This window comes from Haloferax sulfurifontis, assembly GCF_014635105.1.
Lineage (GTDB): Archaea > Halobacteriota > Halobacteria > Halobacteriales > Haloferacaceae > Haloferax > Haloferax denitrificans.
The window spans coordinates 57672-114897 of sequence record NZ_BMCI01000008.1; the positions used below are offsets into that span (position 1 = coordinate 57672).

The window sequence follows — 57226 nt, forward strand, 5'->3', positions numbered from 1 at the left end:
GGCAATCTTCGGAGCATCGTGAAGTACAACCAAGACAGTCACGACGTCGTTTACTTGCGAGATGACGTGGCTGACCGATACACAGAAGACAACATTAAAAAAGCGGTTGACGAGTCACGACTGGATTCGTTGACTGCACCGGTCTACAAGGACACGTTTGCAGAGGACCACGGCGAATTGACGTGCTTGGTCCAGTGCTTCGAGAACGTCATCGAGATGAACTTCGTCCTCCGAGATGGGGTCGGCGCAGCTATCGCTTTAGACGCAGAGGCATTTGCGGAGACTCAAGGTATCGTAGCTGAGGCCCGGAAGATCGTCATCGAAGAGCGTGAGTAGTCTTCTGTACCCAAGAATGTGAACGATGTGAGAATCGAGCTTCTTCCTTGCTTCGAACATCGCAGCAGTACGAGGCCGTCAGAGATGCTCTCGAAAAACTAACTCAGCAGGCGTCGTCCAACTCTCACCACGTGATCTCAAATCGTGCGCCACCTTCAGAACCCGTTGTAACGGCAATATCCCACCCATGGCCCTCGACAATTTGAGAGACGATCGAGAGCCCATAGCCAGTTCCGTCAGCAGTTGTCGAATATCCGTGGTTAAATATCTCTGACCGAGTCGGTTCAGCGATTCCGGGTCCGTCATCTTCAATATAGAGTCCCGTATCGTCAGGGAGGCTTCCAACAGTCACAGTCGCCCCAGTACCAGCATGTTCAACGGCATTGCGGAACAAGTTCTCTAGTAGTTCCTGAAAACGACTCTTATCCGCGGCGATCACTCCGAGATCATCGTCTAGTTGGAGCGCCGCTTGCTGGGTCTCAACACTACTCCACGACGCATGGAGACACTCACGGATATCAACCAGCTCGGTCTCACCAACGACTTCGCCTCTTTTTGAGAGGGCAAGAATGTCGCTGACGAGATCATCAATTCGAGCGAGTGATGCTAAGGCCCGCTCCAATTCAGGACTCTCGGACTGTTCATGGGCGATCTCAGTATACCCGTACGCGATAGAGAGTGGGTTCCGAATATCATGTGTTAAGATGTCGGCGAACTCATTCAGCCGGTCCTTCTGCTCTTGAAGCTGCGATTCTCGCTGTCGCTGCTCGGTGATATCCCGGATGATGCCAGTAAAATACTGTTCCCCATTGTGTTCGTGTTCACGAAGGCTGATAAGCGTTGGAACTTCGTGTCCGTCCTTGTGCAACGCCGGGAGCTCGATCCCATCCCAGTCGATATTGCGCTCTCCTGTCGCCACATACGAGGCTAATGCAGCCACGTGGACTGGTTCCAAGCGCTCTGGGATGATTTTCATTTTCGAACTCCCAATCAACTCAGCGGGTGCATAGCCGAGGATGTCTTCAACGGCTGGATTGGCATACACGATATTGCTGTCCGAGTCGATCGTCAACATCCCTTCAGCTGCATTTTCGACAAGTGTCTGGTAGAAAGCATCGGCAGAGGTTGGAGGTGGGTGATTGTTATTCATGTACGGTTACTATGAGTATTCAGTACTCACGGGCTCTTCAGGATGTTGCTGCGAGGTTGACTATATCTCAGTTGAGGATTGATTACGATCCGACCCGGAGTGAAAGGGAAAGAGGGGACCTTCTGACGTGTATCAGGCCGGGCACCCTGAGACACGCCAATGCTGGTGGGTTAGAGGCACTCAGCACGGGTCTAGTCATTCACCCAACTGCCGTGGATTCGAATGTGAAAACATGGAACGTGATCTGACGATATAAACGTGCTCGCGCTGTTGAACAGCCTTTCCGATTACGACACAAGACACAGAAATTGTTCGGCGAGATGTCGTCGAGACCCACAGCCGCAGTGTCTCAAACGGCTCTGTGCAGAGTACTGGAAAGAATATATCGAGGAGTATCTGGGGCGGGATTTCGATGGTTGACTCGACGAGTCCGAACTCACCCAATTGGAGTTGGTTAAGCCGGTCAGCCTCGATTCATACAGCTGTTAATTGAATGCGAGGGTGACGAGTCAGCGGCGACGCCAGGCGATGTATCCTCCCACTACAGCAATAATGGCCACGATAGCAGCTATCGATTGATAGACTGTTGTGGAGGGATTTCGCCGTTCGTCCCAATCTTCCATCCAGTCCTCTTCGAGTGATTCGGCCCGGTCTTGGACATCGTCGAATTCGAAGTCGTCGAGGTCGAATGCGGCGGTTTGGTTTGCAGCGACGGTCGACTCGTTATGGACTCGCCAGAAGTGTTGTGCGGTCTCGTTTCCGCGTTCAGGGACTGACGAGACGTTCATCGCGATGGTCTCACTGGTGCTGGCCACCTCACCGAGTGGCTCGGCAATACTGTCAAATCCGAGATGATCCGAAACGTCGCTTTTCGCGTCGAGTGTCGCTGCGTACTGGGCGTAGAGCCGCTGGGGATCGACATCAGTTCCGTTCTCCCGCTGTTCGAGCAGGTCGATGAGAGCTGTCGCATTCGACCGGTACGCGGTCGAAGCGTTCTCGAAGGAGCGAAGTTGCGGGTGCAGTTCGCGTGCGGTTTCATTGAATTCGGTGATCTGGGGTGCTGCCTCGACTGACGCGTTATAGACCGTCGTCCCGTTCTCGCGGACTGTTTTCATCCGCTCCATATACACAAGCGTCTCGTTGATTGCAGTGGCCGTCGATGATACGTTGGCTGCTGCCGTACTGGTGTTCTGTGACGTCGTGCGGAGTTGACTGATGTCCTCCGCTCCGAGGTCTTGGACGGCCCGTCGTTGTGCGAGCGCTGTCAGGACCGCTTCAGCAGTCGATTCCGAGGTGACACGCTCACCACTCGTGTAGATGTCGATGCCACTGGCCCAAGAAAAGACGTTCTTGTGTTCGTAGACGCTGTACTGTTGTCCGTCAACGGTGATGTCCGCAATGTGGGTTGAATCTTGGTCCAGTAGTACTGGCTGGGGATCTGACGCTCCCTGCGCAAGGGCGCCCATTGGCGTTGCGCCCACCAAGAGCATTATGACTACGAGGCTAGTAACAAGTTTTCTTCCGTTCATCGTCCACGTGGGACCTCACATTGTGCTGATAAGGAAGGAAACGGAGAGTTAGATATACCGAAACTGTGGGAGCCACCAAGATGCCAGTCACTATGTGGTACCTAGATTTCCGAGAGTAAAACTATGAACGAGGAATTTTGACTCATCTCTGCTTTCGACCCGGTAGCAAGGCCAACCCACTCCAAGAAATCGATGTGGATATTTTGTCGTCTCACGTCATGACTCTCATCACTACTAAACGCGATGACTACTGAGGGTGTCTGGATTAATTAAATGTCTGGCCGGCTCACAACGTGGCGAGGAAATGCCGCGAGGGGTCTTGTTGTTCTTGCTCTTCTTCTCGTCATAGCGTATGTTGTCATATGGATATATCGTGTGCTTGCAGGTTTCCCGGTATTGAATGCTGTGCAGCCACCAACCGTTCGCGTCGCAATTGTCCTCACCGGGTTCGCTGGGTTCGTCTTGGACACCAGCTCATTAATGCGGACGACGATTGAAACAATCGTTGAAGCCACACTGGATATGCTCTTGACATCCTCTCGCGCCTAAAGACGCGGGAATCCCGAGCGTTGGGATATTAAGATTCACAACCCACCTGTTCGCTCGGTGCGAAACGCCCCGAGGTTTGATTGAACAGGTAGGCTACTGGCCGTGCCAAACGACCGTTACTCATATCCTCCGTCGGAGGATTCTGAGTTATCTTTCGTCGGATGTTCACCGCACCGTTCACGTCTGCATTCATCGTCGCACCACACGATTCACAGACGTACAAGCCACGTTCTACACGATTCGCATCACGCTTTCGCCCACAACACGAACACGTCTTGCTTGTATCTCTCTCGCTCGTTCGGTCAACGAGGATACCGTGTTCCTCCGCCTTGTATTCGAGCAACGTGGTGAAACGGTCAAACTCCCACCCGTGGAGTTTCTTATTCCCGCCCCGGCCCCAATTCCGCGACTCGCCGTTCTCGTCCACTCGAATCTTGCTCAAGTCACCGATGGCGATGCGACCGACCTCGTGGCCGATGCACTGCTCAACGATGTGCTTGGCGAGGGCGTGCAGGAAGTGGTCTTTCCGACGCGAGAGTTTCTGCCGGGCACGGAGTGCACGGCGTGACGGGCCGTTCTCACCTTCGGTGTCGTACTCGTCACGGGTGAAGTAGTGCTTGTCCTGTTTCAGTACGTTCCCCGGATACAACTCGGCGTCACCATCGTCGTAGGCGATAGTGAGGTAGTTACTGATACCGAGGTCGATTCCCGCCGTGTCGTCTCCGGGTGCGTCCTCAACAGGGATTTCGACTTTGCAAACAAGGTGAAGTTCCCAACGGTCGCCGTTCCACACGGCTCGAACCTGTTGGATATTCTCCACGGTCACGTCAGGTCGTGTTTCGTACCCTGCGAGGATGAAGTCTGAGCGGTGGTTCTTCAGGTTGAAACCCTTGCTCAGACGGAGTTGGTTGTGCTTGGAATCGTGCTTGATCCCGTTCTGCTTCCGCGTCACGGTGGAACGCGGGTGCTTGTCGCCTCGCTTTCGGTAGCCGGGGGGATTCGCGTCTGTGTCACCGTTCTTGCGCTTTTTGAACCATCCATTGAACGACTCAGCAAGTTCTTCTAGAACTCGCTGACTTGACTGAGAATGGAGGTCACTGTATCGTTCGTGGTCTTTTAATTCGCGCTTGAGGTCGGCTTCGGACGGAATCTCGCCGGTAGAATCCCATTCTTGTTGGATGTGGTAGCGGGCGACGTTCCACAGTTTCGAGGCTGAGTGCCCGCAGTTATCGAGGTCGTCACTTACCTGTTGGTGGTTGACGATTTTCGCTCGATATGTGCGGGTTGTTTTCAGCATCGGGCTGTGTTCATAAGTACTTATGAATATTATTGTATTAAACGAGGTGGATGTGGCGTGGAATATCCTGCCGTGCCACCGACCGGTTGATGGGTAGAATAGTGTCGGATTCATCCTGACCCTAAAGGGTCAGGTATTCTCCTTGATTTCGTATAAATCGTAACTTTGGGTTTCGAATCTCTATAACGCCTCGAAAATGGGAATCAAGACAGTTGTTGACGGCACTGACCACCTACGCACACCAGTACGAGTTCAAAGGTAGCCCGGAATGTATGTGACCGATCATCGAACGCACCCCACCTACGACAATTGATTAATCCAACGGATGACGTTCACCCAAGTCCGGAACATAGCGTCCGACAGCCTTCGGTTGTAAACAATCAGTAGCGAGACAGGGCATAGAAAATAACGACAAGTCCTGCAGTAATAAGCAGGCTATCAAGCGTTTGAAGCGCAAGCGATTCACGGGCGGCAAGATTGTAGTCCTGCCGAACACCGAGCTGATAGATGATGTCGAGGAGGCCACCGAGAGTGATGAGTGCGAAGCCTCCTGCTGCGAGGCGGAGGCTGTATTGTTGGACGCGAAGGTAGGCACGATAGCTGAGCGCGGTCAAGCTTCCTCCGGCGATGAACAGGAGTGAATTGGCTACGAGGAAACTCCAGAATTCCGGCGGCTCAGCCATGGTTATCCACCACTGAGATCAGACGACGAACTATCACGGTGACGAGAGTTTGTGTTCGTATCGTTTGAGGCCTCTTTTGCTCCCTTTTCGAGGTCGTTCCAGAAATCCGTGAACTTGTCAGAGTAGTCTTTCTTGAGCTGGATATCGATATCGAACTGTCCTTCGTCAACCTGGAACCGTGCCTCCTTGAGACTCGTTCTGAATCGTTTGTAGTGATGGCCCTCATCGTCAAGTTCCAGCTGTTCGTCCAGCATATCGTATTCCTGGAGTGCGTGAATCCGTCGGTAGATCGTTGGCTCCGAGACCCCACAGTGTTCGGCAAGTTCGGTTGCTGACAGGGGTTTGAGGCTGGCTAACGCAAGAATTTTCCGAGCAACCTCGCTCCCGAGGATGTCAAACACGTTCTCTGGCTCCCATTCTTTGCTCACAGCCCATGCCACCTCTGCGTTGCTTCCCCGCGTATGTACGATTGAGGGATCTGATTCATGGTCCGAAGACGTCCCGCAACCGTTCGTATTCAGTTTTTGCTACGGTTGTCCTATCAATCTTTCCTAATAGTGTCGGGTTCCGTAGTGGAAAGGGCAGGGGTGGGGAAGGGAGCTACAGACGAGGAGGTGGGCGCGACGATTACATCGTGCCTATGACCACGTTCTTTTCCGCCCTTTGGGGCATCGTGATACCCGTGTTTCGTCGAGGATACCCAGATACCATTGATACCCAGATTGGGTTTTGAGTCCGTTCCTTGTTAATGGGACTCTGGGCTTCGCTATCCGAAACCGTGCTTAATGAAGATACCATTGGCGAACGATTACACGAATAGTGCCCGTGCAGGATGTCATATCGAAGCTTTCACTCCTAGGCAAAATGCTGACTGAGTTCGTCCGTTCTGTTCGCCAATGGATGTCCGAAATCACGGTCTCGGATGAAACCAACATCGCCCTTGTTGCGATCGGTGTACTGCTCGTCTTCGGGTATCTTTTCGTTCTCTCCCGTCGACGAGGATTGCCCCACGCCATTTGTACCGGTCGGAGTCCGGCGCTCGATGCAGGACGGCTCGCGCGCCGGCTCGGTGTTCCGATACGCAAATGTCGGTGAGCTGCTCTCGCGACGCCAGTTAGGAGTCTGCGTGGGCGTCCGCCCCGGCTCCGTCGCCCGGCCACATGAGAAAGCTCACCTCTTCCAAGAGATCTCTCGCGGTCTCGACTCGCTCTCGATCCGCCTCGTCCAACCGGTCGACATCGAGCCGGTTGAGATTGCTGAGGACACGGTGCATCCGGTAGCCTTGCTTGAACTGTTGGTCCATCGGAAGCGCCTCACCGCTCGCCGGCGCGGAAAGACTCCCAACCGGGACTGGCGTCGGAGTTGGAGGAGGTAAGATCTTAACCAACGAAACTCGGTGATACCCGCAGGCTGTTGGTTAATCAATACCCAGTACTAGTGCTACTCGAGACTAGGGCCGTAGCGATCAGAGCCACACACCCGGCACTTCCAGATCGGCTGTCCCGTCCACGCCTCATCCGGGATCGACTCGTGGGCCTTGAACCGATACTTCGTGAACCCCGGTCGGTTAACTAGATCAGCGAGCAGGCCGCGCCGCCTGGAGCACGACCAACGAGGAGCACCAGGCGCTCGTCGACCAGGGCCAGCTGCGCCGCGTCGAGGCCGGCGAGACGACGCGCTACCAGCCGGACTACACGCGACTGCTCTTCGAGGAAATCTGCACGCTCATCGAGGAGAACACGCGCGAGGAGTTGCGGAACGAATTGGTCGCGATAACCGAGGAGATCGAGGAGTGGCAGGCGACCTACGACGTCGAGACATGGGAAGATTTCGAACAGTCGCTCGCCGACGGCGACCTCGCAAGTGGCGAGCTTCGCGAACGCCGCGACGGTATTGGACGTTGGGAGGAGTACCAGGAAAACCGCCGACTCATCAAGCACGCGTTGGCACTCTACTCGGATGTCGAAGCCCCTCGCGAACAGATGATCGATGTGGCTGACCGTGACACAAACTAATTTTCGCGGTCGTCGAACCTGCGGGTGTCATAGGGCGACACAGCTATTCGTCGGACTGCTCGCCCAGCTTCTCTCGAAGCTCGACCGCGGCCTTCTCGAAATGTTCCGCGAGGAGCGGCGTTCCCGATGTCGCCCGCTCGTCGAGGAATGCGACGGCGTCAGTGATTGCATCAGCGTCCCGTTCTGCGGTCGTGACACAGTCGACATACCCGTCGAGTGCCCGACTGAACGCATTCGAGAAGTGGTCGTACGCGCCGTCGACGCGCTCCATGTTGTCGTCGAGCGACTCAACGAGTGCCCGGTAGACGGTCGCCGCCGACGCGTCCCGCTCCTGCTCGCGGTACTCGCTCGCGAGATCGAACCACTGCGTGAAGTCGATGGGCTCGAAGACGACGGGGTACTCAGGGTTCGTTTCTTCGAACCGCCGGTCGATCGCGGTGCGATGCTGGTCGACCGACTGGCTCGTCGGCTCGCCAACGCGGGCGAGAAACCGATCACGGAGATCCGTATTGGTCGCGAGTTCGTCACGCAGGAACGCACGGAGTTGGTCGGCGTCGGCACCGTCAAGTGTGGCGTCAAGTCGATCGCCTTCGTCTGCAGGTGGGTCGTCGACACACCGAAGCAACACGGCGACGACGTGCTTGCATGCTCCCGGCCCGTCGTACGGACAGTCGCACCACGGGGCAAACCCGTTGGTGGCGAGGTCAACACGGACATCGTACTGACGGCTGCCGCTCACGACTGCGGTTACAGTGGTGTCGATGCGGTGAATCCCGTGGATACGGCCCTCCTCACGGTATCGTTCGCCGCGTTCGAAGACTGCGTCCGTGCAGATGTCCCGGACTGCGTCCTCGGTTACATCCATCTTTACGGTGGGTTTGACGCACTATTCAGCCGATCCAGTGCATCATCCTCGTACGCTGTTCGCCACATTGCATGGACGGCACGCGTCACGAGTGACACCTCGGTCACGTCGATACAGGACGGTTCGGCGTCCGTCGTCGTGGCCTCGGGCGGCGGGTGGAAATGGATCTCGGGGGAGTGTGTGTTCGGATGGCGATCGAAGCGCCAGTTGACGTCGTTGCTATCGACGTAGTGGAACGAATACATCCCCAGTTCGCTCCACTGGATATCGAGCCGAGCATTCTCGGCGTCGCCCAATCCATCGCTGAGACTGATCTGCAGTTCCGTAGGGGCGACGACATCATCATACGCCGTTTCGTCGACGAGCGGCTCAAGTTCGAGCCAGAGGTCACGAATCCGCTGAAGTGCCGGAAGATAGATCGGCCCGAACTCGCCGGCGCGGTCGTTACCGTTCATACAGCGAGCTGGTGGCTGGCCTCGTCGTAGGCGAGTGCAGCTTGGGCGACGGCGAGATTCTGCCGCGTCGTGCGCCACGCGGTGAGGTCGTCCCAGCCGTCCGTCTCGCCGGCGTCGAGTTGCTGGGCGAGTTCCTCGGGTGAGACCACATCGTAGCGGTCCTCGTAGCGCCGGATCTCGGCCTTCATCTCCTGGATGCTGTCGAGCAACTCGGGTCGAGTAACTTCCTCACGTAGCTCACGGATTCGGGACATCAACACCCGGTCGCTGTTGCGCTTGTACAGCGTCGTTTGGCCGTCCAGTTCGGTTTCTGCGAACCCGGTGTTGACGAGCGCCTTGCAGTGGCGACGTGCTGTCGGCTCGCTCACGAGGGCCCGCTCGGCAATCTCGGCTGCCGATTGCCCATCGTGGGTTTGTTCGACGATTTCGTACACTCGCTCGAACGGAGTAGTGTCGTCTTTCCAGTCCGCCTTGACCTGCTCGTTGACGTCGTCCCACGTCTCGGTCATACTGGATGCTACGCAGTCTAGAAACAAATAGTTTTCTGGGAAAATTATCTAACGGTAGTAGGTGTGCAGGTGCGTTGTCAGGCTACCTGCTCCTCTAACGTCTCGTGATGCGTCCGGACAGTCGTTGGCGTGACGTTCCCTGTTTCCGCGACGTCACTTTGCGTCAGCCATTGCCCCTCCTCGCGACCGGCCTTGTAGAGGCAGGCCGCTGCAAACCCGGCTGGATGGACGCCGGTCGTGACGCCACGCTCCTCGGCCTCCTCCGCGAGGGTTCGGGCCCGCTGTCGGATTTCGTCTGGACACTCGAGGTCCGACGCAAGGCGGGGCACGAACATGCTGGGGGAGACGCGGTCAAAGCTGCTTCTGACCTGTTTTCTAAGCCCGTGGTGTTGTTGTTCGAAGCTGGTTCGTATCCCCTTGATTGACCTAACGCTGAAGAGAGTTGGTGTCGAAAACTGTGACAATAATGATTCGTGAGCGGTCTCCGGAAATAGATCTTCATTCAGTTTCTGAGGAATTGGAGTCGGTCTCTGAGGTACTATCTGCGACGCTTGATAGAGGCGGTTTAGTCGTCGAGCTGGAGGACCAGTCTCTCCGGGTGATCCCTACAGATCGTTTCCATTCGGCGGAGGGAGAGCCGGAAGACACGGACAATGTGCTGTATGCAACTAAAAACGGCTTTATCGAGCTCAGTGAGGAGGGATTCTTTCAGTACGAACTTTCGGACTCCACGGACCACAGCATACTGCTAACCCAGATCGTTACCGGAGAAGGAAGCTCCAGAGAGATAGATTCGTTTGAGATGATGGATTTGCTTGCTGATGCAGGCTATTTGCCGCCTTACACTCCGGAGCCTCTGAGAGAACTGATGGCGGGTTGGGCCGTTTCAGAGAAGGACTATTCAGTGCTCGATATCGCTGCGGGAACAGGATCTCTAATGCAAAAAGCCGCTGAATACACAGAAGGCTCGAAATTGGTAGGCATCGAAATCGAACCACTATACGCTGATTTAGCCCGTAACAGGCTAAAAGAGAATGAGAACGCCGAAATAGTTACTCAAGACTTCTTTGAATGGCAACTACCTGGGACATCTTCAGGTGGCGAGGAGGCGGAGAAGTTTGATGCGGTCATTGGCGACCCGCCCATGGGAAGGCTGTTCCACGTCAGCCCAGAAAGACGTGAAAGGATCCAAAAATGGGCTCCTGGCAGAGGAAAGATCGCTTCAGCAGCCTTTGTCACTAAATCTGTTTCACACCTGAAAGAGGGTGGTAGAGGGGCGTTCTTGCTTCCGAAAAGTGCATTGAAGCAGGGCTTATTAGAGGAGTTGACTGAAAGCTGCGGGATCCACCGGGTAATTGAACTGCCTGTTGGTCCGATAGGCAGTGCTCGTTCCACGGAGTTGGTACTGCTCACGGTAATCAAGGAAGATAGACCACGAGATGTACGTGAGACAGGGATTGGGAAATTCAATCAGACGGAGTTACCTGAGAACGCTCGGGGATTGTTCGAGCAACCGCTCGACATGATACTCCAGAATCGCTACAACCCCTACAACGTGGAGTTGGTAAAGGCGTCCCACGAGGATTTGGAAGCTAGGAACGTGGTGCGGATCCTGTCGAACCCGCCTATCTATGATATCATCACTTCTGACGGCTTCACTCGTTTCGGCGATCTCTCAGGTGTCGAGGCAGGAAGCGGGCTCAGTACAGGAAACAACGACTTCTTCTATTTCAGCGAAGAGGAACGAGAGGACTCCGGTATCGATGACAAGTTCTTCCGACCGGTAATCAAGAACCCATCCAGCGAAATCAGGGCTATCACCTCTGATGACATTGATCTGTACCTTCTAGATCTCCAGTCCTACACGGACGAACTCGAATCAGAGGGAGTAGAGATTACTGAAGCTAATGTAGTAGAGGAATTGAGAGAGGATGGCCACAACGAATTGGCAGAGTATATCGAAAATGAACCAAGGCGCTACAACCAGGAGGGCCCGGTATTCGAAGTAGATTATCGGGGTGTGTTCGAGAATCCAGACCTGGTTATCCCTAAGATTTTCGATAACCAGCGTTGTTACAGAGTTGAGGTTGAGGATGCGTTGTTTGATACTGCTATGATCGGATTGCAGGCAGAGACCGATGAGATACGGGATTCTCTGGCTCGGCTATTGAATACGCCGTTGTATAAGGAATTCTTCCAGACGTATGCCGATCCGATAGACTTGGACTGGTACCGGCTCAATTTTGGATCTCTACGAGATATCCCCGTTATCAAGGGTGCCCTGAGCCAGGACCTGTTCAACCGTATGGAGCCGTTCTTCCCTCCCGAGGATGACGGAGACCTGGTCAGTTTGAACCAGCTCTTGATAGAGAGCTGTGAGAGTGATAGTGAGAAGGAATCAATCCGCCGGTACCTTGCGTCCAGAGATGATTTCGCATGGTCCTGGTTTATGACTCCATCTGAGTTTGAAGAGTTTCAACAGTTACTGGAGTCAGATGAGGAAGCAGCCCGTGAGTTCATTGTTGAACGGTTTGAGGAAGAGCTTCTCGACAAGGCTCGGAATACATTCGAGAATATCGGGTTTTTTGAGGATCGGAGTGAGTTGTTGAACGACTTATTGATGGAGTTTGAGCAGGGGCATTACAGAGGTTTTCTTGCTGGTATTGTTCTCCAATTTGAGGGGGTGCTGGGAGATTTAGTGGAAGAAACAGGCGGGGAGATTATCGAGAGGGATCATGAGACGAAATTCAAGATGCCGGGAAGAGGCCGGACCCAGACGAAGAATCTGGGTAGTCTGATATCGCACTTCTTTGATGGCGTATTCAGCACTTTCTTAGATGAGACTGTAAGGCAGAGACGTAACAAGATCGCCCACGGCGACATTATCGAGAACAGCCGCGAGCTCTCGATCTACTTCTTCATATCATTCTATGCACTCTGCAACGCTTCTCTGAACGAATACGTGCGGCTAGCTGAGGAAGAGAGGGTGTCATAGAACTCTTGTCACACCGTGATGATCGTGCTTCCCGGATTATCTCCTCGTTCGTAGTTGGTGATCGCAATAACGAGACGCAGACACAACGACAGGAACACTTGTGCTCGTGCATGGACGCGGCCTCGGGCGTGGACGTGCCCGAGGCCGCAGTCCTTGACTGCGTCGTTAGTTCGTTCGACGCCTGTCCGGCGGTTGTACGTCTCATCTAACGTCGATTGCTTCAACTTCACGTCCTTGCTGTGTTCTTTGATACGGTCTTCGACCCTGTACTCTATGTCCAGTGGATCGTCGGTATTGCGTGCGTTGTACGGGGCGATGGGCACGACTCCTGCGGTCAGCAGGTAGTCGTGCCAATCGAGTGTGTCATAGGCGCTGTCTCCAAGCATCCAGATCGGAGTGTCGACGGCGAGCGCGTCACGCGTGACGCGCATCGCCGTCTCTTCTGGCGCTTGTTTGCTCTCGGTGAATTCCGCTGCAATCGGGATCTTTGAACCAGTCGAAACGATCGTGCAGCCGTAGCCGTAGTAGTACTCTTCAGCCGTTGGATCGTAGCATTTCGACGCGTCTTGATCGGCTGGCATCGTTCTCACGTCTGTCGAATCAATCGAGTAGGTCAAGTCGAGCAGGCCCCGCAAGGCGGCCTGCTCGACGAGGTGGTCGAAAATCTCGTCGATGACGTGTTCGAGATCGGTGAGGAAACGATCGACCGCGTCTCTCGACGGCGGTCGATCGAAGCCACAGCTGAGCCAGACGACTGTGTTGTTCAGTTCTCGCGCAACCGGACGAATGCCGTAGATATCCTTGTAGTAGCAGTGCAGAAACCCACGCATCATCTCGGGTGGTTCGTGGTCTCGTGTTCGCCCCGTCTCCGCCGGGGCGAACACGTCGAATTCTTCGAGAAACTCGAAGGAGAGATGCTCGAACAGCGCTAGCGTCTCCGTCTCCACGGCATTGAAGAACGTCTCTACCGTAGGATTATCTTGCAGGGTCGCTGGGCTCATACCACCTCAGCGTTCACCCTGCTCTCTGGTATGAGAACTGTTCTATGACACCCTCACTAACGGATAATAGAAGGTAGCGTTCAGCGAACCCTAAACCCGTCTTTTCTGCTGTTAAGTACCTTCTGTTGTGGTTGATTGTCGGTGATTCCCATTGGGGCAGCGGAGAGTCACAACTGGTAGGATGAGATTCCCAAAAAGCGTCTGGATGCTGTGTATAAGTCTTCTCTACTATCCAGAACTATCATTACGGCCTTAGACCTCAAAACCCTAGCGGTCGGACTTATACTGGAGCTTCCGAGTTAACAATCAATAACGATAGGAACCCCCGATTGTCTGGTCGTTGATGTTATGGGGCAGTGAAACTTCGCTCTGGCCTACTCCTCGTGGTATGCTTTGTACACCTCAGCAAGCAATTCGTGCACCTCAGGGCGATTCTATCAGGGATTCCCGAGGCTTTCAACCGGTTAAACTTCCAGCGCCGGAGTGAGAAACACCCCCTCTTCGAGACTGTACTCGACGAGACTGCAGAAGTATGCTGCGAGCGTGAGCATCAACCGCTGATAGAATCCTTCTGTAGAGAGTGACTCGTCTACTGAAAGTTATATCTACGTCTGAACACGATTGGCCAAACCAGTTACAAATTTGAGATTTTTCCTTCGTCACCACGTCACCAGTCTCAACGGATGAGGCGCCGTTCAACATATGTGAGGTGTCTGGGTTATGGACGCTCGACACGTCTTGATGCCTTTCGAAAAGGTGTCCTGATAAGTGCCGCAGTCATGCGTTTCTTCGCTTAGCTAGGATGTGAGGCGGAACAATTTGAGGTATAGCACTAGAGAGTGCTCCCAATAGACACAATCTGATGGTGTCCTTAACATCTCAAATTAAAGTGCTTGAGAACGGATAATTGGAGTATTCCCTGCGGTGGATTCGCGCCTTTTCCGAAGAGGGGATTTCAGTGAGCGTTAGGTATAAGACCGGTTTTTTGGAGCCCGCCATTCACTAAAACCCCCGTACCAGCGATAATCGTTGCACCTACGATCCCTGTTGCAAGCGGTGCAAGGATTGAAAATAATGTTATCTCTGCCACCACCGGCACAAAGAGGTTGATACTAAACCCCAAGCAGGGGCCCATAACAAGTAGCCAAATGGTAGAAAAAGAACTTCCTTGAGACGATTTATATGCCGAAATGCTAACTAGTATGAGTATCCCGGCGAATACGAGCACTGATTGAATGGCTGTCGGAGGTTCTGCATTCCACTCCCGGAGGGCAGTAAGTACCCCAAGAATGGTGACCAAGCCGACCGTGGAGGTGACAGCCGTCTTCATCATCGTTTTACTTCGCATAGATGTAATTTGATGTCTATGATTTGAAACTCTTGTGGCTAATATCTTATATTACATTCAACCAACTGGAGTAATATAATCCATATTATTATGCCATACGTAACCGAGTGAACGCGAATCACGTGGAACACGTCTCACGAAAAGAGCGGGTACATAGAACTCTTCGACACTGCATTCCACCTCTATTCGAGTCGAACTGCTTTGCAAAACTCGTGCTCTTATTCAGCACAGGTGTGAAAAACTGTCTCCAACTCGGAAATCACATCGAACCCTCCACAAATGGTCGGTCGCGAGCGACGCGGAGGGCGGCAGCGGCGAGCGGGACGGGCCGGAGAGAAACACCGTTCAACCGGGCCCGACGCTCAGTGACACAGCCGCTGTCCTGGTGGACTCAGAAAGGGCGAGGCCGCTTCGGTCGTCCACCGACTCCGTAAGCACCGAGTGAAACGAGGCGCGCAGCGTGGGTCGCGGGATGCCGAGCGGCCGAGGGCTTTCGATGGTAATACGCGTCGTGGTGCCGGTAACGACTCGAATCTCAGTATGACGGCGAGACCGCATTAACCAACAATTGCTGGGCACAACCTACTGGCGTTGGTTAACGGCTGAGCTGGTCCAATCTCACGCTTCCACTCACCGTTTCCCGTGGTTTCATCGAAAAGAAAGGTACTGGGTGTCCGGGTATACTTGTACAGAGGGATGGTATCGACTGCTATGACGGGCGAGGACGATCCGGTGCAACACTGTACGGTGGCCGCCGAGATCGAACATCTCGATGTCGACGAGCACCGGACGATTGTGATCTATCAGCAAGCAATTCTCATGGTCATCGCCACAGAGGGGCAGCCGACGGCAGCGCGGGAGTTCGATGTCGAACTCTGGAAGGAACCACCGACCGAGCCTGATCGCGATCCCGAATCACTCTTCGCTGCATTCATCGACGAGCTGTTGACGACGACTGAGACGACTCGTCGTTGATGTCCGAGCCGAATCTGCTGTCGGATGGCTCTCGATACTGACGCTGACCCAGCTTTTTCTATCGAGAGAGACCGTAGAGAGGACTACCGATGGGACAGGCACCGACCATCACCGAGGCAGCCATCCGCAACCTCGCGCGACCGCAGTCATATGACCGGGGTGAGAAGTACTACGAGCAAGGTGCCGTCCGCGAGATCACACGTCGTGGCAACTGTCTCGAAGCAGCAGTCGAAGGCAGTCAGTACGAGCCCTATCAGATACAGATTGAACTCAATGACACTGGTGTCGTCGACACGACATGTTCCTGCCCGTACGATCATGGCGGGATCTGTAAGCATCGTGTGGCTGTCCTCCTGACGTACAGCCGCGATCCCGACGAGGTTAGCCAGCGCCCACCTATCTCCGAACTGGTCGCCGACACAGATCCAGCGAAACTTCGGGATCTCCTCGTGGCCATCGTCGAGCGTCGGCCTGACCTCGCAGAGTGGATTGAATCTCGACTCGAGACACCCCAATCGGAAGATGCAGGCGGCGACTCTCGCGACCAGAGTCCAGAAATCAACCGAGATTCGATTCGCCGGCACGTCCAGTATGTCCTCCAACCCCCGGGCGGGCGTGGGTCTCGGGCCCGTGATTCGTATGCGGCAGTCGAAACTGACGTCGAGGAGCTAGGAGATCTGCTCGATCAAGCGTGGGCTGCTATCGAAGCCAGCGACGGCGAGTCGGCACTGGATGTTCTTGACCCGCTCGCAGACGAACTGATGGACCACGAGTGGCTCGCGCTTTCGTACGACGACTCACAGGCCATCTTCGAGTTTTTCGACGACGTCGACAAAGTGTTGGCCGAAGCCCTGCTTACAGCCGACCTTGCTGACTCAGAGCGCGATGACTGGGAGGCGAAACTCCGAGGTTGGAAGAACGAAATGAGTAGCTATACGGATCGACCCCCCTACAGCGTCGCTCTTGCAGCCGTCCAGCGTGGCTGGGACTTCGACCCGATCCAGGAGGTGATGAAGTCCGGGAGCAGTGACGCGGACCTCTGGGACGGAGAGCATCCTTGGTACGCCGAGGACGTCATTCGGGCTCGCCTCAACGTTCTCGAACGCCAGAATCGAATCGACGAGTATCTGAATCTCGCGGCGGCCACCGACCTGACCGATGAATATGTCACGATGCTCGTCGCGGAGGGCCGTATCGACGAGGCGATCGAGTACGGACAGCAGAACCTGTACTCACCAGACGACTCGCTCACGCTGGCCAAAACTCTCCGGAGTCACGACCGACCGCAGGCAGCGCTGGAGATCGCTCAGTACGGATTGACCCTGGACGGCAGCGGGAAAGCAGCGCTGGCCGAGTGGCTCCGCGACCGAGCCAGCAGTATGGGCGAACTAGAGGTGGCGTTAGAGGCGGCTGTCGCCGCGTTCAAAGCCTCTCCGACGCTTGTAGCCTACCAGGCGACGGAAGAACTCGCCGACGAGGGCTGGCCGGCTGTTCGCGAGGAACTACTGGAGGCACTCGCGAACCGAGACACCACCCAGCGGAGTGCACAACGCCACGTCGAGATCTTCCTGTACGCAGAACAGTACGACGAGGCCATCGCCATCGTGGACCGGTTTTCGGATTACACGGTGGTCGATCCGGTTGCCGACGCCGTCTACGAAGAGCGCCCGCAGTGGACAATCGACGCCTGCAAGGCACAGGCCGAACCAATCATTGAGGAGGGGAAATCACAGCGGTATCGACACGCTGTGGACTGGCTAGAGACAGCCGGAAACGCGGCCGACGCTGCCGGCGAACTCGACGAGTGGCGGGGCTACGTGCAGGACCTCCGGGACAAACACTATCAAAAGTACAAGCTCAGGCCGATGCTGGAAGAGTTACTCAAGGAGTTTGAAGATCGATAGCACAACGAAGACCATGACTGACACAGAGATCACAGACCGATTCGTCATCGAAGTCAGCCAAGTAGGCACTGTCGATCACATCGTCGACCTAGAAGCAGACTCAGTGGACAGGTCACCGTACGCACCTCGACAGGACTTGCCGGGCGAAAAATTGTGTGACCGGAGTACGCGCTCACCCGCAAGCGAGTACATCGAGCTTCAGGACTACGCCGACTGGAAAGGTTTCGACAAGACGGCATTCGAAGGTGATGCGCCGGACGAGGTATGTTCGTATTGCTGGACAGCGGTAGTAGAGCACGCTGAGCGAGGAGAACAGCACGAATGTGATGACGTCGACGAACGCATCGGGACAGTCGGATATCGCTTGCGATGGAAGCAGAAGGGCCGTGCCCGCGAAGAGTGGTACGACATCGTCGTCCGACCCGAGACGACGATAGCGGAACTCGACGCTCTTGTCTGTCGATTCACGACGCTCGGTGACCTCCATCTTCGGATGTACGGGCTCGAAGACGAATACATCGACTCGACACTCAACATCATCCCGGACCACCAGTTCACCGAGGTCAGAGACCCCTCATACACCAACGCAAGCGAGGTAACGATCACTGACGTCGCCGAACAGGTGACGCTTTGGGACGGAGACAGGCTCAGCATGGTCTACGATTTCGGGACACCCTCACACTACTACTGCATCCTCAAGGAGGTGTACGATGCAGCTGAACTCGAGAGATTCCTCGAGGAACGTGAACCGATTGCAGCGACCGAGACGGCCGCCATCATAGACGAGAAACGCCCTTAGCAATGGCCACGAGCAGCCAGTTGCCCTGCTCTTTTTCACCGTCCTATTCGAACTCGCAGTCAATGCCTGACTGCCCGTACTGTGAACAATCATTCGCGGACGAGTCCGATATTCGTGAGCATCTCTATGAAGACCATGAGTACGACGAACTCGGTCGGATCGACACCAAGCGGGTTGACCAGTACGTCGACGAACACGACCTCGAAAAAAGCGACGACGATGACTCCCGCGAGCAGCACGTCACGGACGAAACGGTACACATGACCCCGACGACCGACCGCCATTCGGATGAGCGATGGGAGTTACATGACGTACAAGCGCTATCGACGAGAGAAATCACAGACAAACTTGCCGAGCACGGCATCGACACGACCGAAGAGTCGTTCCGTGACCGTGCGGCCGAGGTTGACTCCGCGATGACACTCGCTGACCAGTGGGAAGACGACCACGACGTCAACGCGTCGGGGTATGATCAAGATTTCATCTGGATGGCAGCTGAAGTGCTCTGGAGCCGGTGGGCACCCGACATCCCCTATCGAGAACGGATCTACGACCTGATACAGAAAGGTCGAGAACTCCGTGAGAAGGGGAACGACGCCGAGGCCTGCGAACAGTGGCTGAGTGCTTGGGAGATCATCGCCGCCGTGACGCCGGACGATGTCACGACGATCGAGGGGGCTGATGATCACCTCCCGAACGTGCTCTCCCTCAAAGCATTCCTGCGATCGGTCGACAACGACCTCGCCACCCTGGCAGCGGACGATCCGACCTATCACGAGCGACGCCTCGAATTCTGTCGGGAAGTCTGGTCCCAGTTTCCGGATGCACCTGACGAGCTACTCCTTGACTTTCGCCACTTCGTCGCTGACTCGCTGACAGAGCTGGGACGACTGGCCGAGAGCAGAAGCGAGTTCGAGGCACTCATTCGAGATTACCCCGAGGATCCGTGGGCGTACAAGAAACTCGCGGATAGCTACTTGCACGATGAAGCTGACGAGCCAACAGTCGAGGAGTTGGAACGCGCCGTCAAACTGTACCAGCAGGCTCTAGACGCTGAAGGACCTCTCGAACAGCCATCCACCGTATCTGACCGGCTCGATGAACTCGAACGCCGATTAGCTGATGTAGATGCGTCCGAGGGACAAGAGGGATAGGTAGTTCCTATCGACTGGTTAACGCCGTGAGCGATCCACACTCGTCATCACGGGGTCCCAACCATCATCTTAACCAACAGTGAACAGCGTTGTCGCGCATTTGTTGGTTAATCTCGTCCAGTGGCTCAAGTCCGTCTTCGGGCGGAAGTGAGCGCCTCTTGGAGCGGTCGGCAAGTGATTTCTGTCGTCCCGAGCATCTTACGGCTAGAATGAATACTGATGGATATGCCACGAGCCGAGAGAGACGAAGAGCGAGACGAACGCATCGAGATGCGGATCACCGTCGATACGTACAGTGCTGAAGAGCAGGCAATGGGCTGGCACGCGTATCTGGGCGACACGATGGACTTTCCCTTCGAAGCACGGTGTGTCATCGAGCGACCGGAATCGCCCCTGAATGTGGGCGAAACGGTACGTGTTATTGAAATGTCCCCGACTGAGCCAACGCTCAGCCAGATGTTCGTAACGGTGGTGTGGATGGACAGAACACTTGGCGTGCCATTAGAGCAATTAGAGCCCGTCGATGCCAACAGTAACACGGAACAGGCGATCGCAGACTGGCAGTACTGGCTCGACCGCTGAGAGCCATGCGTCCGTACTCGAACCATCCCTCCCCAGAGACAGACAGCGCCACGTCTCACCGACCCTCGTCCAATCCACAGATTGAATCCGTCCGAACTCATCCATCTTGATACTGAATGCGAATCGAATTCGACGACGGAACCCTCCTGCTCCATGATGCCTCCGACGACACCCCGTATGCGGAGTGGGACGACCGCGTCGACGAGTACCGCGCCCAGGCGTATCGGTATCGACCGCTCCTCGAATGGGCGGGCGTGTGGGCGGACGAAAACGAGCAATCAACGCTGCAGGACGGCTTCGCTCACACTCTCGAAGACGCTGCGCGGGCCTATCCTGTCCTCGATCTCACACCGGCGCTCCACATCGACCCACGCGACTATCAGCAGGCCGCGCTCGACGCCTGGGTCGCCCACGACCGGCGGGGGAGCGTCGTCCTCCCGACGGGCAGCGGGAAGACGTTCCTCGGGCTGCAGGCCATTGCCGACGCGGGCGTCAGTGCGCTGGTCGTCACGCCGACGATCGACCTGATGAACCAGTGGCACGCCACGCTCACAAACGCCTTCGGCGACCAGCTCGCACAGCCGATTGGCGTCCTCGGTGGCGGCAGCCACGACGTCACCGCCATCACGGTCACCACCTACGACAGCGCCTATCGCTACGTCAACGAGTACGGCGACCGGTTCGGCTTGCTCGTCGTCGACGAGGAACACCACCTGCCAGCCCCGACCTATCAGCAGATTCCGGAGATGATGATCGCGCCGTATCGCCTCGGCCTCACGGCGACCTACGAGCGCCCCGATGGCAAGCACGAACTCCTCGAGGACCTTCTCGGGCCGGTCGTCTATCGGGAACATGTCGACGAACTCGCCGGCGAGTACCTCAGCGAGTACGAGACGATCCACATGTCGGTCGACCTCACGGCCGACGAACGCGAGACGTACGACGAGGAGTACCAGATCTATCGCGACTACGTCGACAGCCACGACTTCGATCTCTGGAAGGAACGCGGCTACACGGAGTTCCTCAAGCGCACCTCCTACGACCCAGAGGGGCGACGGGCACTCATCGCCAAGCAGCGCGCCGAGCGACTCGCCCGGACAGCGACGAAGAAACTCGACACGCTCGACAATCTCATCAAGCGCCACCACGACGACCGGGCAATCATCTTCACCGCGAACAACGACTTCGCCTACGAGATATCTCAGGAGTTCATCGTCCCCTGCATCACCCATCAGACCAAGACCGACGAACGCACCGAGATCCTCGAGCGGTTTCGAACTGGGGAATACGCGATGCTCGTCACGTCCCAAGTCCTTGATGAAGGAATCGACGTGCCGGCTGCGAACGTTGGGATTATCCTCTCGGGAAGCGCCTCGAAACGCCAGTACGCCCAGCGACTCGGGCGGATCCTCCGACCCACGGACGACCGACAGCCAGCGCGCCTCTACGAGATTATTGCTGCGGACACGATGGAGACGTACGTCTCGCAACGCCGTCGAGAGGGGGTGAATGCGTAATGTTGACCGCCAACCTCGCCCGGTCACGCACGACCGACGAGACAATCACACCGCTGTTCATCGACCCAACTGATGAGCGCTATCGCGAAACGGCACGGAAACTCATCCAGCTGTTCGAGGACCACCTCGACGAGCCGAAGGGCGAGCTCGAAGACGCGATCGACGAGCTGACCGTCGCAGATACCGACTACAAGATCGTCCAAGGATTGGCGAAGCTCCTGAAAGACGAGTGCAAGTTCGAGGTCGTCGCGTCGGTCGACCCACGTGAGATTCGGCGGCAGCTCTTCGAGAAAGCCAACGAGCGGTATCCCATCGTCCGCCAGCCGACACTCGGTGAGGACACACAGAAGCTGGAAGTGTATAGCGCGATTGCCGACAAACTCGGAATCTCGCTCGAAGAGTGCTACCGTGGGATGTACGCCGACCTCGAGGACAACAAGCGGCTCGTCCGAATCGGCACGCGGACGGCCGACCGATACGAGAGTACCGGTGATGCGTCGACGTCGACGACGAATTTGACGGGCAGCAGTGCCGCGGAATACGAGCACACCGACCTCACCGTCGACTGGCTGCTGACCCGCTACAATCTTGCGCTCGCTCAGGCGGTCCTCTACGACGCCACCGAGATGCGAATTCGTGTCTGGGACCACTTCGGGACGGTGTTCAGCTACGTGAAGCTGTTCGGACTGATGCATCGCATCTATCCGATCGATGCCGACGGCGACCGCGTTGCGAGTACGGATCTGGCTGCGGGCTACGAGACCGTGCTGGATGGCCCAGCGTCGTTGTTCTCGAAGTCACAGAAGTACGGGATTCGCATGGCGAACTTCCTGCCAGCGTTACCCCTCTGTGAGCGGTGGGAGATGACCGCCGAGATTCTCGTTGACGAGGCGACTAACGAGACACAGCAGTTCACACTTGACCAGAGCGAGGGTCTCGATTCGCACTACAGCGCTGGTCAGCGGTTCGATAGTGACGTCGAACGGACGCTCGCTCGGAAGTGGGAGCGAGCGAACACGGACTGGGAACTCGTACGCGAGGACGACGTCTTCGACCTCGGTGCCGAGGTGATGATCCCGGACTTCGCGATCGAACATCCGGATGGGCGGCGGGTGATCCTCGAGATCGTCGGCTTCTGGACGCCGGAGTATTTGGAGTCGAAGCTGGAGAAGATTCGGCAGGTGGAGGCTGAGAATTTCATACTAGCGGTCTCGGAGCGGCTGGAGTGTGCCAGCGAAGACTTCGGGAGTGTCGCCGAGCGTGTGCTCTGGTTCAAAACCGGGATTCACGTCTACGATATGGTCGATATGGCTGACCAGTACGCGACAGGGCACGCCCCAGCGAATACGAATCAGTAACGACACTCGACTGGCAATACGCTCTTGTAGCGCACATCATGAGCGCGAACCAATCTCTGTGCCGGGTTTGAACTCGGTCAACTCCTCGATACGCTGTTCGAGTTCTTCAACTTCCTGGCGCAGCTCCTCAGCGTCGGGGTTCTCACTCAGAGCGAGCTGGTCTTTCAACCCTTGCAGTCGTGTTTCCTTGCGTTCTTCGTCGACATCAGCCTTCCGCACGTACTCGCTCTCCTCGATTTCGTAGACGTCTGCTTCGGAGAGGTCAGTCACCTCGAGCGCGTCGTCGACCTTCTTGCGATCGACGGCCAGAATCCGTTCACGAGGAATCCCAGCGTCCTCAAGCAGGGCTATGACTTCCTCATCGGCTTTCAACGTACGATTGCGTCGGCTCGTCCGCTGCACTGACCCGTACTGGCCGTGAACCGGTTGGTCGTGGTGGAGCCGATCCAGCAGTACCTCCCGAACCGCCTGCCGAAGGTCACCAGCGTTCCGCTGGACATCCGAGAGCAGCGTGTAGAGGTTGATGAGTGCGGGCGTCTCAGACTCGGAGAGCGCCGTCGGATCGTGGCGCTCGAGCGCATCGATCAAGAGCAGCATATCGGCGTAGATGTCGAGATCGGGATCGGCACGCTCCTGGATGTCGGTGGATGAGGGGGGATTGCGTTCTGTTAGCTGTGAACTCGCTAAGTCGTCAGTTTCAGTGATCGTCCCATCCCGATCGTTGCATTCGTAGCGGGGATGCAGGCTCAGTACCGCTGCATAGGGTTCTGCGTCGGGCGGCAAACGCTGAAGGTCAAAGACACCACCTGAAGCGTGGATTCGGTCGACGAGCGTTTCGAACTGCTCGCGCTGCAGCGGCTGTGTCTGTCCCGAGGTGACGAACTCGATGATGATGCGGTGCTCTTGGCTCTCGGCGATCTCGAACCGCTTGTCCGTGAGCGGAGTGATGAGTGTTGCGTCTGCTGAAAGCGCGTCGCACTCTTCAAGCAACGAGAGCCAGTCCGCGCTGAATGACATAGCCGAGTATAGCCGTCCGTTCGATATAATAACATGGCTGGTGGCGAATGCGGATGTTCACATCAATCCGCAACGGACAAGCCGATTTGGGTTCGGGAACACTCGTGTCCGGCGTGTGACCACGAGGAAGACTGAGAGCTGAACGCGGCGAAGAACATTCTTTCTCGCGGTCGCAAGCGGTTAGGGGCGGGACGCTCCGAATCAACGTCCTCAGAATCGCCTAGTACCTAAGGGAAGTTCTGGGTATAGTGGGCCGCCAGTTCCTCACCTACAGGACCGAACACGGTGTATCTCTCTGAACCGACACCCAGAACTTCTCTGAATCACTAGTGCGATTCTGATGTGCGGACGAGAGCTCTACTCTCGTCAACGCCTGTGCAGACTGCGCTCCCTACGTTCACTCCTTCACGGGTGGATGCAAAGCGCGTTTGTCGAGGGAACCTCAACAGGCTGTCAGACTTCGTCTGACAACGTCGTGGAAGCAGGAAGCCCGAGGCTTGACCTCGGGGTAGGTTCACTCCAAGAGGGCCAGCAATTGAGCGACGTAGGGGCTGTTCTCCCAACTCCGATGTGGACTAATCGTCTTAATGAGCGTCCGTGCTTCTTCGAGAATCATGTGGTCGTTGCGAGCGTAATCACAGAGCAACCGTGGTGTCGGGACGATACGCGGGCCCTGCAGGACCGCATGGATGAGCGCGAAATTCGTCCCGCCGAACTCATCGGTCAGAAAGCCGTCGACGTCGAGGGCGTTCGCGAGCACGATGCCGTCGGTTTCACCGTCGTCGAGGCCGAACGTCGGTCGCGACTCGGGCGTGTCGCCTCGCTCATAGGGGTCGTCGACCGTATAGTGGGTGCGAGCGGCGAGGACGTTGGACGCTGCAGCGCCGTGGATGTCCTGGTACTGGGCCATATCACGTAGCTCTGCAACGACTTCTGGCGGCACGAACACATCACACGAGGTGAGCAGATACTGGAGGGGATCCGGAGCCGTGTCGGTGTTGTAGGCTGCGTCGGCTCGTGGGACGGCGAGACTGACCAGCGCACTCGTGTCGGCGACGACTGTCCGCAGTCGCAGCCTGCTCATCGCTCGTCGCCGTCACCAGTCTCGACCGTCGTCGCGTCGTCGCCGTAGATGTCGACGTCAGTGGGCGCAACGAGATCGAATGGCTCGCCCTCGAGGTCTGCCTTGAGCAGGCGGAGCCGTTGGGCGGTTTCAGCGCCGACCAACTGCTTGACCGTCTCGAACTCAAGCTGGTCGTCGTAGTACTTCGTTGCCACAAGTTCTTGGAACGTTTCGCTGTCGGCAGTGTCTTCGATGTACTCGCGGATCGCTTCGACGAGGAGGTCTGTCCGGTCCTTGTCGAAGAGTGCCGCAATCGCGTCGAGACGCTCAACGAGGTACTCCGGGGACTGGAAGTGGACCCGTCGGGGTTTGTCACTCGCGCTCATTCTATGTGCAAATTCTGCACATGGACCCATAACGGTTTCGTCGGATGTGCAGAACTTGCACATCGGTAGGGGAACACCGTTTGAACGGGCTGGGCAACGGTTACTGCGACACGGTTTCACGAACGAAATGCTCGCTGGGGTCCGCAAGCGACGTGAGAGCGAAGCGCTCGCTAGTCCTCAGGCGGAACCGGAGGGCACCGCAGGGGTGAGGCGCGCAGCGGCGTCCTCGTGAGTCGTGCGTGACCCTCGGTCCCGCTGGAAGCCGGCGCTCTGCGCCGGCGACGAAGCGAACGGGAGCAAGCGAGACGCAGTCTCACGTGGTCGCGGGGCGTCGAGCGGCCGAGGGCTTTCAGGAACAATCCCTGTCTCGGAACCGCAAGTCGTTATTCGCCGACGGACTGCGATTCGTCCTCGATGATGACGTCAACACCGTCCGGTGAGACACCGAGCGGAATCCCCTCGACAGTAAACTGAACAGCGATGGTCTCATCGGCGGAAGCGATCAACTGTTCGAGCGCACCGGGGTCGACGTACTCGTGGAGTTGATAGGCGTCGTCATCGAGTCCACATGCCTCCAGTGTCTCGACGATTTCAACGAGGAGGTCGCTTGATCCACCTGAACTGCCTGTTGGTGGGGATTGCATCTGTACACTTACTATGAGGCTGGCTCGCGTTTAAAACGTTAGGAGTCACCCACAGAAGCGATACGATTCTACATTGGGTAGCGCGTTCGGGATCGCGTCGGCGCAACCAAGAGCGATTCTGCGCTTTGACGCCGACTGGATGTCTCGCGCCGATGACCGCATTCTGAAGCATCTTGCTGACGACGGCCCCGACACCCCGAAGGAGATGGTGGACAGCAACCGTGTGCGCTTTTCTCGCCATCAACGCTCGGTGCAAGACCCTCGTTACCTATGGACTCCTCGTCCACCTCGGAAACGGCGTCTACGACATCACACGAGAGGGTGGAGAGTATCTCGCCGGCGAGCTCGACGCCCGTGACCTTGCTCCCGAATAGCATTAGCTGTTGACGGCGACCAAGTCCTCGATGAATCGGGAGCCGTTCACGAACGTCACCGAGTCACTGTACCCCTCTCCCGAGTACGGTTTCAGCACCCTCCCCAGCCGCGATATCGGTCGTGTAGATGTACACGCCAGTTGCGGTCCCCGCACTGAGGTGCTGGGCAGCTAGCGCAGCGAGGGCGGCGTCCGCTCGCTCAACTTCGTCGGCGGGCCGGTCGTCTGCGTTCGCGATGTACCGCTGGACGCCATCCATCACCCGCGAGACGACAGGCTCTGAGAACTCGAGCGGCGCCGCAACCGTCGCCCAGCTCTCGTTGATCGCGGCGTCGACGGGCGGGTTTTCGACATCCGGATCGTCGCCAGTCAGCTCTTCGTACACTCGTTCAGGGAGGAGGTAGGTGACGTCGTTCCGGCGAGCGAACCGCCGAACGGCCTGGTACCGGCTGTTCGACGGCTGTCCAATCGCGACGAACAGGCCGGTGTCGGCAATGTGGAGCCGGCTCACGCGTCGTCAGCGCCGTCGCCGTCGATGTCCAACTCGTCGAGTCCCGCCCCTGCCTCCTCGATGTCGTAGTGCTCGTGGACGACGGGCCGGAGCGCCTGGAGGATCATCTCCGCAGCCAGCGGGGAGATGTCGAGGTCCTCCGCCATCAGCCGGTGGGTCACCTCGCCGCGCTCCCGAGCGACGGCGTAGGTGAGCGCGGTCGCGAGGCCGGCGACACCGTGCCGGTCGATGTAGGTGTCGATGTCGGCGTCCGTCTCGCGGCGGCCGACGGCGTCGATGAGCGCCGGCGCGATCGTGTACTCGCGGTCGCCCGCGGCCGTCGTCACAGTCAGGTCGATCTCCCGAGCGGCGTACCGGCGTGGCTGTTCGTCGTCGGTGACGTCGACGACGCCGGCGTCGACGAGCCGGTTGACGTAGCTGTAAGCCGTTCCCTGGGCGAGTTCGAGGTCCTCCATCACGTCCTGGACGGTCGCCTCCCCCTCCTGGGCGAGATATGTGTACAGCTGGGCGAGTTGCGGCTGCTTGAGGAGGTCCGCAACCGAGAGGAAGTCCCGGACGATGTCGGCGTCGGTGCGGTTTGAGGTGCGTGACACGATTCGTTTTTAATTACAGTTTACAGCCAACGAATAAAGAGTAGGTTGATTACCAAGACGAGAACTCTGTCCAGGACAGATCTGTGGTGTCGGTCGGCCCGTTTGGGTCGACATACGTGCTCTTGCGGTATTCCGTGAGGTCTTTGTCGATGTGGCGCTGGTCGCGCGGCGATGGCTGAGTGACATAGCGAGAAGGACGAACGGCCTCACCGCCTCGAGCCCACAAACCGATTCGTTTTTCGAAATCTACTATGGGACGACGAGAGATAGATTATTTTGGCTGTGGGAAATATTATATTCCTTCGCCACGTGGTGTTGGACATGGCGGACTCTCGCGATGGTGAAGACGAACCAGCATATGTCTCGCGGTGGAAGGATGCAACAACGGGATTCGACCGAGTGCGGTCGGTTTCGTCGTCCCTTTCGGAGCCTCGGACAGCGGGCTGGATCGCTGATGAAGCACATGTCTCTGAGCCGACGACGCGTAACCATCTCGAACGTCTCGTCGACCTCGGTGTGCTCGTCACCGACGAGTCAGCACGAGGCAAGACGTACTATCCGGACCCGGTCTACACGCGCCTGACTGCGATACAGGAGCTCGTCGCAGAGAACTCCGAAGTCGACCTCACTCAACAGGCAACAGCCATCCATGCAGATATCGAGTCCTGGAAAGCGGCGTATGATGTCGAGTCACCGAGGTCCCTTCGTGCGTCCGTCACGGACGACATCTCGGTCGAAGACGCCCAACAGCGGCTGCATATCGCGGCAGATTGGGAGTCCGCACAGTACCAACTCTCGCTGCTTCGGGATGCGATCGAGCACTACGAGACGTATACTGCCCGTCCGCCGGCATCCGCATGACCGACGCGGGCGAAGATGATGACGGTAGTGAGCAACCTACCGTCGATAGTGAGTTCGGCCGCCAGCCACAGCGGCCGGATGGCGGTTGGGAGTCGACGCAGGAAGCCGTTGAGAAGCGTCACCGGATTCTGCGCTCGCTGCGCGAGCAACTCGAACACCATCCAGCCATCGTCTCCGCGTGGGGGAGCCCGGACGGTCAGTATGCTGAAATTGAGGCGGACGTCGACCCAGCACAGTTCGGGTGCGATGGTGAATCGGCATCGCTACGGGTGACGTGGCAGCCGGATCCTCACCTTCCACCGGAGACGAGTCTCGACGACCGTCGTCGGACATCACTCATGTCGAACTTCAAAATCCACTATAGCGAGTCGTCGGGATTTGACTGCGGCGTCCATCTCGAACCGAATCCACACGTCGACGGCCACCTCCACTATCAGGAGCGGGCGTCACCAACCGACGAGTACGACTACGACGAAGTGTCGCTTGTAGCGACGGCGCCGGTCGGTGTGCTCTGGGAGGCCCTCGAAATCATCGCGAACCGGATTCAACAGGCCTGAGTTGGGTACCGCGGTTCGAGAATCGAGGAGTTCCCAGCACGAGCATCGGGCGACCTTTCTCCGAGAGGGGATCGCTCGCCCAGACGATGTCACCGCGCTGCAGTTCTTCGAACGCCGTCACTGTACGTCTTCCATCTCGTCGGTTTGGAGGTCCGCAAGACGCACCTCACCGTACTGGTCGTCCGCCGCCTTGTGATCGCCCAGTACGGGCGCTTGTGACGCACGAGCTCTCGTTCCTTTAACCGTGAGAGGATCGCGCTGACAGCGACCGTGTCCAACCCGAGCCGCTCGGCGATCGTCGCTGCCTTCCACGCTCGATCGCCGTGCTCGTCAAGGAACAGCACGATCTTCCCGGTGTCATTTCGTTCCTCAAATTCGTCGGCGTCAGCGTTTTCGAACTCGTCGATATCGATAGTGCCACTCGCCATGGACTAGTGTTGGTATATTGGAAGGCAGTTGTTTGGTATGTTTGCTACTTTGAATGGACGAACTTCCATGCCAGAGATCGGGAGAGGGCCACTCCGCCGACGTCGCTGTTTTGGCGAACTGCACTTTCTCGAACTGTTCGTGGTCGGCGTTCGTGTCGACGTGGGGATTGAGACCAGAGGCTCTGTTGAAACCCTCTTGCCGTCTTGCGATTTCTTGAGAGACTAGTTTTCACTGTGATCTACGGAAACTAGCCAGAAGGAGCGCTCTCTCCAATGTCAACGTTGATGGATTTCAACAGAGCCACATAAGAATATTCCAACTGATCATTCGTGGCGGTATCACACCCACCACTGGCTGGGAATCCGCCCCGTGTCATTCCGATTCTGACGAGGGGTTACGGAAATTTCGAGGCGAAATTCTTGCCTTCCAAGGCGTTACCAGAACGCAGCGCGTTTCTTAAGCCCAGTTGAGAGGATACCCACCGTCGGATCAGATGCTGGTTGCAGACGAGTTGCAGGAATGGGGTATCCCCATTCCTACGTCTTGCTCGTCACTAGACGTGTATTACGAAAGCTCCCCCACCATGTCGCGGAGGTCATCGGAGCTTGACCAAGCGAAGCATCGGTTGTGGAGTTCGAAGAGGCGAAATTCGTTGAGGTGTACCCAGCTGTATGAGACGGGGGCGTGCTCGCTATCATCTCGTTGCTCCAGTCGGTCAATGATGTCCGATAGTGTAAGATCGATGTCGTTGGTAGTGGCTGCTGTGATGAGCGATTCGAGTTCCTGCTCGGTAGTAGCCTCGTCGAGGTCGTCGTTGAAGTAGATAGTCGCCGCAGCAGCGATGACGTCCGCTTCTCTGTCGAGGTTCTGGTCGGTCATCCACACGTAGTCCCGCGGGAGGACGTACGATTTATCGAAGTACGCTGTTGTGCTGATTTTCCCGAGTTCGGTGACTTCGCCTCCGGCGTCTTGTTCATACACCGCGACGATGGTGTCGGCGTGCGCGGCGAGGAGGGTAAATCGGATACGGAAGACTGGAAGACGGTCGAGATCCAGTTCCGGGAGATCGGCCATCAGGAACGGGTATGTACCGAGTTGCTTGTCGAGTTCGTTCTGGACGATACGGAGCCGTCGAAGGTATGGATCGCGGTAGCTACCCAGGATGAAATATGAATTCTCGGGCGTATGGAGATGCGGGAGTTCTCGGTTGGCGAATCCCAGTATTTCCGATGTCTCGTGTGGTTCTAGTTTGAGCCCCTGGAGCGCATCGTTCACGCTCTCCATGATCTCCGCCGCATTCGGAGGCGGGCTGGGGTCAGCCATACTGTGTGCTCCTTGGCGAGTGAACAAATAGCTTACCAACCAATATGGCTAATGTGCTGTTAGACCACATCAGTTGACCCAAAGTATTATTCTCATCGCCGAAATACCCTCAAGTGAGACCATGAGTGACGCGCCTGCCGCGAAGGGTAACGGCCCGTTCGAAGAACAGCGGCAGATCTACGACCTCCTATCCCAGGAGACGCGGCACTTGATTCTGCAGTTTATCCTTGGCCACCCGGAGCACCTGCCATCTCTTGATGAGTTGGCGTACATGATGCCGAAGAACAAGGCCGCGATCAGGGACCAGCTGGAGGTACTCACTGACAACGATATCATCGACTGCTATCGGTACCCACCGAATGAGGATACCCGCGACCTCCCATCGCAGTTCTACGGCCTGACTGAACACGGTGTGGGGATCCTCTACGAGTATAATTATCTCCGTGGGCTCCCTGTCGCACGTGCACTCTACGACAACACGCGACTGTCGGAGAAAGCCCAACGGCACCGTGACGCACCTCGTCCGGAGCTCCCAGCCGAGGTCATAGACGCCCTCACGATGGATGGGGAGGCCAACACAGATTTCGACCGCTTGGAGAGGTACATCCGGGAGCGAAAGGGAAACACACACAGCGTCGACGATCAGGTCGCCGTCGCAAAAGCGTTCTATACTGCGGGTATGGATCCGGAAGCAGAGGGTATCAAGCCAACGGAGCTGCTGGACGCGATCGATGTCGACATCAACTATCAACCACGGACGGTGCTGAATCACCTCGTCGATGCTGGAGTGCTTGCACAGACAGCACCGCCCGGCCCGGATGTCTTTGCGATTAGCGAACGACTCGACGAAATCGTGAATGGGCAAGTGACTGAGGAAGCGGAAGAGAACATCGATGCCCTGATTGCGCATATCGATGATGAACTGCAGGTCACAGCGCTTTCCGAGGACGCTGCGGAACGGGACGGCCCGCAGGCTCGGGTGTCAGCACCGTCCGTCGCCGTTGCCGACGGGGCTGGTCGGACAATTCGTAGCATTTTGGCTGCGGAGTTCGGTATCGAGCCAGAGGAGGTGACGGGCTTTTTGCGGTCCGGTGATCCAGTTGATCGGCTCAATACGGCTGTCAAAACGATTGAGTCCTCTGAAGAAGTAACGAAATCAGAGGACTACGGGCAGATCGTGTTTGTCCGACCGGCGTATCGCTACCGGCTGACCGAACAGGCGATGAGTCTCGTATGACGTATGAGCGAAGACAATGGTAAGGAAGCGAACAGACCCGGCTATGCCAGCGTAGATATCACCGTTCCGGCCCACAGTTTGTTGAATCGGTTGTATCCGGGTCGTGTTTGTACTCTTCCCGAGTGAACTGATTGAGGCAGTCTGCTGGGAACACGTCGTCAGTCATCGCTCACGATCATGCCCATCAGTTGCTGTGACGGCAGAACCACCGAGATGATCATCAATCTTTGCGAGTGCACTGTCGAAGCGCTCACGTGGAGATTTGTCGGTCGATGATGTGTCAGTCACTCGCCGCTGGAGGTCCTCGGCATGGGCCACATCGCCGACAAGCAGAACTCCCTCTTCGAAGACTGACGTAGCAACGCGTGGTGAGAGTGTGTGGATGTCGACGAGGTCTACGTCGTCCGTTCCGAGTGCGTCGCTCAGATCCGCACTGAGGCCGAAAAACGCGTCGTTGTACGCGGGGTCCTTACGGTCGACCGTCTCAAGTTCCACTGCGATATCGATATCACTCGTTGGATGTGTCGTTTCCGTGGCGTAGGAACCGAAGAGGAGTGCACACTGCACCGAATGCTCCTGTAGAATCGCTCGAAGTGTTTCGAGCGGAAGGGAATCGTCGATGTCTGCTGACTCAACGGTTCTCATTATCATGAGCCACGTGCCTGTGTCATATAAAGCCTCAGTCACTCCGGTGGTTGGACAGGAGTTGTCAGTGTTGTGTCTGGACATTTTGTAGTCTCCCTCACCCCTGCTGGGGGCGAAAAACGCTACCAAGTGGGAGCTGTCTGACGGAACTTCGAGGAGAAAGCCCTGGGCGTTAGCGCGGGGTGAATCCGCTACCCCTGATACAGACGATGTTCAACGTGTTGAACGGGTGTATGATGAATTCAAACGTCCTTGAATGGTGGGTGGGCTGAGTCCCCTGTCGCCTCGTTGACTGGATCGGGCGCGTCAGTCTCCGTCACGGGTCCTCCTCTAGTGACGGTGGTACTGAATCACCCTCAGACTGTTGCTGACGGACGTACTGGAGGACCGATTCGAGTGTCTCAGTATCCTCAGTTCCCTCAAGCAGCCCCACGAGTTCGCTTAGCCGTTGCTGACGGTCGACGATTTCTGGGTCGCCGTGCTCCGTCTCGATTGCGGCCACCTCGATGTGGCGGTCCTCGCTCCATCCACACGTCCAACACTGCCGGTGGAGAACGACTTCCTCGCCCTGTTCGGTATCGAGAATTGCGTTGGCAAGGGGCGTCGATGGCGGCCGCCCGGGGCCAACCTCTCGAGAGACGTACGGCTCACCACAGTCCGGACATTCCATACGTCAAACTCGAGTGGCAGGCGCCTAAACCGTGTGGGTGGGCCCACGGCATGTCCAATCCCGGTCGACAGAAAGCACTTATTCGATCCTACTGTACTGAACGAGCATGTATTCGTACTTGTTGGTCAGGAAACCACGTATTCGGTGACGCGGTCCGCACGACCTCGCCCCTCGTGGGCTCGTAGCGGGCTGCATCCCGGGTACGTACACTCACCATGGACGATGCTGAACTCCTCCGACGCGAACTGCGTGCCGCACGCGATGAACTCGTCCGCAAGCGCGCCGACGAGGGCGATGACCCAGTCGCGGCCGCAAGCCAGCTCCCGCTCATGCCGGAGCGCGATGACGAGTTCCTCCGACTCGCACTCATGAGCGTGAACGAACTCGAAACACACATCGAGCGTCTCGAGCGAGACCTCGATGACCTCAAGAACGGTATCGACCACCCCGACGACTAATCCACATCGCCGCTGCTGGAGCGGTATCCATCGGTTCCCTCCAAGAGGGACACAAACAACGTCGGTGTCGCAGTCACCCAGTCGGTATGCAGACATGTCGCCCACGCTTGCCCCATACCCGGCGCTACCTCAGACCCAGTCAACCACTCGAATCGACTCACACCAAATCCACGATGCAGGTCTATCCAAAAATTCCACACTACGACCACCCCATCGTTCCAGACGACTTCTTCGACGCAGACGACCTTGTCGTCGTCAAGCGCTGTGTTGCCGAACTCCGAAGAATACAGACGAACGCCATGCGCAACGACGCCGATTCCGCCACGATCTGGCAGCACCTCCCGAGTGATGACCGAGTATCCACGTGATGAGATTCGCAGGCGGGGTGGCGACCCTGAAGAGATTAGCGACCGCTATCGCGACCAGAAACCAGCGTCGATCTCTGTCTCGTGGGCAGACTTCGTCGAAACCGTCTGTAACGAGGACGACACCATCGAGTACATCGCGGCAATCCAAGAAGCACTCACGAGGCTCAGACGTCGCAAACGCGAGTGTGACATCGGCATGCCCATCTCAGCGCAATGGGAGACCGACGTCCAACAGCGGCTGATCGCGAAGTACGCGTTTGCGATTCCAACACGCGAGGCACTGGAGTATCTGCGCGAGCAGGGCCCACTCATTGAACTTGGGGCATGGAAGGGCTACTGGGCGTCCGAACTCGATAACTGCGGTGCCGACATCACTGCCTACGACATCGATCCAATCCTCGATCCGTGGTTCCCAGTCGAGTCTGGCGACCAAGATGTCTTGTTGGAGTACAGCGAGACGGAGACACTCGTTCTTTGTTGGCCACCAGTCGGGCCGATGGCCTACGAGGCACTCCTCCTCCACGACGGTGACGTCGTCTACATCGGCGAGCGACCCGGAGAGGGATACAAGGCGTTCGCAGATATGCGATTTTTCGACGTCCTTACCGCTCGTTACGAACACGTCGCCCAGATCGACCTGCCGAGCCATCCGGGTGCAACAGACGATCTGCATCATTACCGGCCGCTGGATTAAACGTGTGCAGACGCTAGATCCAATCCGATCGCAGTTGGATATCACTTGGAGGGTCAACCCAAGAGTAACCAGCATCAGTTGACAGCTCGATAACGACTACTGCAGAACGGCCTCGTCGAACACCACTCCAAGGGCGTGGATCGATGATGAGCCAACAACCGTCACAGTTCTGGTGAGCACGCCCGTCTGGGTTCGCCGCCGACTGGACTGCGCAGTCGACGCAGACCGAATGAGTGACCCGTTCGTCCTGTCTTCAGGTGTGGGCCTCGCTAGTCTCGGTCTCGGGCGGGGTGTCACAAAAGGTACACCCCGTGAGCGTCTGCTGTCTCACTCGTCCTCCACGTCAGCACCGAGGCCAGTCGTCCAGCCACGGTGGAAGACGGCCAGTTGGAGTATCGAGTCGAATGCCTCGTCGCTTGGATCGTGGACGAGGACGCGTTCGTCGGGGATGGGAGTGACGACGTCGTCGTCGACGAGGTCATTGACCAGAGAATGGGCTCCCCTCTCGTCGATATCCGCTACCACCACGCGGGCAGCATCTTGATCCTGTGCGACGAGTTCCGCTTCAAACCGTTCGTGGTCGGCTGATGCATCGTCGAGTGCGTCTGTACCGGGCATGGGAATCACGTCGGCGCGTATTGACACCCCTCGGCCTCTCAGGCGCGGACAAACTGTTCTATATCATTCGTGTTGGACACCGCTAACGCAGTGTCGCTCCCCTCTTCGATCCCAGAGTGACAGCTGGACGCTATCAACGAACGTCTACAGAAGAGCGATGTCTGAAAATGCAAGTAAATGTTATATATCCTGAATGAAACAAGATTAACTGGTGACAGGATATCTGAGAAAAGAAGAAAGTTGACTCGAATGGGTCGGCGTAGGTTCCTGAATACTCTCAGCAGTTTGGGCGTAGGAGGCGCAGCGATTTCGTTCATGTCCCAGGATGCGTTTGCAGAGTTAGATGTGAACCTCGACGACGAAGTCCCTCGCCTTGGTAGACTAGTCCATACGAACCACGACGCAGTGGTAAACCAAGCAGTAAAACCAAATCGAGAGCCCAAATACTACAAGATCAGCCGAGAGAAATGGGCTATCGTTGAGAGTGCTCATGATGTACGCAAACAAGTAGAAGAACAACTTTCATCACTCCCAGTTCCGGTACGAGTGGGAGTAACGACTGATACCTCCGGCCATCGTCGACGGAAGGTGGTCTCCGTTCAATACCTTATTCAGGAAACATCAAGTGGAGACGAGATTCGCCCCGACATGGCGTTCACTCAGTTTGAAGATCATCTCCCAGCCTCGGCTACCGGTGTCGCTGGTAGAGGAACCGAGGAAGAACGTGCAGTTGAAGATATCCCGGTGAAGGCAGAGAAGGTAACTGTTAAGCCGGACTTCCCCTGCGATACTGATCCAGACACCCAGTACTACGACACGGAATACTTCCCTGATATCCCCGGTGGATGTTATTATATACCTGAGTCGGGATACTGTACGACTGGAACGCCTGCACACGACGACTTGAATGACGAGTTGGTAATCGTTGGTGCAGGTCACTGCCTAGACGAAGGGGTTGATAAGTGTTACCAGAACGACGAAGTTGAAGAAGACCGCTTTGGCACCCCGGACGACACTCGTGTTGATCCGGGATTGCCGGTTGATGCTGGTGTGATACAGATGCGGAACGGTGCGAACGTTGATTACAGTCTCGCCGAGAATACGGATTCTGCGCCGTATGGACCAAACGTATTCGGGATCATCTCGGGTACCAAGATCAAAGACCGTGAAGGCGATACGAGCTGGGAGGTGAAAAAGCAGGGTGCTAATACAGGCATCTGCTCTGGTCATGTGACGTATGCATACGGTTCTACGTTCGACACCGATGCAATTAGTCGCGGTGGGGACTCTGGTGGACCCCACTACAGAGAAGACGATTATGGACGACCACTTATCGCTGGAATCAATTACGGACACCGAACTGATGGTAGCGATGACGCCATTGGTACATTAATGTCTGCTATTGAATCACAGTTTAATGTGACTGTCTAATATCCAGTAACTAAAATCGATACTTAACCCACCGGAGTGCCTTTTATTATATGAGACAGATATCGTGTATGAACCGACGAAAGTTACTACTGTCACTCGGAGCAACTTCACTAGCATTCCCCGGCTGTCTTGGGAAGCAGACGTTAAACGGAACTGACGATGAATCATCTTCAGACCCAAATAATACGTCCAAATCAATGTGTGACGATTTAAACCGACTTCAAATTACGTGTGAGGGCCCAGAGAATTCGGCGTTCGATCTTTCGATTCCTCGCTCTCCTAGTTCGATCGGTGAGGAACTTCAAGTCCAGATGACGAATAGCACCGAGAAAACGAAGTATTCCGGAAACCGTTTTAAGTACGATATCCAAAAAAAGACAGACCAAAGGTGGCAATCGATATTCTGGGTCCATGCCAGACCAGCGTGGTCGGACGAAGCGGTAGAGCATAAACCAGGTGCCGGATTTACTTGGGAATTTGAGTTTACTCAAGGAGGGCTCTCACGGCAAAACGACACGAATCCAGATTACTATGTCTGTAATTCCCTGTCAGAAGGCAGATATCGGTTTGTTTACTTCGGTTACGATACTCGTTGTATCGCCGCCGAGTTCATGATTTGAACCCAGCATCTTTCCAAATATTCTCACACAGTCATACCTGTCCACTCATGAGGTATGATGCAGTCTATGGAGTTTCCAAGAAACAACTTCGGACGACTGTTTCGTTCGTTCTCACATCGAAATCAACCGAGCCAACAATCCTCTCGAGATGGAGGTACGTTGACGCGTATTGACGCGCCTCGGCCTCTCAGGTGCGGACAAACTACTCGCTGCCACGTTGTTAACCAACACTGAGGAGGGCCATGGTTCTGTGTTGGTTAACCTTCGGCGGAGTGATAAAACCGTTCGCGATACAGGCTCACCTTTGGGACATCCCTTACTCACTCCACAGGGCCGCTATCCGGTCTTCAATTTCGTCGAGGACGAGCCGAAGCACGTCGCGATGGTCGGTCGGCCACGAAGCGTCGTCGCCGGGGGTGGGGGCAGTCGGCGGGGAGTCAGAAGAATTCTGTTGGCTTACTCGTCTTCGAGTGCGGCGTATATCTCTGCGTGGCGGCGTCCGTCAAGTTTCCCCATCTCAAGGGCGATCGCATGACGTTCCTCGTCGCTATCGGCCGCCTGATACCGTTCGTATAATCGGCGAACTTCTTCATCGACCGTCGCCGAGGAATCGGTGCTGGACGCCATCTCTGTGTCGAACATACTCTGTGTGTCCCTTTATCAGTTGCGACGAGCGCACGCTCGGAAGTAGATCACTGCGGTCTCAGTGTCGACGGCGGATTCATCGGTCGCAAAGCGGTGCAGTAAGGCGCGAATTTCGTCACCGTAGTCGAACGTGTACCCGTTCAGCATGTAGAAGACGACTACCGTTCGGAGCGCCGTTCGCTTGTTCCCGTCGACGAACGGATGATCCGCAACAAGAAGCCGCATCAGATGTACCGCTTTTTCATGCAGTGTCTGTGGAACCTCCCCAAAGTATCCTTCAGAGACGTACTGCACTGCAGATTCGATTGCATCCTCCGATCGAATTCCGGGTTCTGTGGCGTCGCCCTCGTCAACGATCTGCTCGTGGAGATCGAGAATGAGCTCGACCGAAGGATACGCGACGTCGTCAGTCACAATTGCGACTCTCTCGCGCTAGCCAATAGTCGTTTCTTCCGTGTTGTAACACTCGACGTCCGTCATTTCTCTTGGCAGTCGCTACGGGCGCGTTGCTGACGGGCACGTTCGTAGCGTGTTCGCTCCTCGAGAGCGGTCGCCCAGTCGCCGAGGTCACCGTATATGTCGTCGATCGTCCGGTCGTCGCTCGATTCGGCAGCGACGACGGCGTCGACGGCCGCTGGCGTCGGAGCACCATACGTGTCCTCGTACGCCTCGATCCGCGAGCTCAGTTCCCGAACGCGCTGCTGAAGGTCTTCGATGGAGTGGTCGGCCGCGAGCTGGTTGATTCGCCGCCACTCGAGGTAGGCGTCGTTGCGCTCGTATGTGGCCGGATGACCGTCGTGGCGCGTGACGATACCGAGTTCACTGAACCAACCCAAATATTTCCGAGCCGTTTTCGGATCACAGTCGGCGACGTTGGCGATGGCGCTCGCTGTTGTCGGCTCGCGAGTCTGGAGAATGGTCCCGTAGATGCGTTGCTCAACGTCGTCGCCACGAAACACATCGTCGAAAGCAAGCGGGCCGCCCGCGGCGTACCGATCGGTCAGTCCAAATGCGACGACAGCACTTACGACCATCCGAACACAGTTCGCCACCACCGAGGTGTTTGATCGAGTATAACCCAAGTTCGTCTTGGAAGAGAGGCCTATGTCCGTGTACTTAGTCGATGATTTCGGTGTCTTCCGACTTCCGAAGCTCTGCGAGGGACCGTTGCCACTCCTCCCACCGGGTGTCCCCACTCTCATCAGTAGCGTCGATCGTCTGTAGTTGCTGTTCGAGAACAGCTGCTAACTCGTCGGGGTTATCCACCGACCAGAAATCCCGAGAGATTGGCGAATTTATGAACTCCGTATTAGGGCTCAACGAGACGATTTGGAGTTGTTCCGGTGCGTTTTCACAGAGCCGCTGGAACCACGTTTTCGCGAGAAGCGCTGGGTCAACGATCCAGATGAAGCAGTAGTAGAGTTCATCAACTTCTGCAATTGGCTTCTCCTTTGTGTTTTCAAAGATGACGAGTTGTAAATCCAGTTCCAACGTTTCCGAGACGGATTCGAGGCGTGATTGGATCCTCTCCGGGTCGTATTCCGCGCTATCAAAGAACGCGATCTGGACGGTCGTCTCTGCCTCTTCCTGGTCCGAATTAGTTGGCCGGTCAACACGCGGCGAGATTTTCTGTAAATCGATAACCGACACCTGGTCCATCCGATATCGGTCCCCGTCACCGTACGCAAGAAGATCAAGAAGGGAGTCCTTTCCACTCCAGTCCTGCAACACGTCATGTTCGGCGATATCCTCTTCGCCTCCGTTAGCGAACCGAGATAGCCGCTTAAGGGCCGTCTGGTCGTTTGCCACGTCAGTCATGAACGTAGGCCATTGAATACTTATCACAACGAACTTCGCGAGCTGTAGCAGGGTTATCGTATCCCCGATTGGTTCCTCGTCCTCACCCGCAAGTAGTCCCTCAGACTCCGCGAGCACCGCTCGAAGCCGATATAAGTTGAGGAATCGCTTTACCTGTCGTGGGTTGTTTTCGAGAGCGGGCGCCGCCATTTTCACCACGTCGTCGAGCGTCGCTTCGAACCGCGGAGAAAGTTCATGTTCCCAGATCGCTTCAATGTCGCTTCTGTCAGTGTAAGTCTTCGTCTCCTCCTCTTCGTCGAGGATGTCCCTGCGCACAAGCTTCTGGATATCCTCTCCTTTCGGCTTGGGAACAATGAAGGGGATCTGAATGAACTTCTCCAGATAGCGGTAGCCAAACTCTATCGACTCGTCCTCGGTGTTGTCATTAAGATAGTCGAGGAGTGTATCGTGCTTTGCGGCGATCCCTGCAGCAACACGTTCTCGATCTAATCCAATAACGAAGATGAGCTTAGAGTTGTTCGACACCATTAGATTTATCGACCGCATCAGATCGGCCGCCTTCGGGACGGTACACCGGTCGACGTCGTCCATAAAGACGTATACTGGATCGTCGTCGGCATAGACGTCAAGTATGCGTTCGAGATCCGACTGAAACACCTGCAGGAACTCCGTCCGTTCCCGATAGGACGGGTCGTTTACATGTCTTTCAAATGATTTGTTTACTGATGCAGCCCACACTCCGTACACACGGCGACTGAGATCAACTGCGGCGAGAATACTGACCACGACGCCGCTCGTTCCTAACCAGAACCTGAAGTTCAGTCCGGTCTCGGGGAACCTCGCGGCAAACAAGTCAACGCCGACAATTAACCAAAACCACAGGCCACCCAGAACTACGATGATGGACACCACCAAGATGGCCGCAAGCTTCGACAGGGCGCCGTTACTAGTTTCGGCGAGGAGTCGGCGCCAGCTGATGGCCGTGAACTTCGCCGGGCGCTTGTACCACGGAACGCTGTTCTTGAGGGACTCAACGAACGTGAGTGCGAATGACGCCCATAGTGCCTCCTGCTGCTCGTGCTTCCATGGGTTGAACTCAACTGTTGTCTCCCCGTCCTCTTCCAGCTCTCGTCGGAGCTGGCGCATGAAGGACGACTTCCCGCTCCCCCATTTACCCTCGACAGACAGCGTCAGTGGAGGCTCCGTTTCTTTATGCGTGAGGAAATACTTGACCGCAGTAACATAGGGATGGAACCCGAGTTTGTCGATTTCGGCTGGGTGGTCATCGGTGGCCCCGAAATGCATGTCCGAATTCTCATCCGCGTCCCCACCCATGGCTAACAGGTTTCTTGACATGTTACAAAACAGTTGTCTTCTGATATATTGCTGCCACCTCTCACTTAGCTTCCCGACCGATGATTAGAGCGCTACATGTTCGACTCTTTGTCTACTGACGGACTGGCGGACAGATCGCGGTGTCGCACGACGAGTTTCGGCGCGGTTACCGAATTACGTCGACATCATCGTCACTATCGTCGTCTTTCCCACCGTCCACGACTGGATCCGTCCGATCCCCGGCCTCAGTTCCGGGTTCTGGTTGGGGTCCTCTAGTCGTCCTAGGCTGTGATTTGTCGGTCTGCTTTTGCGTGGATGGGGCGAGCACCTGCGCCGACTGGACGCCGGTCATGATGGCCATAACCCGGACCTTACCTTTGTACTCATCCTGGATGCGAGCACCCCAGATGACGTTCGCAGAGGCATCGAGCCGTTCGGTAATGTTGCTCGCGATCCCCTCGGCCTCTTTCAGCGTCAGGCCAGGTCCGCCTGTTATGTGGACTAAGCCGCCGGATGCGTCGCGGTAGTCCACGTCGAGAAGCGGATGATTCACCGCGTCGTTCACCACTTCCTGGATCTGATTATTGTCCTGTGTCTCGCCGACGAGCATCACCGCGACGCCGCCCTGATCCATAATCGTTGCAATATCGGCATAATCTAGGTTGATGAGGGACGGTTGGGTGATGGTCTCCGAGATGCCCTTGACGGTCTCGGCGATGATCTGGTCCATAACGGAGAACGCCTTCCCGATAGGGAGGTTGGGCACATAGTCAAGCAGACGGTTGTTGTCGAGGACGATGATGGAGTCGGCCTCGTTGCGAAGTTTCTCCAGCCCCTCCTCTGCCTTCACCGTCCGGGCGCGCTCAACGTTGAATGGGATCGAAACCATGCTCACAACGATTGCGCCCTGCTCTTTAGCTATCTTCGAGACGACGGGGGCCGCGCCGGTCCCCGTGCCGCCACCCATACCAGCGGTGACGAACACGAGATCAGCGTTGGCGAGTACTTCCTTGATGGTTCCCTGAGACATCTGGGCCGCGCGCTCGCCCATTGAGGGGTCACCACCGGCACCGAGTCCCTGTGTGAGCGACTTGCCAACGAGAATCTTCGTATCTGCCTCGATCATCTTCAGATGCTGTTTGTCGGTGTTGATGGCGACTATGTCCGTTCCTTCGACACCGATTTTGTACAGTCGGTTGACAGTATTATTTCCCGCACCGCCAGCCCCGACGATGACGATCCGAGGGTCTACGAATTCTTTGGTATCATCCGGTCCGGGGTCCGTATCCCGGCTTTCAGCCTCCGCATTCTCGAGCGCATCCTTGACGAGGTCTTGCATTATGAGCACCTAGGATGGTCATCGAGTATGTCTGCGGACTCATTCACAGAGGCTGTGTTGTTGCCGAGGGGTTCGGCGAGGAGTGGCTGGGGACCACGGCGAGTCACAGCCGTGTGATCCATTTTGGATAGACGTAAGAAACTATCACGGGGCCTCGAGGGCTGGAAGTCCTCTAGTGATCGATATCGATCAGCGATCAAATTCCTTGCTCTCATTCGTGGCCCCCAATCGATGTTTCACGACGTGTTCTTGAACCAAATACAATACCTATGATACTAATAGTTCCGCTTAGTCCAGGGAGTAATATTCGGATCGTATATTCGGCGTTATTCTGATTCCCGTAGATTTCATGCTGAAATCGGAGGCCGTGACGGTGGCAGGCCGCCTACAACCACAGCGTCCCATTGACGTGAAAGACTGAGCTGTCGACGAGGATTCAGTAGGAGACCTCCCGAATAACTGTGTCCCCGTATCGTTCGATAGCCGTGGCAATCGTGCATCGAGATGTACATCTGGGAGACCCGTTCGCGGGGCAGCCGCACGGTCGAGCAGCCGCTCACAAACCCTGTCGACAAATGCATGCGCGGGATTGCTAGTTCGTTCTTGGACGTCGTACACAGTCGTTTCAACAGGGCCGCGTAGCGGGAGTATCTCAGTATCAACCCATGTTGCGGCGACGTGGTCTCACTTCAACCACGATCGTGTTCGCTCCCACATTGACGCAGATTCCGTGTCACGATCTCCATCCTGTTCACGAGGTGCTGCTGCCTCGACACGCTTCTCAAGCCGGTCAACAGTCGCTTCTAACTCCTCAATGTACGCCTGTTTTTCCGCGAGGGTCGCCTCAAGCGTTTTAACTCGCTCAGTCAACACCCGGTTCTTCTCGGCGAGATACGCCTTGTCCTGCGTTGATTGCGGTCCCACACTCTGTGCCGTCGTAGTCTCGTGATCCTCACGGGGCTGCGTGTCTGGATCGTAAAACTCCGACGTCTGCTGGACTGCTCGTTCAAGTGTCTTCTCACCGTACGTTGAGCCGTCTGCATAGTGGACTTCGTCCCATTTCTCGCGATACAGCCCCGATTCCCGAAAGAGGCGAGCCATCTGTGGATGATTCCCGCCCGTCCAGAACGCGAGCAGACAGCAAAGTGCCATATCTGCCTCCGAGTGGCTCTCATATCCACTCGTCTGGCCGCGCCACAACCGGTCGAACTTCTCACCGTTCGCTGCCTCCCTCGCCTTTGTCAGCACAACCTCGTCGCTGAGAGCAGACTCACTCGCGTCATCACGTTCTTCGGATGGTGTTGAATTCGGTGGCTCCGTTGTTGGCTCGGTGTCGGGCTGGACGTATTCATGATGGACGTCGACAAGTGCACCCTGCCGGTGTGCGATCTCTGTCGGTGTCCCCGCAACGTGAGCACCAGTTACTGTAAAGAAGCGCGCCGTGTCGTAGCATTCGACTCCTCCACGGCGATTCCGCCCTACAGGGAGTTCTCCTGCAACGAGGATGTGGAAACCCGTTCCCGATGGTGACACCTCCGTGTAGGAATCTAGCTGTGTGATTATCGCCTGTGCGTCGTCGTCAATCGTACCTGTCTCGGGGTCTCGACAGTCGTCTAAATCCACACCGACAAACGGGTCGTCATCGGTGAACACAAACCCAATCCCATCAGCGCCGTCTGACTCGACGGCCGCAACCGCAGTATCGAGATCAGCCCATGTCACGGAATCAGTGGCCGAACCGAAGCCGCCAGTCGTAGGGTTGACTGGGACCTTCGTCGCTTTGTCATCTCGCATCTCACTCCGCCAGCAAACCCACTGCTCACGCTCGCGAAGTTCGGGTGGCAGCTGGTCTATATCGAGGTCAATTTCATCACACATTCGTTGTTCCTCGCTGACTCGCAGTCATTTCAGAGTCCAAATACGTCTGCATTGTCTGCTCACTTTGACAATACCCAGTTCCGACGGGGTCCCCCCTGTCTATACTAGTCGGATTCTGTCGTAACCGACAATCCGAATCTGTCCAAGATACGCCGTTCAGTCCCGCTATTATCCGAATTCTATCGTAACGGCTGTCGTAACTCTGGACGAAACTATCGTAACCTGTCGTAACCATCCGTCTGAACGCCTCTTCTGCCGACTTCTTGTTGAATCGGCTGTTGTTCGTCTGACCGGGGACAAACGCTGACAGACCAGTATCAGTCATTAGATAATTCCTCCTGAGTGAGGGCGATCCCATCGTAATGACGAGTTGTGGCATTCCCGTCTTTCTTGACCGTGCTATCGAACTCAACGTGCTGTCTCAGCCGGCGTGTGAACCACCGCTTTGAGTCCGGTGAAAGCCCCTGTTCAGTCACCCACGACTGATAGCAGTTGTAAACCCGTTCAGAGGAGACAGATCCGTGGGCTGTCTCACGGAGGAACTCCTCTGCGAAGCGGCCCACAACAGCATCAGGGTCGTCTGCAAGCTCCGATACGTCGACCAGAGACTCGTCCGACTCGTCTGATGTGAGGGTTGCGGCTCTTTCGGCCGCTGCGGTATTGGATCGGGTTGGCTGTGCGACGAGATCCAGCTCCGAGAGGTCACTCAAGGGCCGTACTGTGCCGTCCCGATAAATTACTGCGTCACCGTCGTTCCGAAGAATGACGATAAGATACTGCTCACTACTGAATCCTGGATACGGCAGTTCATCTTCGGGGACGAATGGCCGCTTGAGCTTAGTCCAGTCAGCAGTAAACGCCTCTTTCGAGTCGTAGACATACTGCTCGCCCTCCGCGTAGACGACGTACTCATCGGCCACCGAATCATAGCTGTAAACCGCAGGCAGTCGACTCTTCGAGATTTCGTCTAATGACTCAACTCGAAGCAGTTCACCCCCAGCACCGTCTTCCAAAACAAGGCACCCATCGACTCGTGACCAGACCGTCTGTGCGCTCTCAGGCGACACGGGTCGAAGTGCCGTCAGACCACCCTCCTCACTCGCTCCACCATTGAACGAGATCGTTGTATCAGTCGTATAGAACCGCGTGTCTCCTGACTGGAGTTCACGAAGCGGTGGCGACAGCACCTGTTCGACACGTTCTGCCCAGTAGGGTTCCGGCTCACCAGCCCGAACGACAAACATCGGGATTTCCCCCGCCTCCTGTGCTTTGCGGAGGTTCGTGAGGACTTTCGCAGGCTTCCCTGGCGTTGTCGTCTCGACCTCGATGGCAAACGGAGCGTCAAACGCAGGGTGCGTCGCACGCCCATCCGGTTTCTCGCTCCCGTCTTGGCTGAGTATCGATACTGTACAGCCATGGGTCGTCAGTTCTGCTTCGATCTGTGCAAGAGCAGCGTCATGCTTCGAACTACCAGCAGATTGGACTGTCCCAGTATCAGGGGCAGCAACCGCTTCGCCCGCTTCAGTAAGACGAATCACGAGTTCGTCTTGGTCGAGGTGAACCGTCGTTTCAAGGAAGCGAGAGCGCTGGCGAATCGTCGATAGTTCGTCGTACGTCGGTGCATCACCACCTGATTTATCGCACAGACGGCGGAGTTCATCATCAACGGTTTCGACTGAAACCCAGCCGTTTGCCTCACGTTCGGACAGCCGAAGTTGCACCGCTCGAACGACTTTCGCAAGAGCCGTGTCGAGTTCCCCATCAGTAATGTCAAGCGTGGTACTGAGTTCGTCGGGGAGTTCTGTCGCCGGTGCCTCAGTCGTGGTCACGCCGTACGTCTCGTCAACGCGGCCCTGCATCCGACTGAGCGTCTCACTAAACCGAGACTCTTCACTCTCGGTAAGAGGACGGTCGCTCTCAGGATGCCCATCCGGAATCGGCAGCGGAGCGAGACTGAACGGATACGGCCCAGTCTCACCGAAGATCGGACTTGGAAGATTCGCAATCCACTCACCACGCGGAAGTGACCGGATTCGGTTCGCGAACGCTGTTGGGTCCATTTCCTCGTGAGCCATCGCCCTAGCGAGTTCACGGTCAACGTTGATCTTCCCCACAATCGGACTCCCGATATTGTTGAGGACGTTGAGATAGGCGCGCCGTCCGCCTTCCGCTTTCATTTGCTCGGGGAACTGCATCGAGAGCCCGACTGACAGCCGGAAACTCCGCCCTTGCTCGAGTAGTGTATTCATGACATCCGAAACAGCAACCGACGCTGCCTCATCAATCAGGAGATTAACCACGTAATCGTCCGGCCGCTTACCGACATCCTGATTCTCTTCTTTCAAGGCGTCCTCAAGGTTGGTCAGAATCACACCGGTCATGACGCGAGCGGCATCCTCACGGAGATCACCCAGATCAAAGAGGATCACCGTATCGTCGTCGATGACATCGCGGAAATCAAACCGTGGCTCAGTGTTGTTGAAGATTCGACGCAGATGTGTGTCGTCCGAAATAACTGAAAGACGATTACCGACACCACCCAACACATTCGAGAAGGTCGTCTTGTCTGCCTGTAACTGTCGTCGGAGTGACCGCGAGACAGCCTCGTCACTCGACTTCGGAGCAGCACTCAGATCTGGCTGGGGTGGCCCTGCCTGCCAAAGTTGATCAAGCACATACTCTAACTGCCGATGAGCGAAGTAGTCCGCTGACTCGCGATACTGGCCGTTTTCGCGACCATGCGTCTCATCGAACAACACTTTGATCAGCGACTTAATCAACCCAGGTGCGACTGTCGCCCGCTCGTAGCGGTCAACCCCCATAACGAGTTTCAGAATTTCCTCGTAGTGGTCGGCCTTGCGCTGGACAGCGTCTTCCCGCCGGAGTCCGTTTTCAAGCGACGGCTCGAGATTGAAAAACGAGAAGCCGGGGAGGACATCTGGGAGAGAGAAGTAGATAACATTCTCGCTGAGGTCGTCCAAGCCGAAACGCGCAGCATGCGCACGCATGTAGTTCTCCGCCATACCGTCGCCCTTCGGTTCGATGAGAATCGACGGCCCAGTCGTCGCCTCGTAGAGTGAGAGGAGTTCATTAATCTGTGCCTTGGACTTACCGGCCCCAGTCGTCCCAAACCTGCCATAGTGTGTCGGAAGCAGTCCGGGAGGTATTCGAGTCGGTTGCTTCTCCGCTTCACCAGTCTCATCAAGCGCGTAGCCGATTGCCATGCCCTCACGGAACTCGCTCATGAGGTCCGGATTCGGACGGGCAAGCGGGTTCCGGCTCTGTTGCTCAGCACGCGTCCCACGAGAACCCTCCATTGTCAATCGTTCCGACGAAGGGACAACCACGAAGTTCGCAAGCTCAGCCCCACAGAGAACCAACTCCGGCCGGGTCTTACCACGTCCAGTCGTTACCTCTCGTGAGAGGAGTCGCTGGAGCGCTGCTCGCGCGTTCTGTTCTTTCTTCGACTGCCGGAAGCCCCGGTCTCGAAGCCGTGTCGCTTCGATCTCGTAGAACGGGCCGTCGAGTGGGTCAAAGACCGGCGCGAGTGACGACAGGCGGTCATCAAGGGCGTCGCGGCCAGCCTCGCTCGTTGGCACGCCAATTGCCCGAATATTCGTCGTATACGAGCGCTTGGGATTGACCGCATCAATCGCATCAAGTCGCTTGACAACGATGTCACTCAACTCGTCACGGGTTCGACGTTCGTACTCTAGTTCGGGGTCAAGCAGGTCGCCAAGGATTTTCTGCGACAGCGTATCCCGTCCATCATTCAAGTCCTCTTTGCGGAGTTCCGCATCCGCTTGCCAGCTCTCCCGGCGCTGAAACACGACTTGGAACGCGAGCGGTTCGCGTGCATCGTTCAGATGGTCGATCAGCGACGCAAGCACAGCCCCCGGCTCGTCGACCGCCGGCAGGGTGCTCTCGTCAGGCGTCGCCGTCAGCGGTGTCAACGACGACATCCAGTCTTGCTTCCGAACTGCCGACCCACACCACCGCACGCCCCGTGGTGAGACGGCGTCGGCCGCGGGGCGGGCGAGAATCGTCCCCTCTGCGGCCACCGTCGGCTTCTCGACCGACGTGGGTGGAACCTCGTCAGCGAGGGAGTCAGTCGTTTCGAGTTCGACAACTGTCTCTCCAATCGACACCAGTCCGTCCGCCGTTCTGCCACCCATCTCGTCGGCAGCGTCCGTCGGTGAACCCTCAGACTCACGTGTTGTGGTTGTGCCGCCGTCTGGCGCTGTGCCGGCGTCGACGTCTGCAGCCGAATACTGCTCGTCGTCGGTGAACTCATACTGCAGGTCACCTTGCTGGTAGCGCTCAACGAACTCCTCATGAGACAAGGCAACTGGGTGAATCAACTTCGACGCGACGTCCACCTCGACACGCTCGATGTCGAACGTCTTCGGATAGATCGACCGAAGTCGCTCTTCGAGTGTACCGAGATAGTCGTCGGCTCCATAGTAGAACTCAACCGGGGCGTCTTGTCCGGTACTGAGTGCGAGGAACTCGAAGCACGGTGGGGTCGCGGATGTAAACGGGTTGAGTTTCGACCACAGCCCCGAGCTGTCAGGAGTCAGTTTGTGGAGACTCTCGAGCGTTTTCGGGATGCCACGAGGAGTAAGTTCCTCCGAGGTCGGCGTCACGCGAAGATACTCACGCTCAGGCATCGTCGGTACCTCCAAGCTGGCCGTTGTCAGTTGCTGTTGAATCAGTCTGCATGTCTTGTGACTCTCCGTTTGCTTGCTGCGCTAACTCCGTCCGAAAGGTCTCAATATCCGTAGAGACTGCTGTCTCACCAGCACCGGGCAGCGACGCCCGGCGCTGCTCGGTCGGATCGAAGTCGATGACTTCCTTCTCTTTGGGCATCGCTTCGACTCTGATACCACGCCACTCGCCGTCGACGCCGACGAGTGCCTCGGAGAAACCAGCGTCCTCGTTCCCAGGAACCGCGTCTTGCACATACCGCATCTGGGCGTGGTTCAGCCCGAACTCGTCGGCCCATTCCTTGTCCATCCCATCCAAGCGATGGAACTGCTTAACGGCACACTGGTCGAGGATAGCCTCACTTTCAGCGTGCTCGAAGAACTCGTCGACGGTCTGGGTGACCAGCCGAATCGAGAGGTCGTGGTGGCGATGGTGTCGGAACACCGTTTCGAGGAACGCCAGACTCGCGGCGTCCTGCATGATGTACCGCGCTTCATCGATGACGAACACGACCTCTTTGTCCGTCTCTTTCGCTCGCTCGTAGACGAGCGAGATGAGCAACTGCATCGTCAGCGCCGTACTGCTGTCGACGCTGCCTTCTTGCTGGGCGAGGTCGAGATAGATGACTTTCTCGTCACGGATGTCGAACTCCGATTCTTTCCCGAGGTTCGCGTAGCGGCCTGCGTCCTCGAAAGGCCGCAGTTGATCGATCAACCACGTCGCATCGTCGCTAAGTTTCTCGGCTTCCGCATCCGACCGAACCACGAACGACTCGGGGTCGCCGACCATCTCTTCGAAGACATCCAGCATCTCTCGAATTGTCGGGCTAGGGTTGCCGTGTGTCGTGATATCATCGGTAATGCCATGACGCTCGTAGGCGTGTCTGAGTCCGAGTTCGAGTGTCGTTCGCCGGTCGCCGAGTGAGATGCCACGGAGAGCGAAGAAGTTCGTCAGGAAGCTCATCGCGTCGTCGAGTTTCTCGTTGAACGGGCTCGCGTCTTCACCCATTGCCCGCTGGACGTGTTCGGGCGTCTGGCGGATTTCGAGCGGATTCAACCCGAGCGTCCCACCGACGGTAATGCGCTTGGCGTCGAGTGCTTCGGAGACGCCCGCCCAGTTGTTGAGCGGTTCAAGAATGATCCCGATGCGGTCCTTGCTCTGTTCGATCGACCGGATGAAGTTCTCTTTCGCACCGAACGATTTGCCAGAGCCCGTGTCGCCGACAGTAAACATCGCATAGCCGTTATCGCGGGCGAACGGGTCGATGACGACCGGGCTCTGGTTGTCCTTGTGAATTCCGAACTCGACGCCCCCTTCTTCGAGAATCGTCGCGTTGTGTGGCGACGCTAAGAGAGAACCAACAGCACCCCCGAGGGCAATCGACTCCCTACCAAAGACGTTGTCGCCGATTGGCGCGGCGGACTGGAGCGCGAGGTCCTGCCGGCAGATAGCCGTCTTCGGCGTGAGGTTCGCCGGTTCGTCACGGAGCGCGCTTTTGACTGCTCTGACGGCATCTCGGAGGTCGTCCGTGCCGTCGGCGCGGACGGTGACGAATAGCCCTTGGTCGAACACACTCGCACCACTCTCGACGGCCTTGTACGTCGCCGCTGCCTCGTTGGCTCGCTCTTGGAGGTACTCACTCCGGACGCTCTGTTCTAAATCAGCGTCGACCTGCAGGTCGTCCGCAATATCCTGCAGTTCGTTTCGTGCGCGCTGTTGGTTCTTCGGCGTGATGTGCGCCGTCAGGTCGAACTCGACGTCGGTCAACTCGAAGAGGTCACTCAAGTAGCCGTCATTCGGGTAGTCGGCGTAATCAGCGATGTACAGCGTCGTCGTCCATTGCTCACCGACACGGGCAGCTCGCGTCTCCCATTCGATTGCCGCCGGTGCTGTCGCCGTCTTGTGTGACTCCGAAATATCGTCGAGAAGTTGGCCTTCTGCGTCGCCGGCTTCGAGGGTTTCCTCGTCGAGGACATCCGAGAAGTCGACTTCCGGCTCATCGTCGGTGCGATATCGTTGCCAGAGAGCTGTTCCGCCGACGCCGAGGAGCATGATGGTCCCCAGATAGAGCGCTGCACCTTCGGGGGATATCGGCTGTTGAGCCCACTGGGTGAGTTGCGTGAGAATATCACGACTCGCCTGCAACGGGAGGTTACGCATCGAACGCCTCCTCCCGACGTGAGCGGCTGAGAATCGGCTGTTCGCGAATTACGTCTGCTTCGGTCTCGAAATCGTGTTCCTCGCCGTTCCAGAAGTCCATATTCATGACGAACAACTCGACCGTACTGAGTCGGTGGGCAGACCAGCCGGATGCCTGCTGGATGAACTCGGAACGGACATCCGCAATCCGGTCGTCCAGCTTCTCGAACATCTGGGCGCGGCGTTCGACGTCAGAGAGGTCCTCTCGTCGTGTGACGAACGGGTTGAACAGGATGCCAATCACGGGGAACTGCGTCAGCTTTTCAGCCGGCGTTCCCTCGTCACGGTATCGGTCGTAGACTTCGAGTGGCGAGACTTCCACGCCGATGTAGTACCGAACCTGCTGAATGCCGCGATCACGCATCTCTTTGGGCCGCGTCTCCCGATACTCCTCGAGGAGTTCCCGGAAGACCGGGTTCTGTGTGACGTCTTCGTCGGTGAGTCGCTCCTCGATCGTCTCGGTGATCTGTTCGACCGGGAATGACCGGGTTGTTGCGTGGAATTTGAGCTTCGAGTCGAGTTCTTTGTTAGCGAACTCGGCGCCTGCGTCCTGGAGTTGGGCCCAGTCGTCGGCCATCGCGAAGTCCATGTTCCCCGGGTCGATCTCGATGAACGCCTCCATCGCGCCGTCAGTCCGCTGAATCGCGCCGGCGCCAGGCCACGCTCGCTCGATATTCGTGAGGTCTTGGGTTCGCTCGTCCGGCGTGAATGGCGTGTAGTTCGCGAGCCCGCCCTCGTTGCGTACGGTCTCGTTCGTTTGGCCGTCAGGGTGCTCTGGCGCACTCAGCGTAATCCGGGGCCGTTTGGCGTAGCGATAGACGTCTTTCGTCCACGTCCACGCGTTCAGATGGTCGGGGGTGACGTAGACGATGGCTGCGCCCATCCCGAGGCCGCTTGCGATAAGCGGGACGGCGAGTGATTCAATGCCCGTGAGGCCGGCGAGGAGCAACCCACAGATGGGGAGGGCGATGAGGATGCCGACGTCACCTTCTTCGATGTTGAGGTAGGGGATGCGACTCGCTTCGCCGAACTGGTCCATGATACGCCGGGCGGCTGTGTCTTGATCTGTCGACATAGTTAGCGGGTTCGGGGTTCGTTTTCGGTCCGCCGGTACGATGGCAGTCCGTCGCTGTCATCAGTCGAGTCACGCTGTGCGGCTGCTCGCTGGGCGAGGGCTTGACCGGCGGCGGCTTTCGGCCCCCACCGGGCGGCGGTTGTCGCGACGCCAGCACCACCGACATACGCACCGGCTGCGACGCCGCCGACGAGGGCTGCGCCTCGCGTTGCACCACCAATCACCTTCGCGGTGAGGGGTGTCGCGTACGTGAACGTCTTCCACGTGAGATAGAGCGCGATTAGCGGAAGTGATGTCGCGACAAGATACTTCAGAAATGGGCTGTTTGGCGTGAGAACGCCTTCAGAATAGAGCAAATCGTATCCCTTGAACACGACTGCTGCTGGGAGAGGGAGAACTGCAAGAGGGACAAACCGCTTACAGAACCCCATCGCGATGTCAGAAAGAACAGGGAGATTACCATAGGCGATGGCAAACGCGATGGGCATTCCGTACACATAGACGAGGACCAACACCTCTCGAATGTAGTAGAGAGCTTCAAGCACCCACATCGAAAGACCACCCATAACAGCGAAAAGTAAGCTGAGGCCGGGGTTGGTCACGGTTTCCCGGAGAAAGTTGAGCATGACATCGCCTAGCGAACTCAAGCTCGGCAGGAGGGCGATTGTAAACCCATCAACAATGTAGAGACCGAGGGCGCTGACCCAGTACCAACAGATAATAAGACACGCCCCAACCCAGGCAGTCTTCTTTGTGCGTCTGGCTTTGTATTCACTCCCGACATTGAAAATCCGCATCGTGTGTCGCCCCTGAACGCACATCAACAACAGGAGTAGCGAGATCAGCATGATCTCACCTCCGACAAGGGCATCGCGAATGGCCGGCCACGCGCCATTCGTTGGTGTCCCGAAAACGAACACACCATCAGTTTCGGGAGTCGGGGTTCCGAACATCTCTGTAGAAAGCGTCTCGTACCCCTGATTTACGCCCTGCATGAACAGAGACGTCACCCAAGCAACGATCTTCTTGAATCCCTCTAAGGCGATATCAATCAGATCAACCATCGCTATGCCTCGCTAATCGTAATCTCACAGTTGTTGAACTCGTCTGAAGCAGAGTACTGGACTTGGTACGTCTCAGAGGTTTTCTTTGCGTCAACTCGCGTTTCTAAAACGACTTCAAATTCTCCCGATTGGCGTTCATTTTTGCACGAGATTCCCTCAGCTCGAATGAACGCGAATGGGGACCGATAGCTGTATAGAGTGAGTTTCTGCCCAGGACGAACAGTTACTGCAGCTGTTTCATCATCTGCATCTGGGGCGTAGATACCACTCACACCATCGGCATCAGCGTAATTAGTCCCCTCTTCATCGGAGGGATACGGAACGTCTCCGATGAAGAGTAATTTCGTGACTGCGTTTGGCCCCGTTCCACGGTTCTCAACAGTCACAAACGCCTCATCAGTAACTTCGTCACCCGATGAGTTCCACATCTTCTCTGGCTGATTTCTCCCAATCCCCATCTCGACGATGCTGAGGTTCGGTTGAATGGAAAGTGAGCCCTCAGCAACAGTTTCGTCACCATCCAACGCGACGACACGGTACTCTCCGGGCTCGTAGGCAGTCCCGATTTCGAACGAAACCTGTCGTGCGCCGGCGGCAAGCCCACGTTTCCCGAACAGTTCCCCATTCGGCTGAATGAGGTTCACCTGTTCGACGGGTGCGTCAGCATCAACCTCAACAACGACGGCTTGCCCCTCGACAGCGATGCGTGAGAGGGGACCAGCACGCTCAGTCGCCGCCGACGTCTGGTCAGATGTCGTTGTTCCGGAGCCGCGACTACTATCAAGGCAGCCGGCAACGCTGGCGAGGGCGGCCCCGCCGAGGGTTCGGAGGACGGTACGTCTGTCAATCGGTGAATCGGTTGGAATCATTGGTTTCGGTAGTCGCTATCTGTCGGTCCAAACATACGGAGGAGTCGGCGACCGGCGTAGAACGTCACGACGAACGGAATCGCCTGCCAGCCGACTTCGAATACGAATGCAACCCAACCCTCGAGAGTCCCGAGTGGGTGCCAACGAACGGAGGCCGTATCACCCACATACGCCGGCTCGTGGCCAAGCCACGTGCCGGGGTGGTAGCGAGCGGTGTAGATCCCCGGCTCGTCCAGCGTGACGACTGCGACCCCACTCTCGTTGGTCGCAACGCGCTGGTCACCCACCGTGATGTAGCCGCTGTGTGACGACCCGCCAATCGGGTACTGTCGGTCGCTCCCATTCGACGCGATCGGTGCACCCGTCTGATTATCGCGCAACTCGACTCGGAGTGTCGCGTTCGACGTCGTCTGCGAAACGATCTCGGCAGAAAGATCACTCTCGCGAAGCTGTCGCGCCGACCCGACTTGGGGGTCGACAATCGTGGCATTCACGCCACGAACGATCCCACCCACCCGAAGCGCCTCCCGGTCGACGGTCTCTGCGCGGACGGCCAATCCGTAGGTAGGCGTGTACGACTCGTTGACGACCTCAACGGTCACGTTCTCGCCGATCGTCTCACGGGGTGACGCCCGGTCAGTCCCCCACGTGTCGATGATATCCGGTCCATCACGAACGGGCTCTGCTCGCGGCCCGATCTGCGAGGGATACGCGTGAACTCGGACGGGAATCGCATCCGACTGTGCCGTGGTTGTCGACGTCCCGGTCGATGTGACGAGTGTGTCCCAGTTCGTGTTGCGAGCGGTGTAGAACCGCCACACACCACGGACCCGAGAGTTTTCATCGTCGGTGAGCGTATAGCCCTGCCACGGCCGGGACTGGAAAATCGCGACGCCAGTATCCCCGTTCGGGTACTGCGCGTAGTAGGGGTACGCCGCGAGGTCGTAAATCTCGGTATCGAGTGTATCCGAGACGGTTCGTGTCTCCGTCCGGTAGTTGACTGTCGTCTTAGATTCGCCACCAACCGTTGTCTCGACGGTCTTCTTGAGCCGGACTGAGATGTTCGCTTCGAGCGTGAGGTTCGCGCTCCACGAGTGAGTAGTCTGATACTGTAATTCTGGCGTGTGAGTGCCGCTCGCAGTTGCGACTGGAATGCCATCGATTTTCAGACGGATGTTCTCAATCTCGTGAGAGACGAGTGCCCAGTCGACGGTTTGATTACCCGTTTCGTTCCCGGTTGGAACGCGAACACGATAATCGACGAGGCCACGAACCGTCCCATTGGGAGCGATATAGAGCGGTGTCTCACCTGCATCGAGATGGCCGCGCGTCGATGGCGTGACCGCGAAGATCGTCGCGTGCGCATCGTCGATGAACGTCCCATCTTCGAGTGACGCATGAGGCGGGTACGTCGACGTGTCGGGCCCGCCGGCGTCGAGATCCGCGAAATCGTTGCGCGTCCACGTCGCGGCTGTTGCCGGCGGGCGCGTGAACGTGATGTCAGTCCCGTTGGCGAGTTGGTGGAGTGCCGTTCGGTCGTCGCCGTACTGCTGCTGGTAGTCTTGTTGGCTGACGTAGCGGTCGCTATCGCGAGACCAGAGCGTTGCCGACTCGTTTTCCGTGAGGCCGTTTGTCTCAGTCCCTGATCTCGGGGGCTGTGCCGTGGCGAGGCCGATAATGGAACTCGACACGAGCAACGCGGCTACCAGTACGGAGGGCACTCGATGCTTCATCGGAGGGCAAAGGTGGATTGGTGGGGCGCTTACCAGGGAGTGAGGTTCACACAGTCCCCAAGTGGGAGGCCCATAATCGACGCCACAACGGTATACAGCGGGCCGAGCACTGCCAAGATGAGGGCGGATTTGAGTGCTGCGCGCTTGTGGACTTTGAGTCGCTTTTTCTGTTCGGGGCTGGCGGTGAAGATCTCAGCGAGGGAATCGGCCTGCCAGATGACTGCCAACCCAATGAAGCCGAGCGTCGTCGTGATCTGGAAGAAGCCCTCGACCATCCCCGGCAATTTCTCAGCGCTGCAGACCACGCTGTCTTGTGCGGCAACTGGCTGGACGGCAACGAGCGCGAACAGGACGCTCCCGATCGCGACGTGTCGGAGGATGGATTGGGAGGGCCGTCGCTGGTCGGCGGAGCGAGCGTCAGTCGAGGAGTGTGAGTCAGACATGAGGTCACTCGGTGTGGTCGTACACGAGCGCTTGGAGATCGGCGTAGCGACTCGTCATGGTTGCAATCTCATCGAGCGAGTAGCCCAACTCACGCGCTTCGGTGAGTTGTGCGCGGAGTTTATGCGGCTCAACGTCGCGAAGTTGCATCTCGTCGCGGAGGGCTTGCCGATAGAGGGCCGATGCGTTGAGATGGTCGTTCCACCTGAGGAACAACTCATCGATGTCTTCGACGGTGACTGAGCGGGAGATCATGTGTTCGGTATCGTTCCACACCGATTGTCTTGCGGTGCGTACATGTCAATCAGATTGGTGGAATATTATATATTTACTGGCCAACATGATGTGTGGTAGCATGCCAACCTAGATACTGAATTTTATTTTCATCTAACACGGAGGTAGAAACCTCGTAGTCTCTATATGCACTGATGAAAGAGTACAGTATACCAGATGGGCCACGTCTACTACCACCATCCCGGTGACAAGCAGTTCTCTCTTGACTTCGTGCATCCAGACCCTACTGAAGTCGTCTCGCATATCGTCAACTACGACGACGGCGTCGCTGTGAAGGTTCAGAAGTGCGAGATTGACGAAGCGTTCTACG

The 57226-nt window shown here is 56.8% G+C and carries 52 protein-coding genes and 10 pseudogenes (2 of these 62 only partly in view); 19 read left to right on the forward strand and 43 right to left on the reverse strand.

Going from position 1 to position 57226, the window contains the following annotated elements:
* Positions 1–336 carry the 3' portion of a DUF7522 family protein gene (locus IEV64_RS18205; protein ID WP_188424866.1) on the forward strand. Its footprint begins 54 nt before the window's first position, so only the last 336 of its 390 coding nucleotides appear in the window; its start codon lies off the left edge, out of view; it ends in the stop codon at positions 334–336.
* Between the two features lie 124 nt (positions 337–460).
* Here IEV64_RS18205 and IEV64_RS18210 read toward each other — a convergent pair whose 3' ends face one another.
* The 8 genes and pseudogenes from IEV64_RS18210 to IEV64_RS20180 form a co-directional block, all read right to left on the reverse strand.
* Positions 461–1486, reverse strand: a complete 1026-nt coding sequence (locus tag IEV64_RS18210; protein ID WP_082256433.1) for a two-component system sensor histidine kinase NtrB — start codon at positions 1484–1486, stop codon at positions 461–463.
* 509 nt (positions 1487–1995) lie between these two features.
* Entirely contained in the window at positions 1996–3015 is a 1020-nt protein-coding gene (locus IEV64_RS18215; protein WP_229722735.1) for a hypothetical protein, read from the reverse strand.
* Positions 3016–3592: 577 nt separating this feature from the next.
* On the reverse strand, positions 3593–4861 hold the full coding sequence (locus IEV64_RS18220) for an RNA-guided endonuclease InsQ/TnpB family protein (protein WP_188424868.1): 1269 nt from the start codon (positions 4859–4861) through the stop codon (positions 3593–3595).
* A gap of 380 nt (positions 4862–5241) precedes the next feature.
* Positions 5242–5544 carry a DUF7521 family protein gene (locus IEV64_RS18225; protein ID WP_042664924.1) on the reverse strand — a complete coding sequence of 101 codons (303 nt, stop codon included), beginning with the start codon at positions 5542–5544 and terminating at the stop codon, positions 5242–5244.
* A gap of 2 nt (positions 5545–5546) precedes the next feature.
* Complete coding sequence (locus IEV64_RS18230) at positions 5547–5972, reverse strand: ArsR/SmtB family transcription factor (RefSeq protein ID WP_188424870.1); 426 nt, start codon at positions 5970–5972, stop codon at positions 5547–5549.
* 560 nt (positions 5973–6532) lie between these two features.
* Positions 6533–6660: pseudogene (locus tag IEV64_RS20150) on the reverse strand (DUF7568 family protein); the annotation flags it as partial.
* On the reverse strand, positions 6659–6847 hold the full coding sequence (locus IEV64_RS18235) for a DUF8012 family protein (protein WP_042664918.1): 189 nt from the start codon (positions 6845–6847) through the stop codon (positions 6659–6661). The pseudogene IEV64_RS20150 and the gene IEV64_RS18235, both read right to left, overlap by 2 nt.
* A gap of 137 nt (positions 6848–6984) precedes the next feature.
* Positions 6985–7098, reverse strand: a pseudogene (locus tag IEV64_RS20180) (biosurfactant protein 1); the annotation flags it as partial.
* Here IEV64_RS20180 and IEV64_RS20055 point away from each other — a divergent pair.
* Positions 7060–7559, forward strand: a pseudogene (locus IEV64_RS20055) (DUF7342 family protein). The pseudogenes IEV64_RS20180 and IEV64_RS20055 sit on opposite strands and share 39 nt — an antisense overlap.
* Positions 7560–7602: 43 nt before the next feature.
* Here IEV64_RS20055 and IEV64_RS18245 read toward each other — a convergent pair.
* From IEV64_RS18245 to IEV64_RS18260, 4 genes and pseudogenes are all read right to left on the reverse strand, one after another.
* Entirely contained in the window at positions 7603–8424 is an 822-nt protein-coding gene (locus IEV64_RS18245; protein ID WP_188424872.1) for an SWIM zinc finger family protein, read from the reverse strand.
* 2 nt (positions 8425–8426) lie between these two features.
* On the reverse strand, positions 8427–8879 hold the full coding sequence (locus IEV64_RS18250) for a toxin-antitoxin system TumE family protein (protein WP_188424874.1): 453 nt from the start codon (positions 8877–8879) through the stop codon (positions 8427–8429).
* Positions 8876–9388 (reverse strand): winged helix-turn-helix domain-containing protein, encoded by a 513-nt coding sequence (locus IEV64_RS18255; protein WP_004971385.1) that lies wholly within the window; start codon positions 9386–9388, stop codon positions 8876–8878. Before IEV64_RS18255 ends, IEV64_RS18250 begins: the two co-directional genes overlap by 4 nt.
* A 77-nt stretch (positions 9389–9465) precedes the next feature.
* Positions 9466–9738: pseudogene (locus IEV64_RS18260) on the reverse strand (transcription initiation factor IIB family protein); the annotation flags it as partial.
* A 116-nt stretch (positions 9739–9854) separates the two neighbouring features.
* Here IEV64_RS18260 and IEV64_RS18265 point away from each other — a divergent pair.
* Complete coding sequence (locus tag IEV64_RS18265; RefSeq protein ID WP_188424876.1) at positions 9855–12383, forward strand: HsdM family class I SAM-dependent methyltransferase; 2529 nt, start codon at positions 9855–9857, stop codon at positions 12381–12383.
* Between the two features lie 8 nt (positions 12384–12391).
* Here IEV64_RS18265 and IEV64_RS18270 read toward each other — a convergent pair whose 3' ends face one another.
* Positions 12392–13384, reverse strand: coding sequence for an IS5-like element ISNpe16 family transposase (locus tag IEV64_RS18270; protein WP_015298782.1), 993 nt, complete (start codon positions 13382–13384; stop codon positions 12392–12394).
* Between the two features lie 955 nt (positions 13385–14339).
* Positions 14340–14732, reverse strand: coding sequence for a hypothetical protein (locus IEV64_RS18275; protein ID WP_188424878.1), 393 nt, complete (start codon positions 14730–14732; stop codon positions 14340–14342).
* Between the two features lie 711 nt (positions 14733–15443).
* Between IEV64_RS18275 and IEV64_RS18280 the strand changes: the two genes are divergently transcribed.
* The 7 genes from IEV64_RS18280 (at position 15444) to IEV64_RS18310 (ending at position 23021) form a co-directional block, all read left to right on the forward strand.
* Positions 15444–15707, forward strand: coding sequence for a hypothetical protein (locus tag IEV64_RS18280; RefSeq protein WP_188424880.1), 264 nt, complete (start codon positions 15444–15446; stop codon positions 15705–15707).
* Positions 15708–15796: 89 nt separating this feature from the next.
* Entirely contained in the window at positions 15797–17611 is a 1815-nt protein-coding gene (locus IEV64_RS18285) for an SWIM zinc finger family protein (RefSeq protein ID WP_188424882.1), read from the forward strand.
* 13 nt (positions 17612–17624) lie between these two features.
* Positions 17625–18410, forward strand: coding sequence for a hypothetical protein (locus IEV64_RS18290; protein WP_188424884.1), 786 nt, complete (start codon positions 17625–17627; stop codon positions 18408–18410).
* Between the two features lie 62 nt (positions 18411–18472).
* Complete coding sequence (locus IEV64_RS18295; protein ID WP_188424886.1) at positions 18473–19564, forward strand: tetratricopeptide repeat protein; 1092 nt, start codon at positions 18473–18475, stop codon at positions 19562–19564.
* Between the two features lie 225 nt (positions 19565–19789).
* Positions 19790–20146, forward strand: coding sequence for a calcium-binding protein (locus IEV64_RS18300; protein ID WP_188424888.1), 357 nt, complete (start codon positions 19790–19792; stop codon positions 20144–20146).
* A 116-nt stretch (positions 20147–20262) separates the two neighbouring features.
* Positions 20263–21663 carry a DEAD/DEAH box helicase gene (locus tag IEV64_RS18305; protein ID WP_188424890.1) on the forward strand — a complete coding sequence of 467 codons (1401 nt, stop codon included), beginning with the start codon at positions 20263–20265 and terminating at the stop codon, positions 21661–21663.
* A complete protein-coding gene (locus IEV64_RS18310) occupies positions 21663–23021 on the forward strand; it encodes a DUF790 family protein (RefSeq protein ID WP_188424892.1) in 1359 nt (452 codons plus the stop codon). Before IEV64_RS18305 ends, IEV64_RS18310 begins: the two co-directional genes overlap by 1 nt.
* 36 nt (positions 23022–23057) lie before the next feature.
* On the opposite strand, the gene IEV64_RS18315 is transcribed toward IEV64_RS18310, so the two are convergent.
* Positions 23058–24038: a DUF7983 family protein gene (locus tag IEV64_RS18315; RefSeq protein WP_188424893.1), complete on the reverse strand. Its 981-nt coding sequence runs from the start codon at positions 24036–24038 to the stop codon at positions 23058–23060.
* A 48-nt stretch (positions 24039–24086) separates the two neighbouring features.
* Here IEV64_RS18315 and IEV64_RS19890 point away from each other — a divergent pair.
* A pseudogene (locus IEV64_RS19890) lies at positions 24087–24269 on the forward strand (RNA-guided endonuclease TnpB family protein); the annotation flags it as partial.
* A gap of 283 nt (positions 24270–24552) precedes the next feature.
* Here the strand turns inward: IEV64_RS19890 and IEV64_RS18320 are convergent.
* From IEV64_RS18320 to IEV64_RS18330, 3 genes are all read right to left on the reverse strand, one after another.
* A complete protein-coding gene (locus IEV64_RS18320) occupies positions 24553–25122 on the reverse strand; it encodes a hypothetical protein (protein WP_188424895.1) in 570 nt (189 codons plus the stop codon).
* Positions 25119–25487, reverse strand: coding sequence for a ribbon-helix-helix domain-containing protein (locus IEV64_RS18325; RefSeq protein ID WP_004968236.1), 369 nt, complete (start codon positions 25485–25487; stop codon positions 25119–25121). Before IEV64_RS18325 ends, IEV64_RS18320 begins: the two co-directional genes overlap by 4 nt.
* 383 nt (positions 25488–25870) lie before the next feature.
* Complete coding sequence (locus IEV64_RS18330) at positions 25871–26131, reverse strand: HalOD1 output domain-containing protein (protein ID WP_008094347.1); 261 nt, start codon at positions 26129–26131, stop codon at positions 25871–25873.
* Between the two features lie 118 nt (positions 26132–26249).
* On the opposite strand from IEV64_RS18330, the pseudogene IEV64_RS20060 reads away from it, so the two are divergent.
* A pseudogene (locus tag IEV64_RS20060) lies at positions 26250–26505 on the forward strand (MarR family transcriptional regulator).
* 2 nt (positions 26506–26507) lie between these two features.
* Here IEV64_RS20060 and IEV64_RS18340 read toward each other — a convergent pair.
* Both IEV64_RS18340 and IEV64_RS18345 read right to left on the reverse strand, forming a co-directional pair.
* Positions 26508–27015: pseudogene (locus IEV64_RS18340) on the reverse strand (PIN domain-containing protein).
* Positions 27012–27608: a DUF7437 domain-containing protein gene (locus tag IEV64_RS18345; RefSeq protein ID WP_188424897.1), complete on the reverse strand. Its 597-nt coding sequence runs from the start codon at positions 27606–27608 to the stop codon at positions 27012–27014. Before IEV64_RS18345 ends, IEV64_RS18340 begins: the two are co-directional and overlap by 4 nt.
* A gap of 321 nt (positions 27609–27929) precedes the next feature.
* Between IEV64_RS18345 and IEV64_RS18350 the strand changes: the two genes are divergently transcribed.
* Complete coding sequence (locus IEV64_RS18350) at positions 27930–28469, forward strand: DUF7342 family protein (protein WP_188424899.1); 540 nt, start codon at positions 27930–27932, stop codon at positions 28467–28469.
* Entirely contained in the window at positions 28466–29026 is a 561-nt protein-coding gene (locus IEV64_RS18355) for a hypothetical protein (protein ID WP_229722742.1), read from the forward strand. The genes IEV64_RS18350 and IEV64_RS18355 overlap by 4 nt, the downstream gene beginning before the upstream one ends.
* Here the strand turns inward: IEV64_RS18355 and IEV64_RS20065 are convergent.
* The 3 genes and pseudogenes from IEV64_RS20065 to IEV64_RS18365 all read right to left on the reverse strand — a co-directional run.
* Positions 29025–29147: pseudogene (locus tag IEV64_RS20065) on the reverse strand (PemK-like protein); the annotation flags it as partial. The gene IEV64_RS18355 and the pseudogene IEV64_RS20065 overlap by 2 nt on opposite strands.
* Positions 29144–29454, reverse strand: a pseudogene (locus tag IEV64_RS18360) (MarR family transcriptional regulator). The pseudogenes IEV64_RS20065 and IEV64_RS18360, both read right to left, overlap by 4 nt.
* A gap of 565 nt (positions 29455–30019) precedes the next feature.
* Positions 30020–30778 (reverse strand): DUF8170 family protein, encoded by a 759-nt coding sequence (locus IEV64_RS18365; RefSeq protein ID WP_188424902.1) that lies wholly within the window; start codon positions 30776–30778, stop codon positions 30020–30022.
* A gap of 121 nt (positions 30779–30899) precedes the next feature.
* On the opposite strand from IEV64_RS18365, the gene IEV64_RS18370 reads away from it, so the two are divergent.
* Complete coding sequence (locus tag IEV64_RS18370; RefSeq protein WP_188424904.1) at positions 30900–32015, forward strand: hypothetical protein; 1116 nt, start codon at positions 30900–30902, stop codon at positions 32013–32015.
* A gap of 162 nt (positions 32016–32177) precedes the next feature.
* Here IEV64_RS18370 and mntA read toward each other — a convergent pair whose 3' ends face one another.
* From mntA to IEV64_RS18385, 3 genes are all read right to left on the reverse strand, one after another.
* A complete protein-coding gene (gene mntA / locus IEV64_RS18375) occupies positions 32178–32660 on the reverse strand; it encodes a type VII toxin-antitoxin system MntA family adenylyltransferase antitoxin (RefSeq protein ID WP_188424905.1) in 483 nt (160 codons plus the stop codon).
* Positions 32661–32976: 316 nt separating this feature from the next.
* Positions 32977–33330: a DUF8105 family protein gene (locus tag IEV64_RS18380; RefSeq protein ID WP_115805988.1), complete on the reverse strand. Its 354-nt coding sequence runs from the start codon at positions 33328–33330 to the stop codon at positions 32977–32979.
* 125 nt (positions 33331–33455) lie between these two features.
* Positions 33456–33884 carry a hypothetical protein gene (locus tag IEV64_RS18385; protein WP_188424906.1) on the reverse strand — a complete coding sequence of 143 codons (429 nt, stop codon included), beginning with the start codon at positions 33882–33884 and terminating at the stop codon, positions 33456–33458.
* A 77-nt stretch (positions 33885–33961) separates the two neighbouring features.
* On the opposite strand from IEV64_RS18385, the gene IEV64_RS18390 reads away from it, so the two are divergent.
* Positions 33962–34156: a hypothetical protein gene (locus tag IEV64_RS18390; RefSeq protein ID WP_115806043.1), complete on the forward strand. Its 195-nt coding sequence runs from the start codon at positions 33962–33964 to the stop codon at positions 34154–34156.
* The gene (locus IEV64_RS19900; protein WP_229722745.1) at positions 34137–34850 is read left to right on the forward strand and encodes a hypothetical protein; all 714 of its coding nucleotides are present in this window, start codon (positions 34137–34139) and stop codon (positions 34848–34850) included. The genes IEV64_RS18390 and IEV64_RS19900 overlap by 20 nt, the downstream gene beginning before the upstream one ends.
* A 139-nt stretch (positions 34851–34989) precedes the next feature.
* Here the strand turns inward: IEV64_RS19900 and IEV64_RS19905 are convergent.
* Both IEV64_RS19905 and IEV64_RS18400 read right to left on the reverse strand, forming a co-directional pair.
* A pseudogene (locus tag IEV64_RS19905) lies at positions 34990–35181 on the reverse strand (DUF7558 family protein); the annotation flags it as partial.
* Positions 35178–35468: a DUF8069 family protein gene (locus IEV64_RS18400; RefSeq protein WP_188424907.1), complete on the reverse strand. Its 291-nt coding sequence runs from the start codon at positions 35466–35468 to the stop codon at positions 35178–35180. The pseudogene IEV64_RS19905 and the gene IEV64_RS18400, both read right to left, overlap by 4 nt.
* 315 nt (positions 35469–35783) lie before the next feature.
* Here IEV64_RS18400 and IEV64_RS18405 point away from each other — a divergent pair, with 315 nt between their 5' ends.
* Entirely contained in the window at positions 35784–36899 is a 1116-nt protein-coding gene (locus IEV64_RS18405; protein WP_128081386.1) for a chymotrypsin family serine protease, read from the forward strand.
* A 1076-nt stretch (positions 36900–37975) separates the two neighbouring features.
* Here the strand turns inward: IEV64_RS18405 and IEV64_RS18410 are convergent.
* The 15 genes from IEV64_RS18410 to IEV64_RS18475 form a co-directional block, all read right to left on the reverse strand.
* Entirely contained in the window at positions 37976–38146 is a 171-nt protein-coding gene (locus IEV64_RS18410; protein ID WP_477185558.1) for a hypothetical protein, read from the reverse strand.
* Positions 38147–38179: 33 nt separating this feature from the next.
* Positions 38180–38578, reverse strand: a complete 399-nt coding sequence (locus IEV64_RS18415; protein ID WP_004043161.1) for a type II toxin-antitoxin system death-on-curing family toxin — start codon at positions 38576–38578, stop codon at positions 38180–38182.
* A 62-nt stretch (positions 38579–38640) separates the two neighbouring features.
* Positions 38641–39198 (reverse strand): DUF7342 family protein, encoded by a 558-nt coding sequence (locus tag IEV64_RS18420; RefSeq protein ID WP_394324771.1) that lies wholly within the window; start codon positions 39196–39198, stop codon positions 38641–38643.
* An 82-nt stretch (positions 39199–39280) separates the two neighbouring features.
* Positions 39281–41317, reverse strand: coding sequence for a KAP family P-loop NTPase fold protein (locus IEV64_RS18425; RefSeq protein ID WP_008606486.1), 2037 nt, complete (start codon positions 41315–41317; stop codon positions 39281–39283).
* Positions 41318–41483: 166 nt separating this feature from the next.
* The gene (ftsZ, locus tag IEV64_RS18430; protein ID WP_008606485.1) at positions 41484–42656 is read right to left on the reverse strand and encodes a cell division protein FtsZ; all 1173 of its coding nucleotides are present in this window, start codon (positions 42654–42656) and stop codon (positions 41484–41486) included.
* 288 nt (positions 42657–42944) lie between these two features.
* Positions 42945–43274: a DUF8158 family protein gene (locus tag IEV64_RS20185; protein WP_483867026.1), complete on the reverse strand. Its 330-nt coding sequence runs from the start codon at positions 43272–43274 to the stop codon at positions 42945–42947.
* 66 nt (positions 43275–43340) lie between these two features.
* Positions 43341–44534, reverse strand: a complete 1194-nt coding sequence (locus IEV64_RS18435; protein ID WP_188424908.1) for a phage NrS-1 polymerase family protein — start codon at positions 44532–44534, stop codon at positions 43341–43343.
* Between the two features lie 317 nt (positions 44535–44851).
* The gene (locus IEV64_RS18440; RefSeq protein WP_188424909.1) at positions 44852–49204 is read right to left on the reverse strand and encodes a type IV secretory system conjugative DNA transfer family protein; all 4353 of its coding nucleotides are present in this window, start codon (positions 49202–49204) and stop codon (positions 44852–44854) included.
* Positions 49197–51401 carry a VirB4 family type IV secretion system protein gene (locus IEV64_RS18445; protein WP_188424910.1) on the reverse strand — a complete coding sequence of 735 codons (2205 nt, stop codon included), beginning with the start codon at positions 51399–51401 and terminating at the stop codon, positions 49197–49199. The genes IEV64_RS18440 and IEV64_RS18445 overlap by 8 nt, the downstream gene beginning before the upstream one ends.
* Entirely contained in the window at positions 51394–52515 is a 1122-nt protein-coding gene (locus tag IEV64_RS18450; RefSeq protein ID WP_188424912.1) for a TraC-like domain-containing protein, read from the reverse strand. The genes IEV64_RS18445 and IEV64_RS18450 overlap by 8 nt, the downstream gene beginning before the upstream one ends.
* Before the next feature lie 2 nt (positions 52516–52517).
* Entirely contained in the window at positions 52518–53579 is a 1062-nt protein-coding gene (locus IEV64_RS18455) for a TrbL/VirB6 family protein (RefSeq protein WP_188424913.1), read from the reverse strand.
* Positions 53580–53581: 2 nt separating this feature from the next.
* Positions 53582–54448: a hypothetical protein gene (locus IEV64_RS18460; protein WP_188424914.1), complete on the reverse strand. Its 867-nt coding sequence runs from the start codon at positions 54446–54448 to the stop codon at positions 53582–53584.
* Positions 54445–56181, reverse strand: a complete 1737-nt coding sequence (locus tag IEV64_RS18465; RefSeq protein WP_188424915.1) for a DUF8186 domain-containing protein — start codon at positions 56179–56181, stop codon at positions 54445–54447. The genes IEV64_RS18460 and IEV64_RS18465 overlap by 4 nt, the downstream gene beginning before the upstream one ends.
* Before the next feature lie 29 nt (positions 56182–56210).
* Positions 56211–56624 (reverse strand): DUF7985 family protein, encoded by a 414-nt coding sequence (locus IEV64_RS18470; RefSeq protein WP_188424916.1) that lies wholly within the window; start codon positions 56622–56624, stop codon positions 56211–56213.
* A 4-nt stretch (positions 56625–56628) separates the two neighbouring features.
* The gene (locus IEV64_RS18475; RefSeq protein WP_004968218.1) at positions 56629–56877 is read right to left on the reverse strand and encodes a hypothetical protein; all 249 of its coding nucleotides are present in this window, start codon (positions 56875–56877) and stop codon (positions 56629–56631) included.
* A gap of 195 nt (positions 56878–57072) precedes the next feature.
* On the opposite strand from IEV64_RS18475, the gene IEV64_RS18480 reads away from it, so the two are divergent.
* A protein-coding gene (locus tag IEV64_RS18480; protein ID WP_188424917.1) for a DUF8172 family protein crosses the window boundary here: on the forward strand, positions 57073–57226 show its 5' portion. The gene runs 722 nt beyond the window's last position; the window shows 154 of its 876 coding nt (coding positions 1–154); the start codon lies at positions 57073–57075; the stop codon falls past the right edge of the window.

Coding starts and splice junctions, on each gene's coding strand:
- IEV64_RS18330 (WP_008094347.1), bottom strand. CDS start 26,131: ATGCAATCCCCACCAACAGGCAGTTCAGGTGGATCAAGCGACCTCCTC.
- IEV64_RS18475 (WP_004968218.1), bottom strand. CDS start 56,877: ATGATCTCCCGCTCAGTCACCGTCGAAGACATCGATGAGTTGTTCCTC.
- IEV64_RS18440 (WP_188424909.1), bottom strand. CDS start 49,204: ATGCCTGAGCGTGAGTATCTTCGCGTGACGCCGACCTCGGAGGAACTT.
- IEV64_RS18355 (WP_229722742.1), top strand. CDS start 28,466: ATGACCGACGCGGGCGAAGATGATGACGGTAGTGAGCAACCTACCGTC.
- IEV64_RS18220 (WP_188424868.1), bottom strand. CDS start 4,861: ATGCTGAAAACAACCCGCACATATCGAGCGAAAATCGTCAACCACCAA.
- IEV64_RS18270 (WP_015298782.1), bottom strand. CDS start 13,384: ATGAGCCCAGCGACCCTGCAAGATAATCCTACGGTAGAGACGTTCTTC.
- IEV64_RS18275 (WP_188424878.1), bottom strand. CDS start 14,732: ATGCGAAGTAAAACGATGATGAAGACGGCTGTCACCTCCACGGTCGGC.
- IEV64_RS18210 (WP_082256433.1), bottom strand. CDS start 1,486: ATGAATAACAATCACCCACCTCCAACCTCTGCCGATGCTTTCTACCAG.
- IEV64_RS18280 (WP_188424880.1), top strand. CDS start 15,444: ATGACGGGCGAGGACGATCCGGTGCAACACTGTACGGTGGCCGCCGAG.
- IEV64_RS18445 (WP_188424910.1), bottom strand. CDS start 51,401: ATGCGTAACCTCCCGTTGCAGGCGAGTCGTGATATTCTCACGCAACTC.
- IEV64_RS18215 (WP_229722735.1), bottom strand. CDS start 3,015: ATGAACGGAAGAAAACTTGTTACTAGCCTCGTAGTCATAATGCTCTTG.
- IEV64_RS18295 (WP_188424886.1), top strand. CDS start 18,473: ATGCCTGACTGCCCGTACTGTGAACAATCATTCGCGGACGAGTCCGAT.
- IEV64_RS18225 (WP_042664924.1), bottom strand. CDS start 5,544: ATGGCTGAGCCGCCGGAATTCTGGAGTTTCCTCGTAGCCAATTCACTC.
- IEV64_RS18350 (WP_188424899.1), top strand. CDS start 27,930: ATGGCGGACTCTCGCGATGGTGAAGACGAACCAGCATATGTCTCGCGG.
- IEV64_RS18390 (WP_115806043.1), top strand. CDS start 33,962: ATGCAGGTCTATCCAAAAATTCCACACTACGACCACCCCATCGTTCCA.
- IEV64_RS18315 (WP_188424893.1), bottom strand. CDS start 24,038: ATGTCATTCAGCGCGGACTGGCTCTCGTTGCTTGAAGAGTGCGACGCG.
- IEV64_RS18455 (WP_188424913.1), bottom strand. CDS start 53,579: ATGGTTGATCTGATTGATATCGCCTTAGAGGGATTCAAGAAGATCGTT.
- mntA (WP_188424905.1), bottom strand. CDS start 32,660: ATGAGAACCGTTGAGTCAGCAGACATCGACGATTCCCTTCCGCTCGAA.
- IEV64_RS18365 (WP_188424902.1), bottom strand. CDS start 30,778: ATGGCTGACCCCAGCCCGCCTCCGAATGCGGCGGAGATCATGGAGAGC.
- IEV64_RS18450 (WP_188424912.1), bottom strand. CDS start 52,515: ATGTCGACAGATCAAGACACAGCCGCCCGGCGTATCATGGACCAGTTC.
- IEV64_RS18400 (WP_188424907.1), bottom strand. CDS start 35,468: ATGCCCGGTACAGACGCACTCGACGATGCATCAGCCGACCACGAACGG.
- IEV64_RS18305 (WP_188424890.1), top strand. CDS start 20,263: ATGCGAATCGAATTCGACGACGGAACCCTCCTGCTCCATGATGCCTCC.
- IEV64_RS18425 (WP_008606486.1), bottom strand. CDS start 41,317: ATGGGTGGGGACGCGGATGAGAATTCGGACATGCATTTCGGGGCCACC.
- IEV64_RS18420 (WP_394324771.1), bottom strand. CDS start 39,198: ATGGTCGTAAGTGCTGTCGTCGCATTTGGACTGACCGATCGGTACGCC.
- IEV64_RS18410 (WP_477185558.1), bottom strand. CDS start 38,146: ATGGCGTCCAGCACCGATTCCTCGGCGACGGTCGATGAAGAAGTTCGC.
- IEV64_RS18465 (WP_188424915.1), bottom strand. CDS start 56,181: ATGAAGCATCGAGTGCCCTCCGTACTGGTAGCCGCGTTGCTCGTGTCG.
- IEV64_RS18310 (WP_188424892.1), top strand. CDS start 21,663: ATGTTGACCGCCAACCTCGCCCGGTCACGCACGACCGACGAGACAATC.
- IEV64_RS18405 (WP_128081386.1), top strand. CDS start 35,784: ATGTCCCAGGATGCGTTTGCAGAGTTAGATGTGAACCTCGACGACGAA.
- IEV64_RS18320 (WP_188424895.1), bottom strand. CDS start 25,122: ATGAGCAGGCTGCGACTGCGGACAGTCGTCGCCGACACGAGTGCGCTG.
- IEV64_RS19900 (WP_229722745.1), top strand. CDS start 34,137: ATGACCGAGTATCCACGTGATGAGATTCGCAGGCGGGGTGGCGACCCT.
- IEV64_RS18250 (WP_188424874.1), bottom strand. CDS start 8,879: ATGAACGGTAACGACCGCGCCGGCGAGTTCGGGCCGATCTATCTTCCG.
- IEV64_RS18385 (WP_188424906.1), bottom strand. CDS start 33,884: ATGTCTGCATACCGACTGGGTGACTGCGACACCGACGTTGTTTGTGTC.
- IEV64_RS18380 (WP_115805988.1), bottom strand. CDS start 33,330: ATGGAATGTCCGGACTGTGGTGAGCCGTACGTCTCTCGAGAGGTTGGC.
- IEV64_RS18285 (WP_188424882.1), top strand. CDS start 15,797: ATGGGACAGGCACCGACCATCACCGAGGCAGCCATCCGCAACCTCGCG.
- IEV64_RS18370 (WP_188424904.1), top strand. CDS start 30,900: ATGAGTGACGCGCCTGCCGCGAAGGGTAACGGCCCGTTCGAAGAACAG.
- IEV64_RS18325 (WP_004968236.1), bottom strand. CDS start 25,487: ATGAGCGCGAGTGACAAACCCCGACGGGTCCACTTCCAGTCCCCGGAG.
- ftsZ (WP_008606485.1), bottom strand. CDS start 42,656: ATGCAAGACCTCGTCAAGGATGCGCTCGAGAATGCGGAGGCTGAAAGC.
- IEV64_RS18300 (WP_188424888.1), top strand. CDS start 19,790: ATGCCACGAGCCGAGAGAGACGAAGAGCGAGACGAACGCATCGAGATG.
- IEV64_RS18255 (WP_004971385.1), bottom strand. CDS start 9,388: ATGACCGAGACGTGGGACGACGTCAACGAGCAGGTCAAGGCGGACTGG.
- IEV64_RS18460 (WP_188424914.1), bottom strand. CDS start 54,448: ATGATTCCAACCGATTCACCGATTGACAGACGTACCGTCCTCCGAACC.
- IEV64_RS18235 (WP_042664918.1), bottom strand. CDS start 6,847: ATGGACCAACAGTTCAAGCAAGGCTACCGGATGCACCGTGTCCTCAGC.
- IEV64_RS18470 (WP_188424916.1), bottom strand. CDS start 56,624: ATGTCTGACTCACACTCCTCGACTGACGCTCGCTCCGCCGACCAGCGA.
- IEV64_RS18245 (WP_188424872.1), bottom strand. CDS start 8,424: ATGGATGTAACCGAGGACGCAGTCCGGGACATCTGCACGGACGCAGTC.
- IEV64_RS18435 (WP_188424908.1), bottom strand. CDS start 44,534: ATGTGTGATGAAATTGACCTCGATATAGACCAGCTGCCACCCGAACTT.
- IEV64_RS18265 (WP_188424876.1), top strand. CDS start 9,855: ATGATTCGTGAGCGGTCTCCGGAAATAGATCTTCATTCAGTTTCTGAG.
- IEV64_RS18290 (WP_188424884.1), top strand. CDS start 17,625: ATGACTGACACAGAGATCACAGACCGATTCGTCATCGAAGTCAGCCAA.